The 55,211-nt window shown below is 63.2% G+C and carries 60 protein-coding genes (1 of these 60 running past the window's edge); 31 read left to right on the top strand and 29 right to left on the bottom strand.

Annotated features, from left to right (window positions below; genetic code table 11):
- Positions 1–21 precede the first annotated feature (21 nt).
- The gene (locus SO156_RS02535) at positions 22–267 is read right to left on the bottom strand and encodes a DUF6719 family protein (RefSeq protein WP_458144668.1); all 246 of its coding nucleotides are present in this window, start codon (positions 265–267) and stop codon (positions 22–24) included.
- A 67-nt stretch (positions 268–334) separates the two neighbouring features.
- On the bottom strand, positions 335–1,819 hold the full coding sequence (pdxR, locus tag SO156_RS02530) for a MocR-like pyridoxine biosynthesis transcription factor PdxR (protein ID WP_498533714.1): 1,485 nt from the start codon (positions 1,817–1,819) through the stop codon (positions 335–337).
- Between the two features lie 74 nt (positions 1,820–1,893).
- Between pdxR and SO156_RS02525 the strand changes: the two genes are divergently transcribed.
- The 5 genes from SO156_RS02525 to kynU all read left to right on the top strand — a co-directional run bounded on the left by SO156_RS02525 (position 1,894) and on the right by kynU (position 7,075).
- Positions 1,894–2,619 carry a pyridoxamine 5'-phosphate oxidase family protein gene (locus tag SO156_RS02525; protein ID WP_498533713.1) on the top strand — a complete coding sequence of 242 codons (726 nt, stop codon included), beginning with the start codon at positions 1,894–1,896 and terminating at the stop codon, positions 2,617–2,619.
- A 48-nt stretch (positions 2,620–2,667) separates the two neighbouring features.
- Positions 2,668–3,945 (top strand): ArgE/DapE family deacylase, encoded by a 1,278-nt coding sequence (locus tag SO156_RS02520; protein ID WP_498533712.1) that lies wholly within the window; start codon positions 2,668–2,670, stop codon positions 3,943–3,945.
- A 213-nt stretch (positions 3,946–4,158) separates the two neighbouring features.
- Positions 4,159–4,968 (top strand): hormone-sensitive lipase, encoded by an 810-nt coding sequence (locus SO156_RS02515; RefSeq protein ID WP_458144672.1) that lies wholly within the window; start codon positions 4,159–4,161, stop codon positions 4,966–4,968.
- A gap of 18 nt (positions 4,969–4,986) precedes the next feature.
- Positions 4,987–5,826 (top strand): tryptophan 2,3-dioxygenase, encoded by an 840-nt coding sequence (gene kynA, locus SO156_RS02510; RefSeq protein WP_498533711.1) that lies wholly within the window; start codon positions 4,987–4,989, stop codon positions 5,824–5,826.
- A 40-nt stretch (positions 5,827–5,866) separates the two neighbouring features.
- Complete coding sequence (kynU, locus tag SO156_RS02505) at positions 5,867–7,075, top strand: kynureninase (protein WP_498533710.1); 1,209 nt, start codon at positions 5,867–5,869, stop codon at positions 7,073–7,075.
- Between the two features lie 7 nt (positions 7,076–7,082).
- On the opposite strand, the gene SO156_RS02500 is transcribed toward kynU, so the two are convergent.
- From SO156_RS02500 to SO156_RS02485, 4 genes are all read right to left on the bottom strand, one after another.
- A complete protein-coding gene (locus SO156_RS02500; protein WP_458144675.1) occupies positions 7,083–7,493 on the bottom strand; it encodes a DUF1801 domain-containing protein in 411 nt (136 codons plus the stop codon).
- 54 nt (positions 7,494–7,547) lie between these two features.
- Positions 7,548–7,754: a hypothetical protein gene (locus tag SO156_RS02495; RefSeq protein ID WP_498533709.1), complete on the bottom strand. Its 207-nt coding sequence runs from the start codon at positions 7,752–7,754 to the stop codon at positions 7,548–7,550.
- Between the two features lie 135 nt (positions 7,755–7,889).
- Positions 7,890–8,315: an SRPBCC family protein gene (locus SO156_RS02490; protein ID WP_498533708.1), complete on the bottom strand. Its 426-nt coding sequence runs from the start codon at positions 8,313–8,315 to the stop codon at positions 7,890–7,892.
- Entirely contained in the window at positions 8,312–8,635 is a 324-nt protein-coding gene (locus tag SO156_RS02485) for an ArsR/SmtB family transcription factor (protein WP_458144677.1), read from the bottom strand. The genes SO156_RS02490 and SO156_RS02485 overlap by 4 nt, the downstream gene beginning before the upstream one ends.
- 289 nt (positions 8,636–8,924) lie before the next feature.
- Between SO156_RS02485 and SO156_RS02480 the strand changes: the two genes are divergently transcribed.
- The 3 genes from SO156_RS02480 (at position 8,925) to SO156_RS02470 (ending at position 11,878) form a co-directional block, all read left to right on the top strand.
- Complete coding sequence (locus tag SO156_RS02480; RefSeq protein WP_498533707.1) at positions 8,925–10,298, top strand: metal-dependent hydrolase family protein; 1,374 nt, start codon at positions 8,925–8,927, stop codon at positions 10,296–10,298.
- 416 nt (positions 10,299–10,714) lie between these two features.
- Positions 10,715–11,116: a PaaI family thioesterase gene (locus SO156_RS02475; RefSeq protein WP_458144679.1), complete on the top strand. Its 402-nt coding sequence runs from the start codon at positions 10,715–10,717 to the stop codon at positions 11,114–11,116.
- Positions 11,117–11,266: 150 nt separating this feature from the next.
- Entirely contained in the window at positions 11,267–11,878 is a 612-nt protein-coding gene (locus SO156_RS02470) for a GNAT family N-acetyltransferase (RefSeq protein ID WP_498533706.1), read from the top strand.
- Positions 11,879–11,977: 99 nt separating this feature from the next.
- Here SO156_RS02470 and SO156_RS02465 read toward each other — a convergent pair whose 3' ends face one another.
- Complete coding sequence (locus SO156_RS02465; protein ID WP_027523921.1) at positions 11,978–12,283, bottom strand: hypothetical protein; 306 nt, start codon at positions 12,281–12,283, stop codon at positions 11,978–11,980.
- A 103-nt stretch (positions 12,284–12,386) separates the two neighbouring features.
- Complete coding sequence (locus SO156_RS02460; RefSeq protein ID WP_458144681.1) at positions 12,387–13,073, bottom strand: DUF2161 domain-containing phosphodiesterase; 687 nt, start codon at positions 13,071–13,073, stop codon at positions 12,387–12,389.
- 140 nt (positions 13,074–13,213) lie between these two features.
- Between SO156_RS02460 and SO156_RS02455 the strand changes: the two genes are divergently transcribed.
- Positions 13,214–13,561: a hypothetical protein gene (locus SO156_RS02455; protein WP_458144682.1), complete on the top strand. Its 348-nt coding sequence runs from the start codon at positions 13,214–13,216 to the stop codon at positions 13,559–13,561.
- On the opposite strand, the gene SO156_RS02450 is transcribed toward SO156_RS02455, so the two are convergent.
- Positions 13,558–14,238 carry an SDR family oxidoreductase gene (locus SO156_RS02450; protein ID WP_458144683.1) on the bottom strand — a complete coding sequence of 227 codons (681 nt, stop codon included), beginning with the start codon at positions 14,236–14,238 and terminating at the stop codon, positions 13,558–13,560. The genes SO156_RS02455 and SO156_RS02450 overlap by 4 nt on opposite strands.
- Before the next feature lie 119 nt (positions 14,239–14,357).
- On the opposite strand from SO156_RS02450, the gene SO156_RS02445 reads away from it, so the two are divergent.
- Positions 14,358–15,077 carry an SGNH/GDSL hydrolase family protein gene (locus tag SO156_RS02445; RefSeq protein ID WP_498533705.1) on the top strand — a complete coding sequence of 240 codons (720 nt, stop codon included), beginning with the start codon at positions 14,358–14,360 and terminating at the stop codon, positions 15,075–15,077.
- 15 nt (positions 15,078–15,092) lie between these two features.
- Here SO156_RS02445 and SO156_RS02440 read toward each other — a convergent pair whose 3' ends face one another.
- Positions 15,093–15,836: a tyrosine-protein phosphatase gene (locus SO156_RS02440; RefSeq protein ID WP_458144685.1), complete on the bottom strand. Its 744-nt coding sequence runs from the start codon at positions 15,834–15,836 to the stop codon at positions 15,093–15,095.
- 84 nt (positions 15,837–15,920) lie between these two features.
- On the opposite strand from SO156_RS02440, the gene SO156_RS02435 reads away from it, so the two are divergent.
- Positions 15,921–16,229 carry an MliC family protein gene (locus SO156_RS02435; RefSeq protein ID WP_498533704.1) on the top strand — a complete coding sequence of 103 codons (309 nt, stop codon included), beginning with the start codon at positions 15,921–15,923 and terminating at the stop codon, positions 16,227–16,229.
- 114 nt (positions 16,230–16,343) lie between these two features.
- On the opposite strand, the gene SO156_RS02430 is transcribed toward SO156_RS02435, so the two are convergent.
- Positions 16,344–16,547, bottom strand: coding sequence for a DUF2735 domain-containing protein (locus SO156_RS02430; RefSeq protein ID WP_498533703.1), 204 nt, complete (start codon positions 16,545–16,547; stop codon positions 16,344–16,346).
- Positions 16,548–17,075: 528 nt separating this feature from the next.
- Here SO156_RS02430 and SO156_RS02425 point away from each other — a divergent pair.
- The 6 genes from SO156_RS02425 to SO156_RS02400 all read left to right on the top strand — a co-directional run bounded on the left by SO156_RS02425 (position 17,076) and on the right by SO156_RS02400 (position 21,779).
- Entirely contained in the window at positions 17,076–18,110 is a 1,035-nt protein-coding gene (locus tag SO156_RS02425) for a glutamine synthetase beta-grasp domain-containing protein (RefSeq protein ID WP_498533702.1), read from the top strand.
- Between the two features lie 199 nt (positions 18,111–18,309).
- The gene (locus tag SO156_RS02420; RefSeq protein WP_498533701.1) at positions 18,310–19,014 is read left to right on the top strand and encodes a GrlR family regulatory protein; all 705 of its coding nucleotides are present in this window, start codon (positions 18,310–18,312) and stop codon (positions 19,012–19,014) included.
- A gap of 17 nt (positions 19,015–19,031) precedes the next feature.
- A complete protein-coding gene (locus SO156_RS02415) occupies positions 19,032–19,718 on the top strand; it encodes a substrate-binding domain-containing protein (RefSeq protein ID WP_498533700.1) in 687 nt (228 codons plus the stop codon).
- Between the two features lie 32 nt (positions 19,719–19,750).
- The gene (locus SO156_RS02410) at positions 19,751–20,572 is read left to right on the top strand and encodes a tetratricopeptide repeat protein (protein ID WP_498533837.1); all 822 of its coding nucleotides are present in this window, start codon (positions 19,751–19,753) and stop codon (positions 20,570–20,572) included.
- A gap of 95 nt (positions 20,573–20,667) precedes the next feature.
- Positions 20,668–20,817 carry a hypothetical protein gene (locus tag SO156_RS02405; RefSeq protein WP_211985139.1) on the top strand — a complete coding sequence of 50 codons (150 nt, stop codon included), beginning with the start codon at positions 20,668–20,670 and terminating at the stop codon, positions 20,815–20,817.
- Between the two features lie 257 nt (positions 20,818–21,074).
- Positions 21,075–21,779 carry a GrlR family regulatory protein gene (locus SO156_RS02400; RefSeq protein ID WP_498533699.1) on the top strand — a complete coding sequence of 235 codons (705 nt, stop codon included), beginning with the start codon at positions 21,075–21,077 and terminating at the stop codon, positions 21,777–21,779.
- A gap of 70 nt (positions 21,780–21,849) precedes the next feature.
- On the opposite strand, the gene SO156_RS02395 is transcribed toward SO156_RS02400, so the two are convergent.
- A complete protein-coding gene (locus SO156_RS02395) occupies positions 21,850–22,815 on the bottom strand; it encodes an ABC transporter substrate-binding protein (protein ID WP_498533698.1) in 966 nt (321 codons plus the stop codon).
- A gap of 284 nt (positions 22,816–23,099) precedes the next feature.
- Entirely contained in the window at positions 23,100–23,567 is a 468-nt protein-coding gene (locus SO156_RS02390) for an SgcJ/EcaC family oxidoreductase (RefSeq protein WP_498533697.1), read from the bottom strand.
- A gap of 504 nt (positions 23,568–24,071) precedes the next feature.
- On the opposite strand from SO156_RS02390, the gene SO156_RS02385 reads away from it, so the two are divergent.
- Complete coding sequence (locus SO156_RS02385; RefSeq protein WP_498533696.1) at positions 24,072–24,482, top strand: hypothetical protein; 411 nt, start codon at positions 24,072–24,074, stop codon at positions 24,480–24,482.
- Between the two features lie 455 nt (positions 24,483–24,937).
- On the opposite strand, the gene SO156_RS02380 is transcribed toward SO156_RS02385, so the two are convergent.
- Both SO156_RS02380 and SO156_RS02375 read right to left on the bottom strand, forming a co-directional pair.
- Positions 24,938–26,872, bottom strand: a complete 1,935-nt coding sequence (locus tag SO156_RS02380) for a peroxidase family protein (protein WP_498533695.1) — start codon at positions 26,870–26,872, stop codon at positions 24,938–24,940.
- Between the two features lie 402 nt (positions 26,873–27,274).
- A complete protein-coding gene (locus SO156_RS02375; RefSeq protein ID WP_498533694.1) occupies positions 27,275–27,784 on the bottom strand; it encodes a DUF2867 domain-containing protein in 510 nt (169 codons plus the stop codon).
- Positions 27,785–28,462: 678 nt separating this feature from the next.
- On the opposite strand from SO156_RS02375, the gene SO156_RS02370 reads away from it, so the two are divergent.
- A complete protein-coding gene (locus SO156_RS02370) occupies positions 28,463–29,260 on the top strand; it encodes a methyltransferase domain-containing protein (protein WP_498533693.1) in 798 nt (265 codons plus the stop codon).
- A gap of 110 nt (positions 29,261–29,370) precedes the next feature.
- Here the strand turns inward: SO156_RS02370 and SO156_RS02365 are convergent, their stop codons facing one another.
- Genes SO156_RS02365 through SO156_RS02355 form a run of 3 tightly spaced genes read right to left on the bottom strand, consistent with a single transcriptional unit; the run spans position 29,371 to position 33,289 of the window.
- A complete protein-coding gene (locus SO156_RS02365; protein WP_498533692.1) occupies positions 29,371–29,988 on the bottom strand; it encodes an Isoquinoline 1-oxidoreductase subunit in 618 nt (205 codons plus the stop codon).
- An 8-nt stretch (positions 29,989–29,996) separates the two neighbouring features.
- Positions 29,997–30,521, bottom strand: a complete 525-nt coding sequence (locus SO156_RS02360) for a (2Fe-2S)-binding protein (protein WP_458144696.1) — start codon at positions 30,519–30,521, stop codon at positions 29,997–29,999.
- The gene (locus SO156_RS02355) at positions 30,518–33,289 is read right to left on the bottom strand and encodes a xanthine dehydrogenase family protein molybdopterin-binding subunit (RefSeq protein ID WP_498533691.1); all 2,772 of its coding nucleotides are present in this window, start codon (positions 33,287–33,289) and stop codon (positions 30,518–30,520) included. The genes SO156_RS02360 and SO156_RS02355 overlap by 4 nt, the downstream gene beginning before the upstream one ends.
- Positions 33,290–33,536: 247 nt before the next feature.
- Here SO156_RS02355 and SO156_RS02350 point away from each other — a divergent pair, with 247 nt between their 5' ends.
- Positions 33,537–35,135, top strand: a complete 1,599-nt coding sequence (locus SO156_RS02350) for a multicopper oxidase family protein (protein WP_498533690.1) — start codon at positions 33,537–33,539, stop codon at positions 35,133–35,135.
- On the opposite strand, the gene SO156_RS02345 is transcribed toward SO156_RS02350, so the two are convergent.
- Positions 35,132–35,608: a DUF3828 domain-containing protein gene (locus SO156_RS02345; RefSeq protein ID WP_498533689.1), complete on the bottom strand. Its 477-nt coding sequence runs from the start codon at positions 35,606–35,608 to the stop codon at positions 35,132–35,134. The genes SO156_RS02350 and SO156_RS02345 overlap by 4 nt on opposite strands.
- Before the next feature lie 292 nt (positions 35,609–35,900).
- On the opposite strand from SO156_RS02345, the gene SO156_RS02340 reads away from it, so the two are divergent.
- Positions 35,901–37,523 carry an ABC-F family ATP-binding cassette domain-containing protein gene (locus tag SO156_RS02340; protein WP_498533688.1) on the top strand — a complete coding sequence of 541 codons (1,623 nt, stop codon included), beginning with the start codon at positions 35,901–35,903 and terminating at the stop codon, positions 37,521–37,523.
- 167 nt (positions 37,524–37,690) lie between these two features.
- Here the strand turns inward: SO156_RS02340 and SO156_RS02335 are convergent, their stop codons facing one another.
- Positions 37,691–38,224, bottom strand: coding sequence for an REP-associated tyrosine transposase (locus SO156_RS02335; RefSeq protein ID WP_498533687.1), 534 nt, complete (start codon positions 38,222–38,224; stop codon positions 37,691–37,693).
- Between the two features lie 156 nt (positions 38,225–38,380).
- The gene (locus SO156_RS02330) at positions 38,381–38,788 is read right to left on the bottom strand and encodes a hypothetical protein (RefSeq protein WP_498533686.1); all 408 of its coding nucleotides are present in this window, start codon (positions 38,786–38,788) and stop codon (positions 38,381–38,383) included.
- 261 nt (positions 38,789–39,049) lie between these two features.
- On the opposite strand from SO156_RS02330, the gene SO156_RS02325 reads away from it, so the two are divergent.
- Together SO156_RS02325 and SO156_RS02320 are read left to right on the top strand one after the other, a co-directional pair.
- Positions 39,050–40,540, top strand: a complete 1,491-nt coding sequence (locus SO156_RS02325; protein WP_498533685.1) for an amidohydrolase family protein — start codon at positions 39,050–39,052, stop codon at positions 40,538–40,540.
- A 3-nt stretch (positions 40,541–40,543) separates the two neighbouring features.
- Positions 40,544–41,479 (top strand): CobW family GTP-binding protein, encoded by a 936-nt coding sequence (locus SO156_RS02320; protein ID WP_498533684.1) that lies wholly within the window; start codon positions 40,544–40,546, stop codon positions 41,477–41,479.
- A 71-nt stretch (positions 41,480–41,550) separates the two neighbouring features.
- Here SO156_RS02320 and SO156_RS02315 read toward each other — a convergent pair whose 3' ends face one another.
- Complete coding sequence (locus SO156_RS02315; protein ID WP_458144703.1) at positions 41,551–41,799, bottom strand: hypothetical protein; 249 nt, start codon at positions 41,797–41,799, stop codon at positions 41,551–41,553.
- An 87-nt stretch (positions 41,800–41,886) separates the two neighbouring features.
- Positions 41,887–42,765 (bottom strand): dienelactone hydrolase family protein, encoded by an 879-nt coding sequence (locus SO156_RS02310; RefSeq protein WP_498533683.1) that lies wholly within the window; start codon positions 42,763–42,765, stop codon positions 41,887–41,889.
- Positions 42,766–43,051: 286 nt separating this feature from the next.
- Here SO156_RS02310 and SO156_RS02305 point away from each other — a divergent pair, with 286 nt between their 5' ends.
- Complete coding sequence (locus tag SO156_RS02305; RefSeq protein ID WP_498533682.1) at positions 43,052–43,510, top strand: cupin domain-containing protein; 459 nt, start codon at positions 43,052–43,054, stop codon at positions 43,508–43,510.
- A gap of 7 nt (positions 43,511–43,517) precedes the next feature.
- Here the strand turns inward: SO156_RS02305 and SO156_RS02300 are convergent, their stop codons facing one another.
- Entirely contained in the window at positions 43,518–44,480 is a 963-nt protein-coding gene (locus SO156_RS02300) for an alpha/beta hydrolase (protein WP_498533681.1), read from the bottom strand.
- Positions 44,481–44,622: 142 nt separating this feature from the next.
- Here SO156_RS02300 and SO156_RS02295 point away from each other — a divergent pair, with 142 nt between their 5' ends.
- Positions 44,623–45,300 carry a nitroreductase gene (locus tag SO156_RS02295; protein WP_498533680.1) on the top strand — a complete coding sequence of 226 codons (678 nt, stop codon included), beginning with the start codon at positions 44,623–44,625 and terminating at the stop codon, positions 45,298–45,300.
- Positions 45,301–45,690: 390 nt separating this feature from the next.
- Here the strand turns inward: SO156_RS02295 and SO156_RS02290 are convergent, their stop codons facing one another.
- The 3 genes from SO156_RS02290 to SO156_RS02280 all read right to left on the bottom strand — a co-directional run bounded on the left by SO156_RS02290 (position 45,691) and on the right by SO156_RS02280 (position 48,284).
- The gene (locus SO156_RS02290) at positions 45,691–46,734 is read right to left on the bottom strand and encodes an HD-GYP domain-containing protein (RefSeq protein ID WP_498533836.1); all 1,044 of its coding nucleotides are present in this window, start codon (positions 46,732–46,734) and stop codon (positions 45,691–45,693) included.
- A 96-nt stretch (positions 46,735–46,830) separates the two neighbouring features.
- Positions 46,831–47,148 carry a PilZ domain-containing protein gene (locus SO156_RS02285; RefSeq protein ID WP_458144709.1) on the bottom strand — a complete coding sequence of 106 codons (318 nt, stop codon included), beginning with the start codon at positions 47,146–47,148 and terminating at the stop codon, positions 46,831–46,833.
- Positions 47,145–48,284 carry a DUF2336 domain-containing protein gene (locus SO156_RS02280; RefSeq protein ID WP_498533679.1) on the bottom strand — a complete coding sequence of 380 codons (1,140 nt, stop codon included), beginning with the start codon at positions 48,282–48,284 and terminating at the stop codon, positions 47,145–47,147. Before SO156_RS02280 ends, SO156_RS02285 begins: the two co-directional genes overlap by 4 nt.
- A 352-nt stretch (positions 48,285–48,636) precedes the next feature.
- Between SO156_RS02280 and SO156_RS02275 the strand changes: the two genes are divergently transcribed.
- Both SO156_RS02275 and SO156_RS02270 read left to right on the top strand, forming a co-directional pair.
- A complete protein-coding gene (locus SO156_RS02275; protein ID WP_498533835.1) occupies positions 48,637–49,506 on the top strand; it encodes an AraC family transcriptional regulator in 870 nt (289 codons plus the stop codon).
- Between the two features lie 61 nt (positions 49,507–49,567).
- Complete coding sequence (locus SO156_RS02270; protein WP_458144711.1) at positions 49,568–50,158, top strand: NADPH-dependent FMN reductase; 591 nt, start codon at positions 49,568–49,570, stop codon at positions 50,156–50,158.
- A gap of 7 nt (positions 50,159–50,165) precedes the next feature.
- On the opposite strand, the gene SO156_RS02265 is transcribed toward SO156_RS02270, so the two are convergent.
- Complete coding sequence (locus tag SO156_RS02265) at positions 50,166–52,250, bottom strand: methyl-accepting chemotaxis protein (RefSeq protein ID WP_498533678.1); 2,085 nt, start codon at positions 52,248–52,250, stop codon at positions 50,166–50,168.
- A 93-nt stretch (positions 52,251–52,343) separates the two neighbouring features.
- Complete coding sequence (locus SO156_RS02260) at positions 52,344–52,784, bottom strand: DUF1810 domain-containing protein (protein WP_498533677.1); 441 nt, start codon at positions 52,782–52,784, stop codon at positions 52,344–52,346.
- A 139-nt stretch (positions 52,785–52,923) separates the two neighbouring features.
- Here SO156_RS02260 and SO156_RS02255 point away from each other — a divergent pair, with 139 nt between their 5' ends.
- From SO156_RS02255 to minC, 4 genes are all read left to right on the top strand, one after another.
- The gene (locus tag SO156_RS02255; protein ID WP_498533676.1) at positions 52,924–53,955 is read left to right on the top strand and encodes a DUF2778 domain-containing protein; all 1,032 of its coding nucleotides are present in this window, start codon (positions 52,924–52,926) and stop codon (positions 53,953–53,955) included.
- Between the two features lie 67 nt (positions 53,956–54,022).
- Positions 54,023–54,280 carry a hypothetical protein gene (locus SO156_RS02250; RefSeq protein WP_458144715.1) on the top strand — a complete coding sequence of 86 codons (258 nt, stop codon included), beginning with the start codon at positions 54,023–54,025 and terminating at the stop codon, positions 54,278–54,280.
- 156 nt (positions 54,281–54,436) lie between these two features.
- Entirely contained in the window at positions 54,437–54,625 is a 189-nt protein-coding gene (locus SO156_RS02245) for a hypothetical protein (protein ID WP_498533675.1), read from the top strand.
- A gap of 317 nt (positions 54,626–54,942) precedes the next feature.
- Positions 54,943–55,211, top strand: the beginning of a protein-coding gene (minC, locus tag SO156_RS02240) for a septum site-determining protein MinC (protein ID WP_458144717.1). It continues 424 nt past the right edge of the window; the window shows 269 of its 693 coding nt (coding positions 1–269); it begins with the start codon at positions 54,943–54,945; its stop codon lies beyond the right edge, outside the window.

Genomic DNA, 55,211 nt, shown 5'->3' with positions numbered 1-55,211 from the left:
CGATCTCATCGCGAGTTGGGGCTATTTCGACTTCGGTCCGAACCGCGGCACGCAGGTGCGCGTCCGCGTGATGCCGCTTTCGGTCATCTTCGCGCCGCGCACTTCCTTGATCTGCCCGGCTGGGCAGGTGCCGTCATCGACCATCACGCGCTGGCCAAGCCGCAAGCCGACGATGTCCTGCTCGCGCCCGACCGTATCGGCGCGTGCCAACGTTATTGTTGCTGCGACGAACAGCGCACATACGCAGATTGCGCGGAAATGGGGCATGACGAAAATCCCGACCTCGATACCGCAATGTTAGAAAGCCGCGCGCGATTCTCATAGTGAACCTTCGTCACGCCCGGCGCGCCGGCTTGTCGCTGCCGCGAAGTGCGGCCAGCGATTGCGTCGCGAGCTTTTCGGCTGCCGCCACCAGTTGCGGAACCGAATGGCCGGAAAAGCCGAGAACGAAACCGGGCAGGGGACGGGCGCGCGCATAAGTGTCGGCGAGCAGCCAGCCTTCCGCTCCGGCCGCGTGCTTGGCCTGCGAGGCGACGCGCAAATCGACCGATGGCTCGAACCGCGCGACCAGATGCAGGCCTTGAGAGGGCACGGGAACCGACAGCCGGCCGTCGGACGCCGCCTGAAGCGTCGCAGCCAGTGCGTCGCGCGCTTCGCGATAAAGCTTTCGCACGCGCTTCAGGTTTGCGGCGAAGGCGCCGGAGTTGAGCATGTCCGCGACCGCGCCTTCCATCAGCGTACCGGGAAAGCGGTCCAGCGCGGCCCGCGCGGTCGCGACCGGCCCGATCAGGCGCTCCGGCAGCGCGCAATAACCGATGCGCAGGCCCGGAAACAGCGTCTTGGCAAACGTGCCCATGTAGATCACGCGCTCGAGCTGATCGATGCCGGCAAGCGACATCAAGGGCGCGCCGTCATAGCGGAACTCGCTGTCGTAATCGTCCTCCAGCACGAAAGCGCCGGCCTCTTTCGCCCAGTCCAGGAGCTCGAGCCGGCGCGGCATCGACATCTGCACGCCCAGCGGAAACTGGTGCGACGGCGTGACATAGGCCGCGCGCGCCTTTGGTGCCGCCGTCCGGCCCTTGGCGACGCGCAGGCCATGCTCATCGACCGGCACGGAGACGGCGCGATAGCCGCAATGGAGGATCGCCGCGCGCGCGGTCGGATAGCCGGGATCCTCGCACCAGATCTGGTCGTTGGTCTTGAGGATCGCCCCGAGCACGATGCGTAAGCCGTGCAGCGTGCCTGACGTTAGCATGATCTGGTCGGGATCGCAGCGCAGGCCCCGCGCCGCTAGCAAATGATCGGCAACCGCCGCGCGCAGCTCGCGGCTGCCGCGCGGATCACCATAGTGCAGGTGTTCGGTGCCGAAGGCGCGCATGCGCCGGCCGACGAAGCCGCGAAAGCGCTGCAGCGACCGTTCGTCGACATGGGTGCAGCCGAGTGCCAGCGTTCCCTGCCGCGGGACCTCGACGGTGACCCTCGCCTTGCGCAATTCGCTCGTGCGCGCGGGAATTTTAGCGGCGACGAAGGTCCCCGAGCCGACGGTCGCTACCGCAAATCCATCTGCAACCAGTCGCTCATAGGCCGTGACGACGGCGTTGCGCCGGAAGCCGGTCTGCTTCGCCAGCGTCCGCGATGGCGGCATCGGCTCGCCCGGCCTGGCAAGGCCCTGCACGATCGCGTGGCAGAGCGCCTGGTAAAGCCGGTGCGCCGAAGAGGCGCCCGCCGTGATGTGCGCTCCCGAAAAATCGAGCGGCAGTTCGGATTTCCGCGGCGGGGCTTTCGGGGACGGCTTTGAATTGGTCGGATTTTTTAGCATCGAATTGGAACTATCGCAGACCAAATGGGCCGCTACAACTCCTTCCAGATTCAAATTCCACGACAGGAGTCGCCGTGTCCGATGGTATCGCCACCACGTCCTATCCGGTCTCGTCCCGTAACCAGGTGAAGCGCCGCCATGATCGCGGCGCTTACGATCACGCCACCGTTCACCGCATCCTGGACTCTTCGATGCTGTGCCACGTCTCCTATGCGATCGACGGCCAGCCCTATTGCACCCCGACCTTTTTCTGGCGGGAAGGGACAAAACTCTATTGGCACGGCTCCAGCGCGAGCCGCATGCTGCGCAATCAGTCGGAAGGCCAGAGAGTCTGTCTCACCGTTGCACATCTCGACAGCCTCGTGCTGGCGCGCTGCGGTTTCAACCATTCGGCGGATTATCGCGCGGTGATGGCTTTTGGCGCCGCTTACCTCGTGACCGATGCGGAGGAGAAGAGCCGCGCGATCAGCGCCATGGTCGACCGCTTCTTCCCGGATCGCACTGCGGGGCTGCGCCCGAGCAGCACGCAGGAGATCAAGGCGACGACCTTCATCGCGATGGAGATCGAGGAGGCCTCGGCCAAGGTTCGCGCGAAGGGGCTTGCAGACGACGAGGAGGACTATGCGCTGCCGATCTATGCGGAGCGGATATCCGTGCGCACCGTGCTCGGCGCGCCGGAACCTTGCGCGCGTCTGCTCGACGGCGTCACGCGGCCGCAGACCCTGAATGGCTATTCGGAAGGCCGACTGCTCGAAGATGCATTGCTGGAGGCCTATTTTCAGGAGTACCCGGAGGGTTGAAATCGGCTAGCTTCGCGGCGCTCTTGAAAGCCGATCGGAGTTGCCAGCATGAATACCGAAACGCAGCAAAGGATTCTCGATGCCGTCGATGCGAGCTTCGAGGCCCAGCTTGCGACCACACGGGATTTCGTCGCGATCCCCTCGATCCGCGGCGCGGAGGGGCCCTGTCAGGACATGATCGGCGACCTCCTGCGCGCTCGGAGTTATGAGGTCGACGACTGGCACATCAACATCGACGAGTTGAAGGATCTGCGCGGCTTCGGTCCGATCGAGCACGATTTCTCCAAGGCGCGTACGGTGGTCGGCACCTATCGCCCGCTAACGAGCAGCGGCAAATCGCTGATCGTGCAAGGCCATTGCGACGTCGTGCCGGCTGGACCGCTGGAGCTCTGGGACACCCCGCCATTCTCGCCGGTCATCAAGGACGGCAAAATGTATGGCCGCGGTGCCTGCGACATGAAGTCCGGCACCATCGGCGCGCTCTACGCGCTCGATGCGATCAAGGCCGCAGGCCTTCGGCCCACGGCGCGGATCCATTTCCAGTCCGTGATCGAGGAGGAGAGCACCGGCGTCGGCGCGCTCTCGACGCTCCAGCGCGGCTATCGCGCCGACGCCTGCTTCATTCCCGAGCCGACCGGCGGCAAGATGGTGCGCTCGCAGGTCGGCGTGATCTGGTTCCGCCTGCGCGTCAAGGGCCATCCGACCCATGTGGCATTTGCCGGCTCCGGCGCCAACGCGATCATGGCGGCCTATCATCTGATCCAGGCCCTGCAAAAGCTCGAGATCGAATGGAATGAGCGGGCAAAGGCCGATCGCCATTTCAAGACACTCAACCATCCCATCAACTTCAACCCCGGCATCATCAAGGGCGGCGACTGGGCCTCCAGCGTGCCGGCCTGGTGCGACGTCGATTGCCGCATCGCAGTGCTGCCGGGCTGGTCGATCGCCGATCACCAGAAAGAGATTCTCGCTTGTGTCGCGGCTGCGGCGCGCAACCATCGCTTCCTCGCCAACAATCCGCCCGAGGTGGAATGGTCCGGCTTCCTGTCGGAAGGTTATGAACTGACCAACGCGGCCGCGCCCGAAGCCGCCTTTGGCAAGGCGTTTAACGCCGTCTATGGCGGCGGGGTCGAAGACCTCGTCTTCACCGCGCTCACCGATACCCGTTTCTACGGCCTCAACCACGGCATCCCCAGCCTCTGCTTCGGCCCGAGTGGCGGTGAGATTCACGGATTCAACGAATATGTCGATCTGGAGTCGCTGAAGAAGTCGACCAAGGCGATGGCGCTGTTCATTGCCGAGTGGTGCGGGGTGGAGAAGGCGTAGGCTCCGTCGCCGTGCTTCGTAGGGTGGGCAAAGTCGCCCTTGCGCCGTGCCCACCAGCTTTCCCGGATCGAGGCCAAAGTGGTGGGCACGCTTCGCTTTGCCCACCCCACAGGCGCCGGCGTCACGATGCTTTAAGCTTAAAATAAAGACTATGATGGCGGCGCTGCAGGTGGCAGACTGGCGACCTGTCGCCTGAATCTTCTGGGAGCAACGATGCGCGATTGGGATGACGCCTATGCCAACTCGGCTCACGTGCCGGGCTCGGACCGACTGCCTGAACTCTGGGCAGAGCGCGCAGCGGCCTATCGCGCGAGGCTGAGGGCATTTCGCCCCGACGTCGCCTATGGCGAAGGCGAGCGCAAGCGCTTCGACCTGATCCTGCCCGATGGAGACAGCAAAGGCCTCGTCGTCTTCGTCCATGGCGGCTATTGGATGCGCTTCGACAAATCGTCATGGACCGACCTTGCCGAAGGCGCGCGCCACCACGGCTGGGCGGTGGCGCTGCCGAGCTACACGCTGACGCCGGCCGCACGCATCTCCGATATCACGGCGGAGATCGCGGCGGCCGTTGCGGCGGCCGCTGCACTGGTTTCCGGACCGATCCGGCTCGCCGGGCATTCGGCGGGCGGCCATCTCGTCACGCGCATGCTCTGCGACGACAGCTGGCTTGAGTCCGCGGTCTACAATCGCATCGCCGCGACGTTGTCGATCAGCGGCCTGCACGATCTGCGCCCGTTGCTGAAGACCAAAATGAACGCGACGCTTGGAATGTCGCTGGAGGAGGCGACGCTTGAAAGCTCAGCGCTGCATCTGCCGCGCGGGCATGCTCCGGTTACGACCTGGGTCGGAGGCGCCGAGCGTCCCGAGTTCATCCGCCAGGCGGAGCTGATGGCAAACGTCTGGACCGGTTTTGACGTGCCCACGCGTCTCGTGATCGAGCCCGGCTTCAACCATTTCTCTGTCGTCGACGGGCTCAAGGATCCCTCGTCAAAAATCACCGCGAGCCTGGTTGGCCTAGACTGACGGCAGTAGAGGGATGTCATGACCAGCAACGACTACGACCCCACCGCCGAGGGCGCCGAGACCAACTTCGCCCGGCGCATGTCCTATGGCGACTATCTCCAGCTCGATGCGATCCTCGGAGCGCAGCATCCGTTGTCGGATGCCCATGACGAGATGCTGTTCATCATCCAGCACCAGACCTCGGAGCTCTGGATGCGCCTTGCCATTCACGAGCTCAGCGCCGCCCGCCGCGCCATCGCGCGTGACGAGGTGTCGCCGGCGATGAAGATGCTGGCGCGTGTGTCCCGCATCTTCGAGCAGCTCAACAGCGCCTGGGATGTGCTGCGGACGATGACGCCAAGCGAGTACACGCATTTCCGCTCCAAGCTCGGGCAGTCCTCGGGATTCCAGTCGAGCCAGTACCGCCTGATCGAATATCTCCTCGGCAACCGCAATCACGCGATGCTCAAGCCCCATGCGCATGACGCCGAAGTCACGCGGCTGTTGGAGGCAGAGCTGGCAACGCCGAGCCTCTATGACGAGGTGCTGCGCCTCGCCGATCGCAAGGGGCTCGCGATGCCGCCTGGTGTGCTGGCGCGCGACGTCCGCGAGACGCACAGCCTGAACGAAGGCGTGCTTCAGGCGTGGCGCCGGGTCTACGAGGCGCCGGAGAAGCACTGGATGCTCTACGAGCTCGCCGAAAAACTCGTCGACTTCGAGGACTATTTCCGCCGCTGGCGATTCAACCATGTGACCACCGTCGAACGCGTCATCGGCTTCAAGCGCGGCACTGGCGGCACCGGCGGGGTCAGCTATCTCAAGCGCATGCTGGAGATCGAGCTGTTCCCCGAACTCTGGCGCGTGCGCACGATCCTTTAAGAAGTCCTGCTTCCAACCAAGTCCGGCCTTTGAGCAAGCCATGACCGAGACCCGACTTCGCGTCTATGACGACACCAGGGCGCTCTTCCATCTGCCCGAGGGCGTGATCTATCTCGACGGCAATTCGCTCGGCGCGCTGCCGCTCGGCGTTGCCGAAAAGGTGGACCGCGTGATCCGGCAGGAATGGGGCGATGAGCTCATTCGCGCCTGGAACACCGCGGGCTGGTATGTGCAGCCCCGCAACGTTGGCAATCGCATCGGCCGGCTGATCGGCGCGGAGGCGGGCTCAGTGATGATGGGCGATACGCTTTCGCTTAAGGTCTATCAGGCGCTCGCCGCCGCGCTCGATATGAGCCCTGAGCGCAAGTTCGTACTCTCCGACACCGGCAATTTCCCGACCGATCTCTACATGGCCGAAGGCCTGATCGCGACGCTCGGGCGCGGGCACCAGCTGCGCCTCGTCGCGCCGGAGGCGGTCGAGGCCGCGCTGTCGGAGGAGATCGCGGTGCTCTACCTCACCGAGGTCGACTACCGCACTGGTCGGCGCCATGACATGGCGAAGTTGACTGCGAAAGCGCATGCGCTGGGCATCGTGACCGTCTGGGACCTCGCGCATTCGGCCGGCGCGCTGCCGGTTGATCTCGCGGGTACGGCTGCCGACTTCGCCGCAGGGTGCACCTACAAATATCTCAATGGCGGGCCTGGTGCGCCGGCTTTCCTCTACGTCGCGCCGCGCCACGCCGATTGGGCACGCGCCGCCCTCTCTGGCTGGATGGGCCACGCAAAGCCGTTCGCCTTCGATCTCGGCTATGCGCCCGCGGGCGGCGTGGAACGCATGCGCGTCGGCACGCCGCCGGTGCTCGCGATGGCTGCGCTGGAAGCTTCACTCGACATCTGGGATCGCGTCGATCTTGGGGAACTGCGAGCTCGTTCGCTTGCGCTCGGCGATCTCCTGATCATGGAGGTCGAGCGGCGCTGCCCGCAGCTCAAGCTGGTCACGCCGCGCGTGCATGCGGAGCGCGGCTCGCAGGTCTCCTTCGCCTTCGACGTCGGCTACGCCGCCATGCAGGCCCTGATCGCCCGTGGTGTCATCGGCGACTTCCGCGCCCCCGACATCATGCGCTTCGGCTTAACGCCGCTGTATATCGGGGAGGACGAGGTGATGAAGGCGGCCGAGATCATCGAGGAGGTGATCACGGGCGAAATCTGGAGGCGACCGGAATTCCAGGTCGTCAATGCGGTGACGTGATCGGATTTTACCCCGCCTTGCGGGCTTTGGCGCGCGCCGCCGGCGCTTTCTTCTTCGCCTTGCCCTGATTGTATTCGATGGCTGCACGTACGAGCTGTTTCAGCGCCCGCGCATTGATCTTGTCACCCTCGAGGAAGTCGATCGAGCGGCGTTCGTTGCCTTCGAGGCCGGCGTTGAAGAGTTTTTCGGGATCGGCGAGGCGCGCGCCGTACATGAAGGTCAGCTTCACCTTGCCCTTGTGGGCATTGGCGACCGCGATGATGCCGTCGCGCTCCCACACCGGGCTGCCCATCCACTTCCATTCCTCGACGATCTCGCTGTCGGCATCGAGGATGGTCTTGCGCAGGTTCGCGAACGTCTTGCCGCGCCAGTCTGTGATCCCGGCGATCAGCTGGTCGATTTTCTCCGATGGAGTCATTTGAGTCCCTGTGCTCCGCAATAATCCCGTTCTACGTCAGGCAAGCGGTCGCCGTCAGCCGCAGCGCCATTTGGTGGCATAGGGCAGGGCGAACAGATAGAGGCCGGAGAGCAGAAGCAGGATGAGCGGGAACAGCGCCAGGAGGCCGATCCAGATCGCCTGCGTCTGCAGTGCCATGGCGAGGACATTGATGATGACTGCCGCCGTGAAGCCCATCGACAGCCAGCGGTGAACCTTCCGAATCCACGTGTTCCAGTTCAATGAGATCTCCTGTCCTAGAGCATGATGTGAAGCGGCTTTCCCTCGCGACAAACGCGGAACGCGTTTGCGCGGAGATCGTGCTCAGCCAATAACCTAAAGCACGATGACATCGCGGTTTAGAGCGCGACGGCGGCATCAGTCTGCCTGCGGCAATACCTCTTCCAGCTTCGCCAAAAACTGCTTCCATCCGGCTTGTGCGCCACCAAAGGCCTGCTTCTGGTCCGGGCGGAATCCCACCTGCTCGACGCGGAGCAGAGTCCCGCCGCGCGTCGGGGTGAGGGTGAAGGTGACCACGCTCTCCAGATTGTAGGCCGCATCCTGATGCGCAAAGTTCCAAGTGTAGGACAGCGCCCTGTTCGGCTCGATTGTCACGACCTCGCAGTCGAGCACGCCGCCCCATTCGCCAGTGAGGTTGAAACGATGGCCTACCACCGGCACAAAATCGTTCTTCATCAGCCATTCCGAGATCAAGTGCGGCTGCGTCAGTGCGCGCCAAAGCTTCTCGGGCGGATGTGCGAACTCGCGCTCTACGACGACGGAACGGGTCTCGGTCTTGTTCATTGGTCCATCCTCTTGAGAAGATCTTCGAGGTCGTCGAACCGGCTTTGCCAGAAGCCGGTCATCTTGCTGGTCCAATCGATCAGCGGGGCGAGGGCGCGAAGCTGCGCGCTGTAATGCGTCTGGCGGCCTTCGTGGCGGTCGCGCACGAGGCCCGCCTGCTTCAACGCCATCAGATGCTTCGAGACGGCCGGCTGCGACACGCCGGCCCGCGCGGTCAATGCGCCAACGGTCTGCTCGCCATGGCGGCATAGCCGTTCAAAGATAGCCCGCCGGGTCGGATCGGCAAGGGTCCGGAACAGAGCATCGTGGGTGTTGGCCATAAGAGATCGATCTATAACTGTCTGATTATGGATTAACGTATAACTCTGTGGTTATGAATTCGTCAAGCGGGAATGCGGCTGACGTCGCTCGCGCGCCGGGACGGAACAGCTCCTGTTTGAATCAATTGAAGCCGGCGCGACAGCTCCAGTCGCACCTCCGCTCGTGCCGGATGGCTGGGCTGCACGTTTCCGCATGGTTGTGAGTTGACTCGCTCTGCACGCAGGCGCTGAGTTAGGCCCAAGGCATCGCTGCCGAGGGACGAGCAGACGTGCCGGCAGGAGGGCGGAAATGTCTGACGCGCGCGGGCGGCCTGGTGGCAGCTTCATCGTCCTTGTGTTGCTCGTCACAATCGGCGTGAGCCTTGTTGCTTCTCCGCCGGCGCAGGCACAACAGGACTCCGCCGTCCTGTTCCAGAACGTCCGCATCTTCGATGGCCGCAGCAGTGCGCTCTCCGCGCCGTCCAATGTGCTGATCCGCAACGGCAAGATCGAGAAGATCTCTGCCGCACCGCTGACCACGGACGCGCAGGCGATCGACGGTGGCAATCGCGTGCTGATGCCCGGGCTGATCGACGCGCATTGGCACGCGATGCTAGTGCGTCCGACGCCGGCAGCTGCACTTGCGGGTGACGTCGGCTACCTGAATTTGCAGGCGGCCGCGGAAGCCACCGCCACGCTGATGCGAGGCTTTACGACGGTGCGCGACATGGGCGGGCCGAGCTTCGGGCTCAAGCGCGCCATCGACGAGGATCTCGTCGCAGGTCCCCGCATCTATCCCTCCGGCGCGATGATCACCATCACGGGCGGCCATGGCGACTTCCGGCAATTGTCCGACCTGCCGCGGACAATCGGCGGCATGCTCAGCCGCATGGAGCTGATCGGCGGTAGCATGATCGCCGACAGTCCGGACGAGGTCCGTGTGCGGGCCCGCGAGCAGCTCATGCAGGGCGCCTCGCAGGTCAAGCTCACGGCGGGTGGCGGCGTGGCCTCGCCGTTCAGTCCGCTCGACGTCTCCACCTTCACCGAGCCCGAGCTGCGCGCCGCGGTCGAAGCGGCCGAGAACTGGGGCACCTATGTCGCCGTGCACGCCTACACGCCCGTGGCCATCCAGCGCTCGATTGCGGCGGGCGTGAAATGCATCGAGCACGGCCACCTCATGGACGAGGCCTCGGCGCGCCTGATGGCCGAGAAGGGCATCTGGCTGAGCACGCAGCCGTTCCTCGATCTCGCCGGCGCCGCCGCGCTGGGGCGCTCGGAGCAGGACAAGATGCGCCAGGTGGTGGCCGGCACGGAGAGGGTCTATACGCTGGCGAAGAAGTACAAGATCAAGACCGCCTTCGGCACCGATGTCCTGTTCTCCAAGGCGCTGGCCGAGGGGCAGGGCGCGATGCTCGCCGATCTCGCCCGCTGGTACACGCCCGCCGAAGCGCTGGCGATGGCGACATCGACGAACGGCGAGCTATTGAGTCTTTCCGGTCCGCGCAATCCCTATCCCGGCAAGCTCGGCGTGGTCGAGGAGGGCGCTATGGCAGACCTGCTGCTGGTCGATGGCAATCCGATCGAGAACATCAAGCTGGTCGCAGACCCCGCGAAGAATTTCGTCGTCATCATGAAAGGCGGCAAGATCTACAAGAACGCGCTGGCGGGCGACAAGACAAGATAACCAATGCGCGCATCTCGGCGTAACCGCCGAACTGGCCTCCAGCTCAGCCTCCGTGTCGCGGCACCTCGACGGGATCGAGCCGCGCGGCGCGCCATGACGGGTAGAGCGTTGCGAGAAACGAAAGCGTCAGCGCCGGTTGAAGTAGGACTGCGCCTCCGCGATCGACATGAAAACCATGCGAGCGTCGTACTCCGGCATGCCGATCTCGAACACTGCCGCGATCTTGTATTCCTGGATGTACGGCTGACGCCCACGATTCTCGGGGCTCGTCAGCCGGTTTGGCGACCTTGATGTCCTCGGGCAAACGCGGCGGGTGGGCGTAGCGTCGATATCATCGCGGCCATGACCTCGGACGTCATTGCATTGTGTCGCGGGACAATTCACCTTGAGAATTCAAGACACTGGGAGGAGATCCGATGACGCCGCTCGAAAGACTTCATGCGATGAAAATGCCGTTCGCCGAGCTCAAGGGCGTGGAATTCGTCGCGGCCGAACCGGATCGCGTGGTGGCGAAGATGACGATCAGGCCCGACCTCTGCACGCTCGGCCATGTCGCGCATGGCGGCGCCATCATGGCCCTTGCCGATTCCGTCGGGGCGGCCGCGACCGTGATCAACCTGCCGGCGGACGCCAAGGGCACGACGACGCTCGAAAGTAAAACCAACTTCATCGGCGGCGCGAAGGAGGGAACCACGGTGATCGCCACCACGACCCCGATCCACCGGGGGCGGCGAACCCAGGTCTGGCAGACCCGTCTCGAGACTGAGGACGGCAAGCTGGTGGCGTTGGTGACCCAGACCCAGATGGTCCTCGTATGAATACGGGGTTTTGATTTCATTAACGAATTGGTCGTTTGCCATGCCTCCAACTTGGGCAGGTTCCTGTCTTGCAAATCATGTTGCGGCGCACAATATAGGAGGCCTAGGGATTCGAACGCCTCCTTGAGGGACACCAAGAGGAGTTTTGACGTGGCACTTGAAGAAATCATCCACACCGAGTCCGTGCAGGGCTATGTGCGAACCCTGATCCAGCAAGAGGAATTGCCGCTCCTGCGCGATCATCTGCTGAGACTCGATCCCGCGAGCCGGCACGACCGCTTCAACGGTTTTCTCGACGACAGCTTCATCGAGCGTTACGCCGCCCGCTGCGCGGACGACGGCACCGTGATCGTCGCCTACATCGTCGACGGCGTGGTCCGCGGCGCGGCTGAGCTGCATCCGCCGGAAGGCGATTCGCTGCCCGAGGTAGCGTTCAGCGTGGAAGCCTCGGCGCGCCGCCAGGGCGTCGGCTCTGTACTGTTCCGGCGGCTGATCGCGGAAGCGCGCTGGAAGGGCTTTGGTCGTTTGCGCATCACGACGGGAGCGGAGAATCAGGCGATGCGGGCGCTGGCGAAGAAGTTCGGCGCGCATCTGGCATTCCGGCACGGCGAATCGACCGGCACGATCGATCTCACCAAGACGCCGGAGGCGGAATTAGCGGATCTTGCGGCAGCCCCCTTCAAGGCCGGGCGCGCGCTGCTGAGCTTCAACAGCACCTGGTGGAAGCTGTTTTCCAGCATGTACGGTAATCGCGCCGCCTGACGGCACGGTTTTGCGCAAAGGATGTGCGCGAAGAAGAGAATCAAAAAAGCGGACCGGCAAGGCCGGTCCGCTTTCGTATCTTCAGAGGCTAGAGCGCTCTCAGGTGCCCGTGCGCTTGTCGTTGCCAAAGCGGCGCACGACGCGGCGCTCGACCACCACCGAGCGCTGCGCGCCCTGTTCGCCGGCAATCACGCGCGTGGCGGTGATACGGCTGTTGGTACGGGCCTGCTTCTTCACCTCGGCCTGCACGACATCGAGCGGCATGCCCATCAGGGACGCGGCGATCTCGGCCTGCTGCTCCTGGTCGTCGGTGATGCCGATCGCGGCGAAAATCGCCTCGTCCAGGGTGGGCGGATCATGGCGGACGCGCCGCGTGCCATATTTGGTATTCCAGTCTGCGCTCATGGTAGCCTCATTTCGATCTGGGATACCTAGTGCTACCTATGTTGCATTGCAATATGAATTTGGTGTGGCATCTCAGTTATTCGCCTCTTGCATCGATCTGATGTCAGGGCTGTGACGGCTGGCCGGTGTCGAGCGCGATCTTCGGCTGCGGCCAGCGCTTAAGTGCTGCATGGCCGGCGTCGGTCAATCCGTAGATTCCCCGCTCGGCCCGTGCGAACCAGCCATAGACGTTGTGCAGCAGAATCTTGCCGGCATCGGGACACCGCACGCGCAGATCGCGCACCGCTCGCGGGCCATCGGCGAGCGCCGAGGCGCAGGCCAGCGCCTGCTGGCGATAGGCGGTCATGATGGGTGCGCGGGTGCTGCCGCCGAGCACCGGATCGCCCTGGCGACGCTGGTGCTCGGCAACGAGTCGCGAGCGCTTCTTCGGCTCGCGCCGCGGCGCTGCGGTCGGCGGCTTCAGCAGCACCTCGACCTGGCCGCGTTCGGTAACTCCAAGCATGCCGAAGCCGAGGCGACGGCAGAGATTGCGATAACGCGCATCACTCTCACGGCCCTTGCCGCGTGCGGACATTTTTGCGGCGATCCAGATCTCGTCGCCGGCCGGGGCGCGATCGACAGCCTGCAAGATCAGCTCGAGATTGAAGGCGAGCTTGAGCTCGCCGATCACCACGACAGGCGGATCACTGGCGCTGAGGCCGACGAGATCGCAGCCGCCGATCTCGCCCTTCACGCTGAAGCCGAGCTCTTCGAGGAAGCGTTTGACGGGCAAATAAAGCGCGGTTTCCAAAGAAAGGTTCCCGGTCTGCGTTCCGATTGGAGAATCAGTTGCGCAAGTCTAGCCCGGTTCGGACTCGCCTCGACTGGCCATTTGATAGGACGCGGTCGGACCAGCTATTCTGCAAGAGGGGCCAGCCGGGCACTTGCGACATGACAATCAGGAACGGGCTCTATCACATTCGCATCGAGATGCTGGATGGTGTCGAGGGCGGCAATCAGGGCGTCATGGTTCTGCGCGATGGCACCATGCGCGGCGGCGACTCCTTCTTCTTCGCCTACGGCACCTACACGTCGTGCGATGGCAAATGGAAGGGTGAGCTGATCAACGAAGAACACTCGCCCTCGTTCGACGAGCGGCCGGTGTGGGGCCGCAAGGTCGTGACCATCGGCTTCAGCGGCACCTACACCGACCAGACCGCCTATGGCGAAGGCATCGCACTCGCCGGCAAGCAGAGCATCCGCTTCAAAGGCAATCTGCGGCTCCTTGTGCCGGATTAAACGCGTCCGCTCACCGGGATTAGCGCACCCGTCACGCCGCTTGCTGCATCGCTTGCGAGGAACAGGATCACTTCAGTGAGCTCCTGCGGCGTCACCCATTTGGAGACGTCCGCATCCGGCATGCTGGCGCGGTTGGCCTTGGTATCTATGATCGAAGGCAGCACCGCGTTCACCGTGACCTTGCCTTTCCACTCGTTGGCGAGCGCCTCGGTGAGGCGGTGCACGCCGGCCTTCGAGGCTGCGTAGGGGCCCATGCCGGAGCCGGCCTGGAGCGCACCCATGGCACCGACATTGACGATGCGGCCGGCCTTCGAGGCTGCAAGATGCGTGAGCGCGGCGCGTGAGGTGTTGAGCGCGGTCAGCACGTTCAGCGCATACATCCGCTGCCAACTCTTGATGTCACCGTCGCCGACGGTTTCGAAGGCAAAGCCGCCGGCGATATTGATCAGCGCATCGAGCCGGCCGAAATGTTTTGCCGCCGCCGAGACCGCCGTCTTCGCCTGCGCCTCGTCCGTGAGATCGACGCCGCCGAACTCGATACGCTGCGCAGTCGCGACTGCCTGCGAAGGCGCGTGATCGATGCCGGCGACGCGCGCGCCGCGCGCCAGCGCCGTCTCCGCCACCACCTGGCCCAGCGCGCCGAGCGCACCGGTCACGACAATGACTTTCCCCTGCACGATGTCCTCCGTCGGTATAATTCGCGCCGACTATTGCGCGGAGCGAATTGGGCTTGCAATGGCGGCAGCTTCAAGGTTGGGCTATAGATGCAACTTTAGATCGTAGAGGAGGTTGTTTCATGTCCGACAATTTGCCGACCATCGAGTTTCCCGCGGCGATCGTCGACCTAAAATACCCGCTGATGCGGCTTCGGCAGGCGTTGGACGGGAAGGGCCCGGTACGCATCGTGGCCATGGGATCATCCTCGACCGCCGGACGAGGCGATGTCGTCCCATATCCTTATCGGCTCGAGATGTATTTGCGACAATACTTCAAGGACGTTGTCCACCGGCCGGACATCCGGATTGACGTGCTCAACCGGGGCAGGGGCGGAGAAGAGGCAAACGAAGAACTCGGGCGCTTCGAGGCCGATATTTTCCATGATGATCCGGCATTGGTCATCTGGCAGGTCGGAACGAACGCGGTCTTTCACAATGACATATATGACGTGGACGTTGTTGCCGGGAACATCAGGAAGGGCCTGGCGCAATTGCGCGCTCGCGGCTTCGAGGTTCTGATGATTGATCCGCAGTATACGACGAAGATGCTCTGGGACGATCGAGCCGAGCTCTCGGACAAGATGGTCCGGCTGATCCGCGATGCTGCCAATGAGGCCGAGGTCAATCTGTTTCAGCGCTGGGCACTCATGCGGCATTGGCACGTGCAGGACAACGTGTCGTTCGAGCATTTGATAGATATGAGCGATCCTGACAAGCTGCATCAGGGTGACTGGAGCACCCAGCAGATCTCTTCTGCCCTCAAGAACGCCATCATCAAGGCGACCGGGCTGACGGCTTGAGAAGGCCGCTGTGTCTCACGCTTGCAGATAGCGCTCCTTCAGAGCGGTGCGCTCGGCTGTCCCGAGCTTGAGTCCGTCGCGCAAATAGGTTTCGAGATCGCCATAGTCAGCGTGCACGGCTTCGAAGCCGGCCTCGAGATAGGAGGCCTCTACCGAGCCGATTGCGTCGCGCACGTCCGCCGGAAGTTCGGATGCCGCCGACGGGTCGCGGCGGTAGAAACGGTTAGTCAGCAGATAGTCTTCCGCAATGGTCTCCTCGGGCACGCCGAGCGCATGCAGGATCAGCGCGCAGGCAAGGCCGGTGCGGTCCTTGCCGGCGGTACAGTGGATGACGAGCGGCGCGCGATCCTCCAGGAGATGACCGAACAGCGCGCGAAAACTATGCGTGTTGTGGCGGACATAGTTGCGGTAGGACTCGCGCATGATCTCCAGCGCGGCCGGCGCGGTCAGTGCGCCCTCGGCCAACCGCGCCCTGAGTGCAGCCACCACCGTCGGCTCGATCGGCAGGGAATGTGTGTTGATCTCGTGCACGCTGCACAGGGCGTCCGCGCGCTCTTCGACACCGCGGAAATCGAACGCGCTCCGCACGCCGAGGCCGCGAACGATCTCGACATCGGTCGCGGTTAGGAGGGCGAGATGATTGGAGCGGAAGAGGTGCCGCCAGCGGGTCTGCCGGCCGTCCGCGGTCGGGTAACCGCCGAGGTCGCGAAAATTGCTGGCGCCTTGCAAGGCGAGGTGGCGGGCAGGGGAGTCTGACATAGGAACAGCCTGGGCTATGTTGCCGGCGGAATCGATCGCGCGGCTCGTGCGCGATATACTTGAACTCCATTACAGGGGGCGAACATGGACCGGCACAAGGCCATTATTTTGGCTGTCGCCGTCTCGGCAGGCGGAACCTTCCATGCGACCGGTGCGAGCGCGCAGACGTTTCAGGGCTATCGTTGCGCCGACGGCACGCAGTTCATCGTGGCATTCTACGAGCATGACAAGCGCGCCTTCATGCAGATCGACGGCGGCGCCATTCCGCTCGCCAAGCGGCTGACACTGTCGGGTGCGCGCTACTCCGGCGCCGGGATCACGCTCAAGATCGGCAATACAGGTACCACGGTCCAGCATCTGAAGCGGCCGGTCACAGCCTGCGAACTGGGCTGAGCGCAAGCATCAGAACGAGAATCAAAAAGGGCCGAAACGATCCCGTTTCGACCCTTTTTCAAACTTCCGCTGGACGCTTGCGAGCGCGGGGCGGCACCGAAGGCAACGCAGGCATCAGCGATCCCATTTCGGCTTGGCTTCCTCGATCGCCTCCTGGTGATACCAACTGCCGCTGCAGATCGTCTCGACGATGGGCGACGAGACCTGATCATCCGGCGGCCTGGCCTCACTATTCCGACGACCATCGAGAGCCGCGCGGCCCCCGACAGGGAATTGGTAGATCGTGGCCGACCCCTGGCCCAAGTTACTGTTCATCATTGCGGTATCTCCTTAAGCCGGAGCGCTTGCCCTCCATGGTGCGCCCGACTCGTTCGCTTATGGTTACTGGGTCACCCCATATTGGCCCTGCTGGCTGAAATGCAAAGTGCTGAAAATGGCATCATTGTTGGCCTAATTTGTAGGCAGTCGAGTATCTGCATTCTGCGAGGCAGGTTCCGAGTGACCAACACTTTGGCCGTTGCGAAGGTTGCGGGGAGGCAGCCCGGGACATCGCGAAAATTTCGAGCGATTGGCGCTGCTTTAGCCGGTGGCTGGGTGCAGCGCGGCGTATGCCGCGAAATCGGGCTCTTTCCGCGGTTTTTTGCGGTGCGGGGTAACGTAAAGGTGCGCTGCTTTGACGCATGCGCCGATAAATAGCCGGCGAGATTCGCAGCCTCACGGCCGGTAAACCTCCCGCAGTGCGGCGTTTTGGCACGCGAAATGCTTGTAAAGCGCCGGCCGATGGTGGCCGGGTACAACGTGCGGGGGCCACCGGTCCCCACCTTTCGCATCATCTAGAGAGGCTCAATGACCAAGTACAAGCTCGAGTACATCTGGCTCGACGGATATACGCCGACTCCGAATTTGCGCGGCAAAACTCAGATCAAGGAATTCGCGTCGTTCCCGACGCTCGAGCAGCTTCCGCTTTGGGGCTTCGATGGCTCCTCCACCCAGCAGGCCGAAGGCCACAGCTCCGATTGCGTGCTGAAGCCGGTCGCGGTGTTCCCGGACGGCGCCCGCACCAACGGCGTGCTCGTGATGTGCGAAGTCATGATGCCCGATGGCAAGACCCCGCATGCGTCCAACAAGCGCGCCACCATCCTCGACGACGCCGGCGCATGGTTCGGCTTCGAGCAGGAATATTTCTTCTACAAGGACGGCCGTCCGCTCGGCTTCCCGACGGCCGGCTATCCGGCGCCGCAGGGCCCGTACTACACGGGCGTCGGCTTCTCGAACGTCGGTGACGTCGCTCGCAAGATCGTGGAAGAGCATCTCGACCTCTGCCTCGCGGCCGGCATCAACCATGAAGGCATCAACGCGGAAGTCGCGAAGGGTCAGTGGGAATTCCAGATCTTCGGCAAGGGCTCCAAGACCGCTGCCGACCAGATGTGGATGGCTCGCTACCTGATGCTGCGCCTCACCGAGAAGTACGGCATCGACATCGAATTCCACTGCAAGCCGCTCGGCGACACCGACTGGAACGGCTCGGGCATGCACGCCAACTTCTCGACCGCCTACATGCGTGAAGTCGGCGGCAAGGAGTATTTCGAGGCACTGATGGCTGCCTTCGACAAGAACCTCATGGACCATATCGCCGTCTACGGCCCGGACAACGACAAGCGTCTGACCGGCAAGCACGAGACCGCGCCCTGGAACAAGTTCAGCTACGGCGTGGCCGACCGCGGTGCTTCGATCCGCGTTCCGCACTCCTTCGTCAACAACGGTTACAAGGGCTATCTGGAAGACCGTCGTCCGAACTCGCAGGGCGACCCATACCAGATCGCTTCGCAGATCCTGAAGACGATCTCGTCCGTGCCGACCGACAAGAAGGCGGCCGCCTAAGATCCTCCCGGCCCGGACCTTGGGGGCTTGGTCCAGGTTGGCTCTCAAATCCGCCGAGGCCGAGAGGCTTCGGCGGATTTTTGCATTTTGATGACAGTTGGCGATATCGCGCGCTGCGGTGAGTTACGAAACTTGTCCCCCACGGACGAAAGCGGGGTACACTCCCGCCTCGGATGCGCGCAGGCCGGGGACGCGGCTGGTGTTGGAAGGTTTCTACAAGGTACGGTTTCAGCTCGGCGAAGCTATTGGCCGCAGCGTCATGCATGTCGGCGACGGCCGGATGCTGGGCGGCAACTCGGCCTTCGCCCATATCGGCACTTATGAGGAGGCGGGCGAGGAGGTCGCGATCGTCATCAAGACCGTGCGCCATAATCCCGATCCGAATTATCGCGCGATGGCCGGCACCGATGATGCGACCCTGCTCGCGAAGGGCTGGCCGGACGGCGATCTCTACCGTTTCAAGGGCGAGCTGAAGGAATTGCCCGGCGTGCCCTTCCAGTCGGTGATGATGCCGATCAGGGAGGACGAGGTGCCGATCGCTGGCGGCGTCGGGGAGGGCGGCATCCCCGACGGTCTCTACTCGATCCATCTTCGGATGCTGGACGGCATCGAAGGGGGCCTCACCGGCGTCATGCTGCTGAACCAGGGCCGCATCCTCGGTGGCGATGCCTCGTTCTACTATCTCGGCAGCTACACGGCGGCAAATGGCCGCTGGAAGGGCCAGATCCTGAACCAGGAGCACACGCCGGCCCGCGATGAAAATCCGGTGTTCGGCGGCCATGAGGTCGGCATCGGCTTCTCCGGCACCTATGATGACGAGCAGGCGGTACTGGAAGCCACCGCACTCGCCGGCAAGCGCAGCCTGCGGCTGACTGCGGCGCTGAAGCTGATGCATCGCGCCTGAGTGCTCGACGGAGAACCATGGAAAACATCGTCCGCATGCTCTCGACGCTCGGCCTGATGGGGGCGATGCGCAGCCTGTCCGCCGCTTACGAAGCCGCGACGGGAGTCCATATCGACGCCGACTTCGCGCCGACGCAGGCGTTGCTCAAGCGTTTACGGGACGGAGAGGCCGCCGATCTCGTGATCCTGACGCGCGAAGGCCTCGACGAAGTCATCGCCGAGGGGCGCGTCGTGGCGGAAAGCGCCGCCGACCTCGCGCGCTCCTATGTCGGCATCGCCGTGGCCGCAGGGCAGGCGCATCCTGACATCTCCAGCGAGAGCGCGTTGCGCAAGACGCTGCTTGCGGCGCGATCGGTCGCCTATTCGCGGCTGGGTGCGAGCGGCATCTACTTTGCCGGGTTGATCATTCGAATGGGCATTGCGGCCGAGATCAACGCCAAGGCGACCATCGTCCAGCAGGGGTTTACCGCGGAACGGCTGGCGAGCGGCGAGGCTGATCTCGCCGTACAGCAGATCAGCGAGTTGAAGCAGGTCGAAGGCATCGAGGTGGTTGGACCGATCCCGCTGGACTTGCAGACGCCGGCGCTGTTCTCGGCCGGTCGCATGACAAGGGCGACGAATGCTGGGAACGCCGATCGGTTGTTGCGCTACCTGGCTTCGCCCGAGGTTGCGCCTGTGTTGCGAGAGTCGGGCCTCGAGCCTTGAATTCGCCGATGCCCGGACGCAACCTGCCGGCCATGCGGAAAGCTCTCTGCGCCATTCTCCTGACGTTCGCGGCACCGCTCGCCGCACATGCGCAGTCGGCCGATCTCGTGCTGTGCGATCGCCTGGCGGCCGATCCCAGCGATCCCGACAAGCCGGCTGACGTGAAAGGGGTCGCCGAGCTAGCTCCTGCCGACATCGCGACCGCGATCAAGTTCTGCAAGACGGCGGCAGGGGCCTCGCGCCGTGCGCTGTACGAGCTCGGGCGCGCCTACGCCGCCAATCGTCAGATGGCGGACGCGATGGCAGCCTGGCGCAAGGCGGCGGACAGGGGCTCGAGTGCGGCGATGGTCGAGCTCGGCGTGCTCTACGGCACCGGCGCAGGCGTCGCCAAAGACGAGGCGCAGGCTCGAAAGCTGTTCGAGAAGGCGGCGCAGGCCGGCAATCCCCGCGGCGTCAGCAATCTCGCCGCGCTCGGTGGTTCGGGAGGGGCAGCTCCGGCCGACCCGGCGCGGGCGCGCGAGCTGCTGGCCAAGGCTGCCGAGACCAACCCGGAGGCGCAATACCAGCTCGGCCTGATGCTCGCGAGCGGCGACGGTGGTGAAAAGGACGACGTCGCGGCGCGCGCACTGTTCGAGAAGGCCGCCGCGCAAAATCACCCGGGCGCACTGGAGCGGATGGGCGCGTTCGCGCAGGAAGGCCGCGGTGGCCCAAAGGATGCGGCCGCTGCGAAGGCCTATTACGAGCGAGCAGCAGCGCTCGGCGACGAAGATGCCAAGAAGGCGCTGGAGCGGATCCGTTGTCCCTATGCGATCAAGAACAAGCAAGGCGAGCTCGTCACCACGCTTTGCTTTTGAACCGCTTCGGAAATCAGTAGTTCTCGCCAGACAAGCCGTGAAGGAACCCAGTTCGCGTCCCGGTCGTTGAGACCGAAACGAACAGGAGTCGCGACATGATCCGCAAATTGTCGTCCGGCGAATATCGTCTCTATTCGCGCAAGGTGAACCCGAAGACCGGCAAGCGCCGCAACCTCGGAACGTTCAAGAGCCGTGCGGCCGCCGAGAAGCACGAGCGTGAGGTGCAGTATTTCAAGCGGCACTAGAATGCCGTCCCGGACCGAGCAACAAAAACATCGAAAACAACCCCATGCAAAGTAGCCGGGGAGGTGAGGTGATGAATTGCGGATTTTGCGAAATTGGTTGACGCGTCGGGCAAATCAGAGGCATGATGGCATTATCGGAGCGGAAAGCGCCTCTCCAACGGAGAGCCCTGCGCGGAAAAGCCTGATGGCCTCGGCAAGGTGGCGGTGCTAGGTAGCCGTGACTTGGGACTCGACATGGCTTTCCGGGATTTCCTTCGTTGCTGAACGGGCTCTACAAGGTGGAATACGGCGTCAACGACGCGTTCGGCCGCAGCATCATGTGTATGCACAACGGCAAGCTGCTGGGCGGCAATTCCGCCTTTGCGCATCTCGGCAGCTATGAGGAGCGCGGCGGCGAGATCATCGGAGAGGTGATCACCGAGCGTCACAACAACGATCCCTGCTACAAGCCGCTGATGGGCACCGATGTCGCCGCCATCAGCGTGCGCGGCCGGCCCAACAGCAATGGCATCTGTTTCGAAGGCGAGGCCGCTCCGGTGCCGGGCGCGATGTTCTGGGCCGAGCTTACGCGGCTCGACGACGATGCGCTGCCGCCGCGGGGCATTGTCGGAGCAGGCGGCATCGCGAACGGGCTCTACGCGATCCATCTGCGCGCGCTCGATGGCGTCGATGCCGGGCTCACGGGCGTGATGCTGCTGATGGACGGCCGTATCCTCGGCGGCGACGCATTCTTCTACTATCTCGGCTCGTATTCCTCGGCGGACGGCCGCTGGAAAGGCGAGATGCTCAACCAGGAGCACACGCCCGCGAAGGGCGAGAATCCCGTCTTCGGCGGCTATGAGGTTGGGATCGGTTTCTCCGGAAGCTGCACCGCGGACAGCGGTGAGTTCGAAGGCGTCGCCCTCGCAGGCAAGCGCAGCCTGCGTCTTGCAGCTTCGCTCAAGCTGATGCGGCGGGCCTAGGGCGAGTAGCTCGACGAGGCGCGCCACTTCGGTGAAGGGCCTCACCGGACCCCAGCGCCGCAGCAAAGGATTACTCGATCACTTCGTCGGCGGCTGTTAGCAGTGTGGTTGGCACGCTGAGAGACAGCGCCTTGGCGGCTTTCAGATTGATCGACAATTCGAATTTCGTAGGTTGATAGAAGGGGATCTCGCCGGGATTTGCGCCTTGCAGGATTGCATCCATATCGATCGCCATGCGCTTGTTCAATTCAACCAGATCGGTGGCGTAACTCATCAGACCACCGGCCACGACGAATTCCGTGAAAGGATAGATCGCGGGCAGCCCGGCCACTCCAATCAGTTTCGCAACGAGCACGTGATTGACGAACGGGTCGCCGTCCAGGGCCACCATAATGGCGTTAGCGCCATCATCCTTGGCCTTGGCGATCGCATCGCGATAAATGGCTTCGCTGCTTGGAACGTCGATAGAACAGGCAACGAGCGGCAAGCCCTGCGCGTCAGCCGCCTCGCGAACCTCGGGCCACCGGTACTCCAGGTATCCCTTCGTAATCAGGAAGGCGAGCTTGTTTAAGGGCGGAAACATTTCGCGCAACAGCGCGATCCGTTTGCTGTGGATGGGGACCTCGGGATCGAAGGTAACGCCGGTAATATTGCCGCCCGGATGTGCGAGCGAATTGACCAGTCCCTCTCGAACAGGGTCGATAGCGAACGCGACGATTGGGATCGTCTTCGTCGCCTGCTTGAACACCTCGCCGGCCCCGACGCAAAAAATTAGATCGGGCTCACTATCGACAATCGCAGCGATGGTCGTGCGCGACGTGACGTTGCTCGTCTCCCTGCCGTAGCGCTCGATTTTGATGCTCTTGCCCTCGACAAGCCCGAGACGCCGCATTTCGGCGAAAAGTGCGCGAATGTAGCGATTATAGGTGTTCTCATACATCGAGGCCAAGGGTTCGGTCGCGCTGTACATTGCAATCCGCGGCATCGGTGCATGCGACTGCGCGCGTGCCACGAACGGCAACGTTGTGCCGATCACCGTGGCTGCGATGAATTCCCGCCGTCTCATATGCCCTCCAGGGATCATGGGAGAGCGTAGCGCTTGGTCGTGCGGTTAGGTTGGGCCGAACCGACTCATGGGCTATGTGACAAACTGAGTTGATCCGCGGCGTGCGGCGTGCCGTTGCGACTATCGGGGCCTTGGCTGATCGGCCCGGTTTGCCTCGACGAAAGCGGGGCAACCAAGCCGACCATGTCCGTGGACCAGGACAAAACCAACGGCTTTCTGCAGTCGTTTGTCCATTTCTCCGCAGATTTTGCGGACTATTTGTTTGTGGAGGCCGAACCGGTCGTCGCCGCCGGAGGTGGCATCATGTTCCAGGTGTCGGCGCGGTATTTCCAGTTTGCGCCGTCCTGTACGACGACGCTCATATAGGTTCCGTTGACGTGCTGGCCTCCGGCATCTGCTGCCCACGTACCGGCTTGATAAAGCGAGTTTGCGTCGATCATGTTCGCCTGTGTAACGGGCAGAACCATATTCTCGATTTTCTCCTTTATCATCTGATCCATGAATTTGCGGATATTTTCGGTGCCGATGATCGGTTGATCTATGCCTTGCGGTAACAAGACAGCATCGGCCGTGTACAGAGCGGTGAGGGCAGCGGCATCTTTCTTGTTAAAGGCCTCGATCCACTTGTCGTTGAGACGCTGTGCGTTTGTTTTGGCGTCGTCAGCGAAGGCGGGTGCAACTAAGGCGAATGTCAGAGCCAAAACGTAAAGCGATCTTTTCATGACTTACACTCCCATATGGTGACCTTTTGAATATGGCAATGCACGTCGAGACTATATGAGCGAGACACACGTTTGTCAGGATAAATAAGTTGACCGCCAGGTTCGCTTTGCCCGTTGAGCACAAGCTGTGCTGAACCAAATCAGGCGCAACATCATACCGGCGCACCAATAGGCCCGGAAATTCCTGCTTGTCTTCGAAGCGATACTCCACAGCCAAAACTATGCAGCGGGACAAGCATCGTGAGCAAGTCACCGCTCGTGCCGGCCAAGCTTCACTCAGTGCTGGCAATTCAAGTCCGCTATGCTTCCGTGTCCGGATCTCGACGAGGTGCGCGGCCACTTCGCTGTTGGGCCAAGCGCGGAAATGTTTCCTGGGATTGCTCGATGCATTTCGAGAATGCAGTTAGCAGCCTAAGGTGGTAGATCGTACCTGCGTCCAGTCTCCAGTGCATCTGCAGGATTCGCGACAAACAAAAGGGAAGTGATGTGTGTCGGATACTAATCATGGTCACTTGCACCATCTTCACATTGGTAGTGGCAAGCTCTGCCTACGCGGAAAAGGTCTATTATCTTCACGACCCTGGCGGCAACACCGCCGCGCATATCTATACGTACTCGCACGTTAATGCGGAGTATGATCGCGTGGTGATCGACGGTCGCTGCAAGTCGTCTTGCACGACGGTCCTGGGGGTCGTTCCCCTCAACAAAATCTGCATCACTCCGAGCGGCTACTTCATGTTTCACGCTGCGCATCACGGTGACCGCAGCATTAATCCCGGCGAGACTCAGTTGATGATGTCGTCCTATGCGCCCGAGGTTCGCGACTGGGTGATGAAACACCACGCGCTCGAACAGGTGGACCCCTACACATACCTGTACGCCAAGAACGTAACGTTCATCCGACACTGTCGGTAGTCCGACAAGCCGCTAGTGGCCGACTAGCCGGGCAAGGGACTGTCGCCAGAACATGGCGTATTTTTCCGCAAGGGTCATGCGCATCGATTTGGGCGCAGCTCGGCTACGCCGGGTCCACCTCCGACACCTGACTTGCACACGAGCAAGGGGAATAGCCGCTAAGGCCATTTCCGGACTCGTGCACCGCGGCAATCGCATTCGATTCGATCTCCTTGGCGGCACTGGCCGAACAACGCGGCGTCCGACCGAGGCGAGTGCTTTCGCGATGGCTTTCGCCACTACCACGTGAGTGATTTCGTTAAGTGAGTTCGGCGAAGCTTGAGCTTCGGCAGCGGGGAGTATGGAGGGCAGCCCGCTGCCAAATCCGACCTGACCACTATTAGCCGGAGACGGACGTCTATAGCGTGGGGGTCATCCGCCACACGAGAACCGCCGCGCCTCGCAGCATTTTGGACCTATGTCCAATCGTTACCGCGCAACTCATTCGGCCTTACGCCAAGCAGGTCGATGGTTTCGTTGCCGAACTGCAGGACGGTTCCACCGTGGTGGTCGTAAGATAGCGACACGAAAGCACCGTTCAGAAGCTGCAAGTGATCGACCTTGGGATTGAAGTCGGTGATGACCGCGCTGTTGTGGCCCGCCGTGATGTCATGGTTGAACATTGTCCTGAGACCACGTGCGGCCAACAAGGAGTCCTCCGGGTTTACGAGGTCCTCGAGGTTGAACACAAAAGTATTAGCGCCGGCACCGCCGGTCATCGTCATGTGACCACGTGCTGCCACCAATGTGTCGTCCAGGTTTCCGCCGGTCAGTGTATCCTTGCCTGGGGATCCGACTACTAGTTGAGCCTGACCGCTCACCGCATCGGCCCCGGTCGGATCCACCCCGCCAAGCGCGCCGGAGTGCCGCTCTGTTGATATGAACGCATCGGCCTGCATGGCGGTAGTGCCTGTCGTATCGCGTTCGATGATGTCCGAGAGGGTGGTGGATTTGATCTCCTGCAGGGTTTGCGGATCGAAACCCTGGTTCTCGAAATACAGCCGGTCTCCGTCGCGCAATGCCGTGAACTGGTCAGCGATAATCTTGCCGAAGGTCTGACCGATTGCGGCTCCCGACGTGTGATCCTCTGCCAGACCGCCTGTCCACAGATCGACGGCATCGACCGTGCCGTAGGCTTGCTTCAGTGCTGAAGCCGTGGCCGAATCCGAGGTGATCTGGTCGAAGCTTGTGTAGGGAGTAAGCCGTAACGCCTCCCGCGTTTCGTTCAGTGTTCCGAGGCCTAGATCGTGGGCGCGCTGAATGTTGGTGGCGGCCAGATCGATAGCATCTGGAGGATCACTCAGGAGGCTTCGAAGATCCTCTATGATATGTGTGTCGAGCGGTTGCGCGGTATCGCTGGAAAGATGCCGCAACAGTCCATCGGCACCGCCGTTGGCAGCGAACGCCGCCGGTGATTCGAAGAAGCTGTCCGCCAGCGATTGTTCCGAGGTGGTCGCGCCCAGATTACTAATGCCATTGATGTCGCCCGACACGATGGAGTGTCCGAAGCGATAGGCCGCACCTTCAAACTCCTCGGTGATGCTGGCGTTAACGTTCGAATCGTAGCCGTGATAGGCCGGAATGGCATTCGGCCCCAGCAAATGCGGCAGGAACTCATTATAGGTGATGTTGACCATTTCCGCGGTGGTGATCGCCTTTGCGGTCTCGTACAACTGGTCACCGTTCCAGTGCGGATGCTCTTGGTGCAGTTTGTCAACTTGGTAATTGTGTTCGCGGACAAACAAGGTTTGCAGCGCAGTCAGATCGGGATTTTCCTGCGCCCGCACATCCCCCGCCGCAAAGGCGGGTCCCTGCGCGGTCATAACGATGGGCAGATTGTCGCCGGCCGATACCTTCATGTGACCATCTGCGGTGCGCAGGCGGGCTGCTGTGGCGGGGTCGGAACCATACACTTGGGAGCCATCAAGCCAGCCGGTCACCGTGTTAATGGCAGTCGCGGGATGTCCGGGCACTCCGGTCGCCGGATCGATCGCCACCCGTGTCAACGGAATTACGGTGCCTTGAGGTAGGCTGTCACCCGCCGGCACGAGTATTGAAATATCCGGCGTATTGGTCCCACTCTTTTCCAGGTCGAGGTCATGATCGACAAACTGACCCCATGCATACATCATCCCGGATAGCGCCACGCCGTTGACCTCAAGATGCGTGTCGGGACCGTTCGCCACCACGATGTTACTGATCTCGCGTGGGTTGGGACCAGGCTGCATGGCGTCGAAGCCATCGGCGAAATTTGCCGGCCCCACCCGTGCAAAGTCTGTGTTGGCCTGATTTAGCGCCGGGTCCGAAGGATTGTTGTCTGAACCGTCGATGGTACGGAATTGGAGCGCCATGGGTACCCTCCCTGAGTCCCCCAGCTTGCGCTATTAACTGCTTTTGAAACGGCGCTTTGATGATTCATTGTGTTGGTCGTGCGGTTGTTAAGCGACGATGTGAAAGCATTTTCGGGGATCGTTGAAAAAAGCGGAACTGAAGTTATGGGCAGACATCGGGCGGCACCACAATTTTGTGACCTATCTGAATTGTCCGATTCCGAACGCGCGCGTCTGCAATGGCTCTCGACGCAGCATTAAAAGCGGACATCATCGCATGTCTCACATGGGTCAAAATGGGTGGAACTAAGTGTGAGCAAATCTAGTCCGCTATACCCGCGCGTCCGGACCTCAGCGACTTCGCGCGATGCGCCACGGACCGCTAATGGCCGACTACAGCCAGTCGCGACCACCAAAGCATGCTTAAATCTTCATTGCTCTTGCCGCCTGTTCTAAACTGGCCCGCACAATCACGCGATGAAACGGTGCTATCGTCGTAAGATAGGTGCGCCCCAGTCGGTTATGGCAATGCACCACGGTACCCGCGACCAGTTCGCGCCCATTTGCTGCATCGGCGCGAAGCTGGATGGTGACGCGGAAGTCGAGATGCCAGTCATCCGCGCCCACTACCAACTCCGTCGCGCTCTTTGACAGCACCGGGAAGAAGCCGATGACCGACCCACGCGCCGCTGCGGCAAGACCGACGGCGCGCGACGATTTGACGGCGACTGTCGCCATCACAACATCGCGGACACGAGTGAGCGCACGAATCCACCACGCCTGTCGCTCGAGCGCGGCGCGTGCCAGTACCTCTAGATCATCGCTGGCCCCCGCCGGCAGTTGAATTGCAAAGGCGTCCAAAAGGTCCGCACCCGCGTAAAGCGGCGCAAGCACGCTGTTGCTGGGCATGGGCACGGCGCGCGCTTTGGTCATGCGATAGGGACCGGATGCTGGGGAGGGGCGCAGCGCCGTTGGCGTTGCGGACGATCTTGCCGCCGTAGTCCTTTTCTATATCCACGCGCTCTGCATCGCAACAATCCTGCGGCGCAGATGGCTCAGTTGGGTCAAAATGCGAGGAACTCAACGTGAGCAAATCAAGTCCGCTTTCACCCCGGGGCCGGACCTCAACGAGCGCGCGGTCACTTCGCTGATGGGCCAGCAACTGACATGCTCCCACCTCGTGATCGGAACGAACTATCCGCCAGTAGGGGAAAAAAGGTGGATGTACGGCGTGCTGTCGGGTGGCATGAACCAGCGGGCGCTGGATGGCCGTCACGTAACGTTTCCAGACCATCGTCTGCCTTGGGCGGGTTGGTTGCGTCATGATGGCGCGCCCTTGCGCTTGAGAGTTGGCTTACATTTTCCCTTACCGGTGGCCTATTCTTCGTGCTCCAAGGTTTCCGCACCGGGTGACTCCTGAGAGGGAATGGCAATTTGCGTATCTCTTCGTGGATTGCGCGATCGACATCGAACGGCGTTAGCCGCAGCGAACGATTTAGCGGCCGAGGTATCGCCACCTGCGTGAAATGAGATCGGTCGCAGCCCTACGCAGGACAGAGATTGAGATGCTCGGTGCCCTGCGGAAAGCAATTCTGCGAGCGAGGCAAGAACATGACGGTCCCACAAGCGTTGATCGAGGCAGCAACCGCCTATGAGGCACTCTTCGTTCCCGCTCTTTTCCGGCAATGGGCTCCAATCGTGGCAGATGCCGCGCACATTAAGTCTGGAGATCGAGTCTTAGATATCGCGTGCGGCACCGGCGTGCTGGCCCGTGAGGCGGCAGTGCGTGTGGGACAGACCGGCCATGTCGTCGGCATTGACCCGCATGCTGGAATGCTGACGGTGGCAAACGGTATTTCGTCCGCAATCGACTGGCAAACGGGCACGGCCGAGGCGCTGCCGTTCCCGGATCAATCCTTCGACGCAGTCGTCTGCCAGTTCGGGCTCATGTTCTTTGCCGACCGCAACATGGCGGTTCGTGAAATGTTGCGCGTGATGGTTCCTGGTGGACGCTGCGCAGTCGCGGTTTGGGGCACCCTAGAGAATGCCCCCGCATTCGCTGCTCTCGTGGCCCTGCTCGACCGCATCGCTGGCAACGCCGCTGGCGACGCGCTGCGGGCGCCCTTCGTGCTCGGGGACCGACAAGTGCTCGCCGCGCTCTTCGGTGACGCAGAAGCCGGATCTATCAATGTCACGACTCATCAAGGTACAGCACGATTTCCCTCCACACACGAGTTCGTAGAGGCGGAAATTAAGGGCTGGTTGCCCGTGATGGGCGTTATTCTGCCCGAGCCAACGATCAACCGTATCCTGGCAGAAGCGGAGAATGTTCTCGCGCGCTACGCTACGCCGGCGGGTGGCCTAGCGTTCGATGTATTCGCGCATGTAGTCAGCTCAAGGAAGCTCTAGCTGCCTCGACCTCTATTTCGGGTCAAAAAGCCGTCGATGACGACCAAGCCGGGCGACTGCCGCTTTACCTTCGGAAGCCGACGCTTATGACTACTCGCCCTAGCTTCTCGTCACGGCGCGGGACAGGCGGCCCCCGTCTTCACCCAGGCTTCAACCAGTGCGCCGGCCTGCGCCTGCGTGCCGGGCACCGGCGAGCGGCCAAAGCCCGGCTTCCAGGCCCAGCCGACCAGCGTGTCCTTGCCGATATGGTCGATCAGCGCCTCCACCTTGCGGCCGCCGTTGCGCGCGGGGTCCCTGATCTGCTCGCAGATCTCGCCGATCGTCTTGCCCTCCCAAGCCATTTCACGTGGGGCAAGATGCCATTCGGGATGGCCGGGAATACGGCCAGGCTCGAAATTGGCCTTCTGGTGACAGGTGTGGCAGCGCATCGACTCCAGACCATGGCCGTCTGCGCCGCGCGTGACCGGCGGCTGATGGAGATGCGGATTGTCGCCTTGCCGCGGGCTGTCGCCGGCCGGATGGCAGTTGGTGCAGCGCGGATGCGTCAGCACCTTGCCGAGCTCGGTGAAAATCGCGGCCGATCGTTTTTCAGTGTCGGTAATGTTGGCGAAGCTCTCGGGCGAGGCCAGAGCATGACTCGCCGTCTCGGAGGCAGCAAGGCCCGCGCAAAGGCTGCTGGCGAGCGCCGCGATCACGGCCATCGTCTTGAAGCGCGCGTCGGAGATCATGGCTCGTGTCACTTGGTGGCGATGAGGTAGCGGTTCGAGTCGGCAAGGATCACGTCGCGCACGGCCTCATGATACTTGATGTAGCCGGTGCAGCGGCAGAGATGGCCGTCGAGCGCGTCGGCAATCGTCTGCTCCAGCGCGTCGCGGGGGACCGGCTTGCGCGCGAGGCGCTCGAGCAGGACCTGTCCCTCGTTGAGGAAGCCCGCCGTGCAGTAGCCGCACTGAAACGCGAAATGGTCGATGAAGGCCTTTTGCAGCGCGGAGAGGTCGCCATCCCTGGCATGTCCCTCGACGGTGCGGATCGACTTGCCGTCGAAATTCACGGCCGGCGCGATGCAGGTCGGGCTGGTGTAGCTGGTGCCGTCGGGCTCGTCGACGATGATGGCGCAGCTCAGGCATTGCGCGGCGCCGCAGCCGAACTTCGTGCCGGTCATGCCGAGCATCTCGCGCAGAAAGTCGTTCATCGAGAGGTCGTCGCGCACCTCCACCGGACCATGCTTTTGGCCGTTGATGGTGAGGCTAAGTGTCGTCACGCGAGCACTCCCTTCAAAAGGCTTGACGTCACCGGCAGCGCACGGAAGCGGTGGCCGGTGGCATCATGGATGGCGTTGATGAGCGCCGGCACAATCGGGATCATCACGACCTCCGCCATGCCCTTGGGCTCTTCGTCCGGCGTCAGCGGCTTCAGCATCTCGATCTCGAGATCGCGCAAGGGCAGGTCCGAGCCGCGCGCGACGAGGTAGCGTCCGAGATTCCATTCGCCGTTGCCCGGGCCGCCTTCGAAGGGCGGCAGCGTCTCGAGCAGCGCGTAGCCGACGCCCATCGCGAAGCCGCCATGGGCCTGGCCCATGACGACCTCGGGCACGAGCGCGGTGCCGCATTCGAACACGCTGTAGGCCTTGGCGATGCGCAAGGCGCCGGTCGCGCGCTCGATCTCGACGCGGACGACCGTGCCGCACATCGAGGTGTAGGCTGTGCCGATGCGGTTGTTGTCGGTCGGAGGAAACTTGACACTGGTGCGGTTGATGCGCTCGAACTTGCCGCTGCCCCGGCGGATTGCGAGGGCGTCGATGTCGGCGCGGTATTGCTCGCCGAACAGCGGAAAGCGGGCGCGCGACCAGGCCCAGCGGGAAAAGCTGTGCGCGACCGCACCGGTGACGAAGCCGCGCGCATGGGCGGTTGCGGCAAGCGCGGGCAGCGCGAGTGGTTCGAGGCCGGGCATGACGAGCTGGCCATTTTCCCAGCGTGCGCTGGCCCATTGCCTTGCACGAGGATCGGCCTTCGGGATGTGCCAGAGCTCCAGCGCCGCCGGCCACAGCCCGAAGCGGAAGATGACGCGGGCAGCTTCTGCAGACGAATGCGTGCCGACATGCGCGCCGATCGAGGCTGATGTGGCCGAGCTGATCGCGGGCACCCAGCGCGGATTCCTCTCGGCTGCATCCTGGGTCTTCTGATCCATCGTGTAGGGATCACCGGAGGTGACGAGTCCGAGCGCGTCGTAGCTGTCGACGCGGGCGACCGAGACCCCGTCGGCTATCGAGCCGAGATGGCTCGCCACCCGGTTCGCGAGCGCCGTGCCGACGCCGTTGCCCATCTCGACGTGGTCGCAGAAGATCGCGATCTTGCCGTCGGCGGTCAGCTCGACGCGGCCGAGCGAGCAGTCCGCGCCGGAGCCGTAGTCCTTGGTCACGCAGGCAACACCGGTACCGACCAGGCGGTCGGATGCGACTTGCTTGAACTGCGCGCGCTGTTGCCAGATCGGATGCTTTTCGAGCTTGTTGAGGATTTCCGGCGTGCGCACCGAGACGATATAGGGATTGCCCGGCATGGTCCGGCCGTTTTGCTTGAGCGCATTGCGGCGGCGGAATTCAATCGGGTCGAGCTTCAGCTCGCTTGCCGCCTCGTCGATCAGCACTTCCAGCGCGGTCATGGTTTGCAGCGTGCCGTAGCCGCGCATCGAGCCCGCGGTGACGCCGCGCGAATGCAGCGCCACGGTCGTGACGTCGACCTTGGGGATGTCGTAGATGCCGATCGCGCCGGTGGCGGCGACCACGGCGACGTTGGCCGAGAAATTGGCGAGACCGCCGCCGTCGAGCACGTGATCGGCGGCGAATGCCTTGATCGTCCCGCTCGCGCGATCGATGCCGATGCGCGAGCGCATCTTGATCGGGTGGCGTTTGATGCCACCCTGGAACTGCTGGTAGCGGTCATGAGCGAGCCGCACCGGCTTGCCCGGGAAGCAGACCGCGGCCAGCGCGACATAAAGGATGAAAGGCGTGTGATCGCGGCCGCCGAAGCCGCCGCCGACGTGGGCGAACTGCGCGTTGATATGCGCCGGCTTGTAGGGTGCGCGAGCCTTGGCCAAGAGATGCGCGATCGACTCGGCGGCCTCATAGGGCGACTGAACGCCGAGCACCAGCTCGAGATTGCCGCCCTTGCTGTTGTACCAGGCAAGCCCGCATTCCGGCTCGAGAAACATCGGATCGACCGATTGCGTCTCGAACTCGCGGTCGAGCACGAGCAGCGAAGCATCGTCCGCCGCAAGCTCGGTGCGGATCTGCTCGCCATGTTTGGCGGCCTTGCTGTAATCGGCCGGCATCTCCTTGGCGAGCGGCGACCACACCGGCAGCGCGGCGCTCTGCACCTTCTTGGGCGAAACCCAGCCGGCCTGGATCGGCGAATAGATATCCGGCTTCTCAGGCGCGCTACCTGCCACGCGCGTGAAGCGAAAGGAGCCGTAATCAGGCGCGATCACCGGCCCGGTTTCCTCCCCGAATTTGACGAAGGTCCCGTCGCGCAGGACGAGGCGTGCCCGGTCGAAGGCGTCGAACTTTTCGAAGATGAGGAGCGCGACCGGCTGCCCCAGATAGAGCGGCGTCTTGCCGACGGGGCAGAACAGATCACCGGCATAGAAGTCCGGCACCTGCGTTCCGATCCGGTCGAGGTCTGCGGCCGTGACGATGACCGAAGGCTTGAGCGCGCCGCCGAGCCGCTTGAGGTCCATGCCGGTGTAGACGTGCGTGGCGTCATTGGCGCGGACCAGGATCGCGTGCGAGGTGGTCTGTGGCCAGCCCGGCAGATCGTTGGCGCGGAAATCGGAGGCGTAGAGCTTTGCGCCCGTCACCTTGGCGACGCCGTCGACGCGGCCCGCACCTTTTGTCGCAGGATTGAAGTTGCCGCGCCCGGGAAGCGTCTCATGAGCCGCAAAAGGAGCGTTTGCCGCCGAAGCCAGGTGCGACAGGCTGACCGAGATGCCGCCCGCCGATAACCACTTCACGAGCTCGCGTCGCGAAGGCCGCATGTTCTGATCCTTGTACAAGGTTTCGAGCACATCATGATGCTGACGGCATCGGTGCCCGGAGGGTACGCGCCAACGCTCGCGTGAAGCTGTCATGATTCGTCATGCAGGCATAGAAACGGGTAGCGCGTTTACATCAGATGAAGACCTGGCGTGTCACGTGTGCGCGGATTGAGAATTCCATTTCCGCTTGCCTGGCAGTCGAATCAACTTGATTGAGGGAATTGGATGACGAGGGGCGGGAACTCACATGGGGCAGAATTTGAACGATCTCTCTCCGGTTAGCAAGTCGACCGGAGTCACAAGGCGCCAACTGCTTGATTGCGGTCTCAAGATGGGCGCGCTGTCATTGTTCGCTGGCGCCGCGAACGCCCAGCACGTGATGCACAACCATGCCGACGCCTCGCACACCGCGGACATGTCGCCAGCCATGGGCATGGTACCGGAAACGCCAGTTCCGGCCATGGATCAGCTGCTGGTCGAGCCCGAGGTGCGGCGGTCCGTCAACGGCGTGCTGAGTACGACCTTGCGCTGTAGCTACGCCTATCGCCAGATCGGCGGCGTCAGGCTTTATGTCAGGTCGTACGAGGGCGGCAGTCCGGGACCGACCTTGCGCATGAAGCCCGGCGAGACGTTGCGGATCAAGATGATCAACGATCTGCCGCCGAACCGAGACGGGCTGCCCGCCGACATCAGCCATCCTCACCAGTTCAACAACACCAATTTCCATTTCCACGGCGCGCATGTCAGCCCGAGCGGCATTGCCGACAACGTCATGCGTTCGATGGCGCCCGGCCACAGCTACAACATCGAGATCACGCTGCCGGCCGACCACACCCGCGGCACCTACTGGTATCACCCCCACCACCACGGCAGCGCCGACATCCAGATGTCCAGCGGCATGGTGGGCGCCGCTATCGTCGAGGGCGATTTCGCCGACGTTCCGGAGATCACGGCGGCGCGCGAGCGCCTGCTTGTGCTGAGCCAGGTGGTATACGATGCCAACGGCATGATCGAGAATTTCGAGACGCTGTTCCCGGAGACGGCGACGCGCTTTCTCGCGATCAACTGCCAGCGGCGGCCGGTGATCGAGATGCGCCCCGGCGAGGTGCAGCGCTGGCGCATCCTCAATGCCGCCTATCAGGATGACACGCTGCTCGACCTGGAGAAGCACGATCTGCACGCGATTGCCTATGACGGCATCCAGTTCGGCGCCATTCAGCCGCTAAGACAGCTTTTGATCGCGCCGGGTCAGCGCGCCGACATCCTGGTGAAAGCAGGCAGCCCAGGCACCTATGCCTTCAACGCGGCGCCCTACGATCAGGGGCATCCATCCCCGGTCGGCCCGCTGGCGCGGGTCGTGGTGTCGGGCGCGCCGATGGACATGAAGCTGCCACGAGCACTTCCGCCGGCGCCCCTCGCGACCATCAAGGACTCGGAGATCACCAACCGCCGCAAGGTGGTGCTGTCGGCGACCGCGCCGGAGGCCGATGCCGCTGGCCATTGGCAGGAATTCGGCTTCTTCATCGACGGCAAGAAGTTCGATCCCGCGCGTATTGATCATCGGGTCAAACTTGGCGCGGTCGAGGAGTGGACCATCGTCAACACGCACGAGCACGACGACCACGTCTTCCACATCCACACCAATCCGTTCCAGGTGGTCTCGGTCAACGGCAAGGCGTTGGCGACGCCGGAATGGCGGGATTCCGTGATCGTGGAGCGCAAGGGTGGGGAGGTCGTGTTCCGCTCCCGCTTCCTCGATTTCACCGGTGTCTTCATGCTCCACTGCCACATGATGAACCATGAGGAGATGGGCATGATGCAGACGGTCGAGGTCTATAAGCCTTAATGCACGAACATCTCCCTGAGCGTCGCGGTCTTGCCGTTGTTGACCCAGGTGATGTCGTGGATACGCCAGTCGGTCTTCAACTGCAGCAGGTCGAGCAGGACGATCATGGGTTGTCCCTGATTGACGAATTTGACGGTGGCCTGCGCCTTGCCGGCGGTGGCGTCGCCGACAGTGATGTCATAGGTCGTTGTGTCCCAATCCTGCGCGTCGAGGAACGGATCGAAATCCAGTTGTCCCACAGCGCCGCTCCGCGCTGCGGCCTTCCGGTCCTTGGCCATCAGGGTGGCAAGCCGCGGCTCGAAGTAGCGGCGAATGCTCCTCTCGTTGTCGAGCGACACGCCCTTGGCGTCCTTGCCACGATAGGAATCGTAGATTTCCGTGACGAAGGCGGTGGCCGAGGCATCGCCGGCGCGGGCGGGGGCAGCGGTCAGCAGGCAGGCGGCGGCGAGGGTAAGGCTGCGTCGCGTCAACATCGGTGTCAGGTCCAGGTTTCGAGGATCGGCCTTCTGTCGCGCGAAGATGCGACGGGGTTCATCCGTGCGGGCCAAAACGGCGACAGAACGTGTCGTTCGCTCGTGCTGCGGATTTGACATCCGCTTCGGTCGGGTTTTGTGGGCCAAGGCGAGCAGCTCCCGACGCTTGCGACCCGGGGAATTTGCGGGAATTTTGCTGCTGTCGGGGCGGAATCCGGGCGCAGCCGGGCTTCCCCTGGCGGCCGGCATGGCCTATTTACGCCGCAACGCAAATTCCCCCCAAAAAGACCTCATGATCCGCCTCGACAACGTCAGCAAGCAAGCCGGCCACCAGATCCTTTTCATCGAAGCCTCCGCAGCGCTCAACAAGGGCGAGAAGATCGGCCTTGTCGGCCCGAACGGCGCGGGCAAGACCACGCTGTTCCGCATGATCGCGGGCCAGGAGCTGCCGGACGAGGGCCAGGTCTCGATCGATCGCGGCATCACCATCGGCTATTTCAACCAGGATGTCGGAGAGATGTCTGGCCGCAGCGCCGTGGCCGAGGTCATGGATGGCGCGGGCCCGGTCAGCGTGGTCGCGGCCGAGCTGCGCGAGCTCGAGGCCGCGATGGCCGACCCCGATCGTGCCGACGAGATGGATGAGATCATCGCACGCTATGGCGAGGTGCAGCACCGTTTCGAGGAGCTCGACGGCTATGCGCTGGACGGCCGCGCGCGCGAAGCTCTGTCCGGCCTTGGCTTCAGCCAGGAGATGATGGAGGGCGACGTCGGTGCGCTCTCCGGCGGCTGGAAGATGCGCGTGGCGCTGGCGCGGATCCTCCTCATGCGTCCCGACGTGATGCTGCTCGACGAGCCGAGCAACCATCTCGATCTGGAAAGCCTGATCTGGCTGGAAACGTTTTTGCGCGACTACGAGGGCACGCTGCTGATGACCTCGCATGATCGCGAATTCATCAACCGCGTGATCTCCAAGGTGGTCGAAATCGACTCCGGCTCGCTGACCACTTATTCCGGCGATTACGAGTTCTACGAGCAGCAGCGTGCGATGAATGAGAAGCAGCAGCAGGCGCAGTTCGAGCGTCAGCAGGCGATGCTCGCCAAGGAGATCAAGTTCATCGAGCGCTTCAAGGCGCGCGCGTCTCATGCCGCGCAGGTTCAGAGCCGGGTAAAGAAGCTCGACAAGATCGAGCGGGTCGAGCCGCCGCGCCGCCGCCAGAGCGTCGCCTTCGACTTTCTGCCGGCGCCACGCTCGGGCGAGGACGTCGTCGCGCTGAAGAACGTCCACAAGGGTTACGGCAGCAAACGGATCTACGACGGGCTCGATTTCATGATCCGTCGCCGCGAGCGCTGGTGCGTGATGGGCGTCAACGGCGCCGGCAAGTCGACCCTGCTCAAGCTCGTGGCCGGTGCGAGTGATCCCGATCAGGGCACGGTGGCGCTTGGGGGCAGCGTCAAGATGGGCTATTTCGCCCAACACGCAATGGACCTGCTCGACGGCGATCGCACCGTGTTCCAGTCGCTGGAGGACGCCTTCCCGACCGCGGGGCAGGGGTCCTTGCGCGCGCTCGCCGGTTGCTTCGGCTTCTCCGGCGACGACGTCGAGAAGCGCTGCCGCGTGCTCTCGGGCGGCGAGAAGGCGCGCCTCGTGATGGCAAAGATGCTGTTCGACCCGCCGAACTTCCTGGTGCTGGACGAGCCGACCAACCATCTCGATCTCGCCACCAAGGAGATGCTGATCACGGCGCTGTCGGATTTCGAGGGCACCATGCTGTTCGTTTCGCACGACCGGCACTTCCTCAGCGTGCTCTCCAACCGCGTGCTGGAGCTGACGCCCGAGGGCATCCACCAATATGGCGGTGGCTACACCGAATACGTCGCCCGCACCGGCCAGGAAGCGCCGGGATTGCGGTCGTAGCCGTCGTCGGTAGCCTGGCTGGAGCGCAGCGCAATCCGGGTTTCGTGCAACGTGGGTGGTCAACCGATGTGGTTGGTCTGTTCCCGGATTTCGCTTCGCTCCATCCGGGCTACAAGAGAGGGGTGATGGATTTTCGTAGCCCGGATGGAGCGAAGCGAAATCCGGGATCACTCGCCGCGTTCGCCGAATTTTCCTTCGTATTCACCGGCTCCTCCCCAATCGGGAGGCAAGACGCCGGCGCGGATGTAGCGATGAAGCGAAGAGTATGGCCAGTCCGATGGCGAAGAGACGTGACCGTGCTTGACTGGGTTGAAGTGAATGTAGTTGGCGCAACGTTCGAAATCACTCTCGTCGCGAATGGTGTGCTCCCAATAGCGCTTTTGCCACAACGCATACTCGCCGCGATGATTGCGAGAGATTGGTGCGCCGGCGCTGGCAACGCTTCGTGTAAACTGACTCTTGATCTGCCGCCACCGGTCGGGAAAATCGGAGTCGCCGGTTGGGAGCGTCATGATGACGTGCAGGTGGTCGGGAAGGATCACGATGGCGTCGACGACAAATGGCTTCTTGTCGCGAGCGATTCGGAACGCGGTGCGAAGTGCCCCGACGTGATCGGTCAGCAGGGTTGATCGTCGGTCCTCCATGGCGACCGTGAAGAAGAATGTGCCGCCTGGCAGATGGTTGCGTCGATACCGAACCATGCGGATAGTCTAACCTGGATTTCGCTTCGCTCCATCCGGGCTACGGGAGATGCCGGAGTTCGTAGCCCGGATGGAGCGAAGCGTAATCCGGGATTATATGCCACGCTATCCCGCTTCGCAGGAAACGCTAAATGTCGCCGAAATTCGCGTTGCATCTCAGGTCAAGTGTTGCCGAAACCAGGCTAACCGTTCTTGCTCCTCCGCAGGAGACGGGCGCTTCACCAGCACGAAGCCAATGAGCCGGTTGGCTTGATCCGACCAGAAGGTCCCAAACCATTCGCTATTGCCGAACGCGGTAACGGTTAGAGGAGTCGACGGATGCAACTTCGCTAAGGCGGACAATAGCGAGGAAAAGCCGTATGTAACGATACCAGCCTTCTCGGCCGTCTGCTGCCTAACCTTGTAGAGCTGAAGCCAATATTCGGCCGGCGACCAATTTGATCGTTTTTCCGGGACGATTTGTGTCAGATCCGACTGCTTCAGAAAGTTGAGGGCCGCCTCGGTATCGTTGTTCGGTGGAAGCGAAGCAATTAGCTTCGTCAACGGCTCTATGTTCAAGGGCAAGGCACTTCTCCGGTGCTGGCGTTGACGGTTGTTTATCGATCCTCGTCGGTGCTCCACCGTTGACCTTCGATACCGGACCATGCGGATAGTCTAACCCGGATTTCGCTTCGCTCCATCCGGGCTACGGGACATGAGCGGGGAAAATCGCAATTCGGCGATGACGATGCACGGACGTTCGAGATGCCATGCGGTGGCGCACCTTGAACGCTGGTGGACCGCTCGCTACGCTCGCGCCGCTTTTTGGAATGCGGGAGTAGCTGAATGGGCGGGTTGGTGATCGCGGGTGGCCGGGTGGTTGATCCGGCCAGCGGGATGGATGCTGTCGGCGATGTCGCCGTCATGGACGGCCGGATCGTCGCGGTCGGCACCTCGCTTGGCGGCGCCGAGCGGACGATTGATGCGCGTGGCCTCGTGGTGGCGCCCGGCTTCATCGATCTGCATGCGCACGGCCAGTCGATCCCCGCCGATCGCATGCAGGCGTTCGACGGCGTGACGACGACGCTCGACCTCGAGGCCGGTGTGCTGCCTGTCGCGGCCTGGTATCGCAAGCAGGCGGCGAAAGGACGCGTGCTCAACTATGGCGCCTCAACCAACTGGGCTTTCGCGCGCATCGGCGCGATGACGGGCTCCAACTCGGAAAGCTCGCTGGAGGCGTTCGGCAATGCCATGCGCGATCGCCGCTGGATCGACAACGTGGCGAGCGACACTGAGGTGGCCGGCATCCTCGATCGTCTCGCGGATGGGCTCAACGAGGGTGGCATCGGCATCGGCATCCTCAACGCCTACGCCCCCGGCGCCGGCGTGCAGGAGCTCACCGCGGTTTGCCAGCTGGCGGCCAGCCATGACGTGCCGACCTTCACCCACGTCGCCTTCATGTCGCGTATCGATCCGGAAAGCGCGGCCGAAGCCTATATCCGCCTGATCGGCTATGCCGGCGCCACCGGCGCGCATATGCACATCTGCCACTTCAACTCCTCCAGCAAGACCGACATCGAACGTTGCGTGAAGCTGGTGGCCAAGGCGCAGGCGCAGGGCCTTCCGATCACGGTCGAGGCTTACCCTTACGGCACCGGTTCGACCGTGCTTGCGGCCGCGTTCTTCAGCGACCCCGAATTCGTAGCGCGCAACGGCACCGGCTATGACTCGGTGCAGCGGGTCGCCGACGGCCGGCGTTTCCGCGACCGCGAGGAGCTGCTGGCGGCGCAGGCCGCAGAGCCCTCCACGCTGGTGCTCTGGCACATCCTCGATATCGAGAACAACGCGCACCACCGCGATCTCCTGGATATGTCGGTGCTGTATCCAGGCGGCGCGATCGCGTCCGACGCCATGCCCTGGACGCTCGCCGATGGCCGCACCTACACTGGCGATGCGTGGCCGCTACCCAACGACGCCACGTCCCATCCGCGTTCGGCCGGCTGCTTTACGCGCTTCATCCGCGAGTGGGTGCGCGAGCGCCGCGCGATTTCGCTGCTTGAAGGCATCCGCAAATGCGCGCTGATCCCGGCACAGATTCTCGAGCACAGCACGCCCGCGATGCGTGCCAAGGGACGGCTCGCAGCCGGTGCCGACGCCGACATCGTGGTGTTCGACTACGAGACGCTGACCGACCGGGCGGAATTCTCCGCGATGAACCGTGTCTCGGAGGGCGTACGCCATCTCGTGGTGAGTGGCCATCCGCTGATCACCGATGGCGTGCTGGACGTGGCGGCAAGGCCCGGCCGGCCAGTGCGCCGGCCCGTCGTCGAGGCTTGAGGCGTGTCCGTTCCGGTTCTGCTCGTGGCCGGCTTCCTCGGGGCGGGCAAGACCACGGTCGTGAACCACCTCCTGGCGCATGCCGACGGGCGTCGAATCGCAGCCGTCATCAACGATTTCGGCGCGATCAACATCGACGCCGAGTTGATCACGGGCGCCGCCGACGGCGTGGTGAGCCTCGCCAATGGCTGCATCTGCTGCTCGCTCGAAGGCGATCTCTTGCGCACGCTTGCCGTGCTGCTGCGGCGTGATCCGCGCCCGGATGTCATCGTGATCGAAACCAGCGGTGTGGCTGATCCTGCGGATGTCGTGCGCAACCTGATGGATCCGCTGATCTTTCGCGAAGCGCCGCTGGAAACCGTGATGTGCGTGGTGGACGCGACGATGCAGGTGGCCATGCTGGACGACGCGTTGTTGCGGTCGCAGGTGCGGGCGGCCGATGTGGTCGCCCTGAGCAAGGTGGATCTGGTCGACGGCGCCGGTGCCGCGCAGATGCGCGACGCAATCCGCGCGATGCGCCCCTCGGCCGTCCTGGTCGACGCTGTCCATGGCGAAGTGCCCGCGGCGCTGCTGTTTGCGCCCGATGTCGATCGCGCGCCGGTGCCGCGCGAGCCTGGGCCGAAACGACCGGCTGCCGAGCGGTTCGAGACCATGAGCTGGACCGCGGATAGGCCGGTATCGCTGCCGCGGTTGCAGGCGGCGATCGGCCGACTCGCGCCAAGATTGGCGCGGGCGAAGGGCCTGTTCGAGACTGTCGAGCAGCCCGGGCGGCTGATGGTTTTTCAACTGGCCGGCGGTCGGGCGACGCTGGCCGCGGGCGGGACGCTGCCTGCGGGGACGCCACGGACGCGGATCGTCTTCGTTGCCGAGATCGGCGTCCTCTCGCGCGAGGAGATCGATCGGATCATGGAAGGCTGCATCGACGCTGGGGCGGCGTGAGGGCCGCCCCAAAGCAAGATACGCCCGCGGCGAGCGGGCGTATCGGGATCGAGGGCCGATCGCGCCGCGCCTTAAGCGCCCATCTCGCACTTCTTCATGAAGCTGCTCTTGGCGGCGCCGGCGAGCGGCTTGCCATCGGAGCCAACCGCCTTGGGCGCACAGGCATCTTCCTTGCATTTCTTCATGAACGAGGTCTTGGCGGCGCCGGCCAGCGGCTTGCCATCCTTGCCAACGGCCTTGCTTTCGCAGGTATCCTCTGCGAAGGCCGAACCGGCCGCGAAGGTGGCGACGACGGCAGCCAGGAAAATCCGCTTCATCATGGGTGTCTCCCTAAACAATGGTTCGGGAATTGGAACTCCGAATCGTGGCGCAATCAAGCAAGATCAGCGTTCGGCCTGGCGATCGCTTCAATTTTTCCAGCGTGCAACTGTAGCAATCGCCTTGACCTGCACGTCGTTCAACGCCGCCTGATTTGCGGTGACCGACTGGTGGAGCGGCAAGGGATCGTCGAAATCATGGGTCGCGCCGGGATAGACCGTGACGTCGATCTTGCTGCCGGCCTGGCCCGCCCGGTCGGCGGCCTCCTGGCACAACACGGGCGACACCTCCTCATCGCTGGCGCCCAGGAACATGGCGATCGGCGCGGTCGTGGAGATCGTCGGCTGCAATAGCGCCTTCGGTCCGCAACCCGGATAGAACGCGAGTGCGCCGCGAAAGCCGGCTGCCAGGTTTGCGCCTTGCCGGATCATCACGTTCAGCGCGGTGCTGCCGCCGTTCGACCAGCCCTGGAGGAAGATCTGGTTGCCGATCACGTCGCTGCGGCTGCGTAAATAGGCAAGCGCGCCCTCGACATCGAGCGGGCGCACGGTTTTCTCGTTGACGTCGTCACGATCGGAATCGTCATGGGTGAAACGGCCGAAACCGTAGGCCTTGCCGCGCGGACCAAAACTGTCCGGCAGCAGTGTGAGATAGCCGCGTGCTGCCCAGTATTGGCCCCACATCACGTGCCGTTTCGACAGGGTCGCAGCGTTGCAGGGCGAGGAGACCTTGGGGCCAACGACGGTGCAGTCCGCATTGACGTTGCTGGAATAGGGCCCGCCGCGGCCGTGCAGCAGCACGATGGCGGGAACGGGACCCGCCGCCTGTGGGCGGAATAAATAGCCGACGAGCTGCGTGCGGCCGTCGGCACTGCGGAAATAGACCGTCTCCGGTGCGGCTGCCGCATCGCAGATCAGCCACAGCGAGGTGGTCGCGGCAAAGACAATGCGAGTGAAAAAGGCTGGCATGCTGGTCGGAATCCCTGGTCTTCCGGCAGGAGGCACCAAAGCGCGATGAGATTGGGCTGAACCATCATCGCGCCTTAGGTTGTTGTTTTGAGCATGATCTCCGCGCAAACGTGCTGCGTTAGTCGCGAGGGAAAACCGCTTCACATTTTGCGCTAACGCGGCCCTTCGGGTCCAGATCATGCTCTGGTGGAGGCGAAGATTCAACTCAGCTTGCTGCACTGCGCGCTGACCGGTTGCTGCAAAGCTGTTAGCCTCGTTCATAATCCAGCAGGAACGGAGCATTGCGATGGACGCCCCGACAGGCCCGCAAACCGCCGACCGGCATTCCCACCTGGTTCAACCCCAAATCATGGACTGGCAGAAAACGCGCTTTCCGGGCTGCGAAACCAAGACGTTGCTGTTCGATTGCAGCACGGGACTGATGACGGCCCTGATGCGCTTTGCGCCTGGGGCGGTGCTACCCGATCATGAGCATGTCGGCATCGAGCAGAGCTACGTGATCGAAGGCGCGCTCGTCGATAAGGAGGGGCTCGCCAAGGACATCGCGTGCGGGGCCGGCGAGTTCATCTGGCGCGAAGCCGGCAGCCGTCACGTCGCCTGGTGCCCGGAGGGAGCGCTGGTTCTTGCGATCTTCCAGGTGCCGAACAAGTTCTTCGAGGCCGACGGCCGGGTGATCGATGCCAGCGGTCAGGACTGGGACGAAGCCTGGGGCCATACGGCGACGCAGCGGGCGCGCAGCAGTTAGCAGTTCTTCATGCCCCGCGGGCGAGCAACGCCTTGAAATCGGCACGCGTGCGCTGGGCCTCGAGGCGCGCAACCTCGGAGGCTTCACCCATGCTGAAATAGCCGTGGATCAGGCCGGCACCCTCGTGATGCCTGACGGGAACGCCGGCGGTCTCCAGCGCCCGTGCATAGGCCGCGCCCTCGTCGCGCAGCGGATCGAACCAGGCCGTCGTGACGACGGCCGGCGCAACGCCGGCGAGCGATTTGGCCCTCAGCGGCGAGGCGCGCCAATCCTGTGCGTGCGAGGGATCGGCGAGGTAATGGCCAGCAAACCATTCCATCACCGCGCGCGACAAGAAATAGCCGTCCGCATTTTCGGTGCGTGAGGGAAAGTGCGCGTTCTCGGTCGTATCCGCATAATTGCCAACCACGTCGGTCGCGGGATAGACCAGAAACTGTCCGGCGAGTCCGATGCCGGCGTCGCGGCAGGCGATTGCGGTGCCTGCTGCGAGATTGCCGCCGGCGCTGTCACCGGCCACGCCGACCCGCTTCACGTCGCCGCCAAAATCCGCGATGCGGTCGAACACGTCGCGTGCCGCGGCAAAGGCATCCTCGAATGCGCCGGGAAAGCGCGTCTCCGGCGGACGCCGATAGTCGACGGAGACCACGACCGCGCCGGTCTCGATCGCGAGGAATCGCGCCTGCCGGTCATGGGTGTCGAGATTGCCTGCAACCCAGCCGCCGCCGTGGAAGTAGATCACGGTCGGCGCGGGCTTCGAACCGAGGCGATACACGCGCGCGGCAAGCGATCCCGCGCCGCCCTTCACCTCGATATCCCGGACCTCCTCCACGAGCGGCGGCGGCACGGCGGCGCGCGCGGCAGCAAGTGCAAGCAGGGACTCGCGGGCGCTCTGCGGTGTCATCGTCGCGGGATCGCGCAGCGGCAGCGTCGCGATGATCTGGGCAATGACGGGATCGAGCGGTGCGGGCATCGGCGGGTCTTTCAAGGGGTCTTGCAACGGTTCTTGGTTTTGCTTGCGCGCTAGCATAGGTTTCGAGCGCCGGTTGGGCAACCGGCTGCCGGGTCGCGCCGAAATTGCGTGGTACGGAAAGCAGGAGAGGCAGGGGGAACAGGTGGATTTCGAAACGCTGGTGCAGTCCCGTCGTAGCGTGCGCGGTTTCAAAAAGCACGCGGTGCCGCGCGCGGAGATTGAGGCGATCATCGATGTGGCCAAGCGTGCGCCGTCTTCGATGAACACCCAGCCCTGGCACGTTCACGTGCTCACTGGTGCGCCGCTCGAGCAGGTACGCCGACGCAACATGGAGGAGATGGTCGCCGGTGCCAAGGTCAAACGCGACATCGTCAGCCATGGCGAATACCAAGGCATTCATCGCACGCGTCAGGTCGACATTGCCAAGAAATTATTCGGCGCGATGGGGATCGCGCGCGACGACAAGCCGATGCGGCAGGATTGGGTGTTGCGCGGCTTCCGCCAATTCGATGCGCCGGTCTCACTGGTGCTCACCTATGACCGTGTGCTCGACCCCGGCGCGGTCTGCCACTTCGATCTCGGCGCGCTTTGCTACGGCATCGTGCTCGCGGCATGGGATCGCGGCCTTGGTTCGGTGATCAACGGGCAGGGCATCATGCGCTCCGACATCGTGCGCGAGGTCGCTGAGATCCCCGACGACGAGGTCATCATGACCTGCGTTGCGATGGGATATCCGGACGACACGTTTGCCGCCAATGCCGTGCGATCCGATCGAGAGGAGAACAGCGAGTTCGTGCGCTTCGTCGGATTCGCCGACTAAAGGTTGCATATTGCGGGAGCGCGTTGCGGTTTACCAAGAGAATATTCTTCTGCCGAAATTTTTGGTGCGGACTCCCAACCGGCTCTTGCAATCTCGACTCGTCAGGAGGAACAATAAGCGCGTTGAAAGGTTTGTTGCTGGCGCGAGGGAATTCACATGCGGCGGCTGGCTAGCCTGGTGCGATGGTTGCTTGGGCCGCGAGTGCGGTATCCCGACGATGATGATCCAAGTCTCCCTTTCTCTCCCGAAGAATTCGGCCGGTTGATTTGCAGCGGCAAACGTGAAGACATGAAGCGGCTGGCGGAAGGCTTGGCGTGCCGATCGATTCCGCGTCGCGCCAAATACCGCGCCACGCACTAAGGCGAACGCATTGAAGGCGCCGATGCGCGATCAGCGGGTCAGCGCGACCTGCTTGAATGAGGCGACCAGCGCCTTTTCCAGTTTGCCCTGCATCCCCAGGAGAACGCCATAGGCGTCCTCGCGCGGCATTGTCGGTCGGTACGACCGGTGCTCGATCAGCGCGGCGAAGATGTCGGAGATGGTGAGAATTCGAACGACATCCGCAATGTTTTCGGCGCCAAGCGCGTCCGGATAGCCGCTGCCGTCGAGATATTCGTGGTGATGACGTACCGCATCGAGGATCTCGGGCGAGATGTTGGCATAGTCCTTCAGAACCTCGTATCCCGCGACCGGGTGCGTCTCGATCAGTGTGCGCTCCTCGGCGTCGAGGCGTCCCGGCTTGTCGAGGATCGCCAGCGGAATCTTCGCCTTGCCGATGTCGTGAAACATGGCCGCCGAGTACAGCCGTTCGAGATCGTCCTTCCTGACGCCGAGACTCAAGCCAAAGTCGATGGCGACGCCGGTGACCAGCAGGCAATGCTGGTAGGTTCCCTCGTGATGACGCCGTACCGTGGTGAGCCATTCCGACAGGCCGTGTTCTGCAATGCGGTTGGCGATCTTGCGGCCGGCTTCCCTCGTTCCATCGACATCGATGGTCTCACCGAGCATGACCGAGCTGAACATCGAGCCGATGGCGGTCGCTCCCGCCTCGACGGCGTCATCCGGTTGCGACTGGCCATCTGCGGATGTGGCATCGGAGTTCGGCGACCCGAGCAGCGCGGCCAGGAGCTTGGCCTGGTTGGGTACGCCCGGCAGGACGTGCGTGGCGCCGAGGGCGTAGGCCTGCGAGATGCAAACGTGGGAGGGCGGCTCGACCAGGAAGATGCGCTTGCTCGCCTTGGCCAGTCGCGCAGACCGCTTCTTCAACGCAGCGATGTTGTCGACGTCGCGAAGGTCCGCGCGCACGACGACGGCAAGCGGTGAGTGCGGCAGCCGTGCCTCGGCATCGAGCCGTTCACCCGCCACGGCGAATTTCCGTTCGACGATCGAGCAAACTCCGGACAGCTTGTCCGAGCTGTCAGCCAGCACATGCACGAAGGCGTGCGCGGCCCGAGGCTCCGGGACGCTCTTTTGAGCTTTGACTGGTGCGACGACACTGGAACTTGGCACGGCTGTGGCTTTCAGCGACGGCTACTTGCTCTTCGCCAGCTCGCTGTCGGCCTTTGCCGGTCCTTTCCTTCCCGTCTTGATGAAGTGAATCCCTGCCATTGTTCCGTCGATCCAGACCAGTTCGCAGCGGCGATAGGCGAGGCCCGTCGAGGACAGCAGCATGAAGAATTCCCTCGCTTGCAGAACGTCGAGGGTTCCTTCGACCTCGATCTTGGCGCCGCTGTCCGAAACATCAAGCAGCACACAGGAGCGGCGCCAGGTGCCGTCCGCCCCCATCAGATTGACGGGCTGCTTGTGATCCATCCGAACGCGGTGTGCTTTGCGACCGTCAAATTTCATGGGCTGGCCCCGGATTTCCCGCGCTTATTGTTGTTGTCGGCAGTAACGGCCCCGGCGCTTGCGGCCATTTCGCCCCAGCGCACCGCCCACTGGCTTGTTGAAAGATAGAGCTCGTCGAACAGCTTTTGGGCGCGCTCGCGCTGCTCATAGGAAAGGCGCGGGCCGCCGCGATTGCAGAGGATGGCGAGCGTCGTCTGCCAGTTCAGGCGGGAGGCGCGGCAGGCCATGACCAGTGCTTCGCAATCCTCGTCGGTGATGATTTTTTCGATCACGTCGGTCGGCGCACCCGACAGCACCGAGAGTGAGGCGATCAGATTGGCTGCCTCGCCCCGGATCGCGAAGCGGTTGATGGTTGAGTCGTTGAGCTTCCCGACGCGGTTGAGCGCGACGACGGAGAGCCTCGCTTCGGCATAGTCGGCCGATGACGGAAGCTTCGGCCGTGCCGTGGGCCGTGTCGGACTGAGCACGGTCTCGATCCGCTCGCGCAAAGCGGGGGCAGCAGCATCAAGTATGGCAGCCCTCGCGTCCGGGCTCAGCCTGGGGAAGAGCCCGCGGACAATCTTGTCGGGCGTGTCGGAACGGAATGCCAGCGCCCTGGCGATCTCGTTGTCATGTTCGGCCCTGGCGATCAGCATGGCATAGCCCGCGGCGGAAAAAGCGGCGCCCGGATTGTTCACCAGCGCGCGACCGACATTCTTGCCGCCGCGCTTCAGCAGAATGTCCGTCAGGGTTGGATCGACCGAGTTCCTTCCAGAGATCGCCAGCAGATGCTGCTCCCCGCGCGACGTCGCAATTGTCGCCAGGTCGTTCGCCGAAATCGTGCGCGATTTGAGAAGGAGCGGGCCCGCAACCATCGGATCGTCATGGAAGGCAAGACGACGCGACGTCTCCCTCGGAGCCAAGCTCAGATCGACCAGCGCTGTGCTCAGCTGCGTGAGGGCCGTCGGCTCGATTCGTTCCGCAATGCGAAGCAGGACCTCGTCCAGCGCACTGATCGCTGGCTCCTGAAGTCGATCGCGGCCTGCAACGAGCAGGTCGGTCGTTTGCCGAAGCATGCGGACACGGCGCTCGTAGGCGCAGCCTGCGATGGTGCTTTCGAGCTCGGCAACAATATCGGCAGGCAAAATGGCATTCATGGCGGGCCTGATCCGCTAAAAAAACGACGGTGTTTCTACGGGGGCAATTGCGCGCCAAAGTTGTTAAGCATCGGTTACATTGCAAGGTGCGGTGGCGCCTTTGCGCCGCAGTAAAATTTGAATCGATATCGAAATTCGGCAGATGCCGCCGCGAAACCCTTAAAGGCCCAAACGACCGTTGCGTGGTCAGGCCAGCGCCGGACTGGACCGAAGATACAATTGAGTGGGTGACCAAATCGGGTCACCGTTACTGACAGTTTTTTTGATTCGCTATGAATGACCATTCGTGGGGGCGCCAACGTTGGGGCCAAAGATATTTCGATTTGACGATGTCGATGAATTCCGCAGTTCGATAAGAACCTTGGACGTGGAGTTCACGCCGCTCGTGCGGAGGATCGCGGCCGTGCAGACCATCCTGAATCTGCCGGGTTGCGACGTCAACTTCACGAAATCCTTTCCACGTATCGTGGATGCGCAGCTCGTGAAGAACTGCACCGCGGTTGGCTTCACGATGGACGACCACGAGGTTCCCATCCGTTTCAACGGAGCGCAGCGGGATCGCGCGGCCATCGTCATCGGCGGTGGTGGCGCCGTCTTCAACGCGGTCGAGGAAGTCGAGCGGCAATACGCCTCGGTGATGTTTACGCCGGAGGTGAGCGGGCGCGGTTGGCCGGAGACGAGGGCAAACTTCCACATCTATGAAACGAGCGCGCTGGCGCTGAGCTGGCTGCGCAGGCTGATCCGGGAGGTGATCACTGCTGCATCGGAACCGGTCGATGCCGTCGAATGGCCGATGAAGGCATCCGCGATGAGGGAATCCCTGCTCGCCGCGATCGATGCGGCGTTCGCTGGCGTCGTTCCGGTGCGCTGGACCGCGCGGGCCAATGACGAGCGGCATTTCAGGACATTCCAGGACATCCGCGCGCTCCTGCTGGATGATCTCGCTCAGCCCATCTACAGCGAGGAGTTGGCCAGCAAGCTCGGCCTGTCCGTGCGCAGCATGCATGATGCGGTCCAGCGCTATCGGGGCATGAGTCTGCACCGCTATCTACGACTCTGGCGGCTGTGGCTCGTGCGCAAACGACTGCTGACGGGGCCCGAGAGTGTGAAGGCCGCCGCGCTTGCCTTCGGCTTCTGGCACCTCAGCGACTTCTCGAGAACTTATCGGCACCAGTTCGGCGAGACGCCATCGCAGACGCTGGAGCGCGCCCGAAAGAGCTGACCTTTCATCGCGGCTTTCGTGAATAGGTCGGCATAACGCTTCGTGCTAGGATGCGCCCATCATGGGCAATCGCATCCTCGTCTTCTACGGCTCCTACCGCTCCGACCGCATGGGCATTCGCCTGGCGCATTTCGTCGTCAACGGCTTGCGGAGCCGCGGCGACGAGGTCACCTTCATCGACGCCAAGGCGGTCGGCCTTCCCATGCTCGACCGCATGTACAAGGAGCATCCCAAAGGGCAGGCGCCGGAGGCACTTGAGAGGCTGGCGACTCAGATCCGCGATGCCGACGGTTTCGTGTTCGTCACCGGCGAATACAATTGGGGTGTTCAGCCGGGGTTGAAGAACCTCACCGATCATTTTCTCGAGGAATGGTTCTGGCGCCCGGCCGCAATCGTCAGCTATTCCGCCGGTCGCTTCTCCGGCGCCCGGGCCGCAACCGCCTGGCACGGCACGCTGTCGGAAATGGGCATGGTGGTGATCTCGAGCACCATCTCGGCCGGTCCGATCGCGCAGACGCTGTCGGCCGAGGGCGAGCCGACGGGCGAGGGCGGCAAGGCACTGGAACGCTCGTTCCCGCGGTTTGCCGACGATCTCACCTGGTGGGTCGAAGCTGCGAAAGCGCAGCGAGCCCGCAAGCCGCCGCCTTATTGACGATGCGCTAGGCGGCCCTGACCTCGCTGAGGAAACGGTTGACCTGGCCGGCAAGATCGCGTGACTGCGAGGAGAGCTGCTCGGCTGCGCCCAGCACCTGGTTGGCGGCAACTCCCGTATCGTCGGCTGCGCGCTGCACGCCGGTGATGTTGGAATTGACCTCCTGGGTGCCGCGCGCGGCCTCCTGGACGCTGCGCGAAATCTCCTTGGTCGCCGATCCCTGCTCCTCGATCGCCGCCGCGATCGCGGTGCCGATATGATCGATCTCGGCAATCACGTCGGCGACGTTGCGGATCGCAGCGACCGTCTCGTCGCTCGCGGACTGTATCGCGGAAATCTGCTCGGAGATCTCGGTCGTCGCCTTCGCGGTCTGTCCCGCCAGCGATTTGACCTCGGAGGCGACCACGGCAAAGCCGCGGCCGGCGTCACCGGCGCGCGCCGCCTCGATGGTCGCGTTCAGTGCCAACAGGTTGGTCTGTTCGGCGATGCTCTGGATCAGCGTGACGACGTCGCCGATCTTCTGGGCGCCCTCGGCAAGGGTGCGGGCGGTATCACCGGTGCGGCGGGCATTGTCCACGGCGCGTGCCGCGATCTCGGTGGACTGGGCGACCTGGCGGCCGATCTCGGCGATCGAGGAGGTGAGCTCCTCGGTCGCGCTCGCGACCGTCTGCACGTTGGTCGAGGTCTGCTCGGAGGCGGCCGCGACGACCGCGGCCTGGCTGTTGGTCGCGGACGCCGTCGCGGTCATCGACTGCGCCGTGCTTTCCATTGTGGCCGACGCCGAGGACAGGCCGCCGACGAGCTCGGAGACCTTGGCCTCGAAAGCGCGGGTGAGCTCGTCGAGGATCTGCGCGCGCCGCATCTTGCCGTCGTTCTCGGCCTGCTTCTCGGCAGCGAGCTGCTCGGCCTTGATCATGTTGTCCTTGAAGACCCGAACGGCAGCGGCCATCGCGCCGATCTCGTCGGAGCGCGCGGCGCCCGGAATCTCGTCCGCCATCTCGCCGGCGGCGAGGCGCGACATCCGCGTCGTCAGGCTGACGATCGGCGCACAGACGCGGCGGCGGACCATGATGATCATCCCGACGCTCGCGACGAGCACGGCCGCGAGGCCGGCCAGCGCGATCGCGAAGCTCAGCCGCGCGGCGGCCGAGGCAGTGCCGAGGATCTGCTCGGCGTTGTCGTAAAATGCCTCGCGCACGCCGATCACGGCGCCCAGCCCGCGCTGCGAGTCCGCATAGAAAGTATCGACGTCAATGTCGTACTTGCCGCTCGCAGCGCCGTCCTTGACGAGCTTGAGGTCGCGGCCAAAGCCCTCGACATAGTCGGAGTTCATTGTCTCGAGCGCGGCGGCGACGTTCGCCGGCGTCGTCGGATTGCCGCGCAATTCCTGCAGCGACATCAGGATCTGGTCGTGGCGCCCTTGCGTGCGGGTGACGTCGATCTTTTCGGCCTCCGTTGCGGCCCTTTTGGAGCCGACGAGGTTCTTGTGCAGGCTAGCGTTCAATCCGCCGACGTCGCGCAGCGCCCAGGCGATGTTGGCGTAGCTCGCCTGGCGATAGGCATCGCCGTTGAGGATCGCCATGCGGCGGACCTGCTCATTCAAGAGCGCGGTGACGCCGTTGTTGAATACGGCATTGTCGGCGACGATCTTGCGCGCAGCGTCCTTGCGGGCGTCGGCAGGGCCGTCGATCGCCTTGTCGATGGCCCCGCGAAGGGCGGAAAATTTCGCATTCAAGGCGTCGATGCTGCTGGCAATGGTGTTGCCGTCGTCGAGGCTGCCTGGAAGTTGCTCCTTGCGCAGCGCGTTCATCTTGTCGCGGGCGCCATCCGTCAGCCTGCGCAGCTTCTCGTGCTCGGCGCGCATGCCGGGATCGACCGTCGCCGGGCCGTAGAGAATGTTGGTGGCGTAGCCGCGCTCGGGATTGAGATAGCGCGGGATGTCGCCGACCGCGCGCACGATCTGGAGCCTGTCTTGCGCCTCCGCGATCCGGTCCATGGTCTGATATTTGGTCACCGCGACATAGACGGCGAGACCGCCGCCAACCGTCGACAGCGAAACGATGGCGGCAGTCAGAAGCGTACCAATTTTCACGAGCTATCCGGCAATGACGCGTAAAATCGCTCCAAAGGTACGTGGGTCCGCTTAATCCGGGGTTTACGATGGCGGGAGCATTGCCTCAGCCGGTCAGCCCGCGCTGCGGTCCATTGCCGCGAGGATCTCGAGCGTCGCGCCATCGCGCGCGCCGGCAAAGTAGCGGGCAAGCGCCTGGCCGAAGATCGTCTCACCCGAGGTGGCTTCGAACAGCGTCATCGACGAGCGGAACTTGGCGTCGTCGGGCGCGCCGAGGATCGCGTTGATGTTGCGATCATTCACCGCGAGCACGAGGCCGGTGCATTCGAGAAGGCGCGGTCCGAGCACGGGGTGGGCGAGGTAGGCCTCGGCCTCTGCCCGGGAGGCGATGGCATAGCGCTGCGACATGGCGCTGAAGCCGAGCCCGGCCAGTTGCGGGAAGATGAACCACATCCAGTGGCTGCGCTTCCGCCCCGCTGAAAGCTCCCCGACGACCCCCGGATAGATGTCGTTTTGGGCCTGGACGAAGCGCCCAAGGTCAAAAGGATCGCTCATTAACCGCCTCCGGCGACCGCCCCGGCCGCGATTATGCCTAACTTTTGGCTCCTGATGTGGTAGCTGGTATAGAATCTCGACGGGGTTGGGTACCCCAAGGGGTTCGAGACGGGGTTAAGCGGGTCGATTTGGGGATCTGATGGTTTCCGACGCAGCACGGGCCGAGAAGCTCTTGTCGCGCCGCCGGATCGGGCGGTCGGAAGCGCTTTTGCTGTCTGTGGCCGCCCTGGCGCTGTCGGTCGGCGCGGCCGCCTGGATGGCCTACGGCAACGACACCGCCTCTCTCGCCTCGGCTGCATTGCCGCCCAGCGGCCCAACGACGTCATTTGAGGACCGATTCCAGCCCACCTCGCTAGAGCGCGACACCGGCTTGCGCTCCGTCGAACAACGCTCGGCGGTCAGCATGCTCCAGCTCAAGCTCCGCGACGCCAAGGCGCTGCTCGCCCAGCAGCTTGTCCGTGACGACTGGCGCTCGACCCTGACCGAGGACGACAAGCAGGTGGCCGAGCCGGCGGCGCCGCCATCGCAGAAGCCCGACGTCCCGATGCCCCGGTCGCGCCCGGTCCAGGCCGATCTCGCCTCCCAGGTCGCTTCCAGCCAGGCCTTCGCCGATTCCCTGCCGAAGGGCGACAACCGCAGCCTGCTGCAAAAATTCTCCGACATGTTCCCGGGCAAGGTCAGGCTAGCCTCGCTGACGCCCGACAGCGGCCTGTTCCGCCAGGGGCCTGACCTCGCTGCGCTCGGCTACGATCCGAAGACCGCGATCTACGACCTCTCGGCGAAGGCGGTATACCTGCCGAGCGGCGTGGCGCTCGAAGCGCATTCCGGCATGGGCGCCATGATGGACGACCCCGACCATGTCGACCAGCGCATGGTCGGCGCGACCCCGCCGGCGACCTACGAGCTGAAGCCGCGCGAGAAGCTGTTCCATGGCGTGCGCGCGCTGCGCATGACGCCGGTCGACGGGACCAGTGCCCTTGGCCGCGTCGGGCTGCTCACGCATCCCTACATGCTCGGACCGCGCGGCGACTCCAACGGCTGCGTTTCGATCAAGTTCTACGATCGTTTCCTGAAAGCCTATGACGACGGCGAGGTCAACCGTCTGATCGTGGTGCCGAACCTGAAGGGCGCCACGTCGGTGTCGCAGCGCGCATCGGCCTCGGACTCCTAAAAGTCTGAACAAACGGCAGGGGCTGGCGTTTTCGCTTCGTTAAGCCGTCCTCGTGCAGAAGCAGCCCATGAGCGATCCAACCAGTTCCGACACCCCGCTGCGCACGACGTTCAAGATTCGCCTGAACGGCAACACGCTGGCGATCGCGACCGTCGGCCAGGCCTATCAATTCCTCACCAACTACAATTCGATGGAGTGGATGGAATTCCGTTCGCTGCATGAGGAGGCCGTTGCAGCACTCGAAGGCGCCGCTGAGAACGCGATGCTTGCCGTGCAGGCGACGAACGCCGTGCGCGCGCTGTTCGTGAGCGCGAAGCTGCTCTGAACGGGTGTCCGCGCATGAAGATGCGGATGAAGCAGCAAGCCGTCTCCCATACTCCGTCATTGCGAGGCTAGGGCACCACACCCTCGCGCATGCTGCGTGCGAGAGCCCGGCGCGCAGCATCCTGTTAGGAGCTTTTGCGATGGCCTTGGACGATCAGTGCCTGTCGTCTCCGTGGTCATTGTCGTCGTCATTGAAGTCGTGGTCACCACCCGGCTTGAACTGCGGACGATGGAGGCAACGTTCGCCGCGTTGTTGATCATGCCGCTCGCCGAGAAGACCGGACCGCGCACGTTCGGCAAATTGCAGCGGGCGCTGTCGTCTTTGTCGATGGGCCCTGGGCACTGAAGCTGTAGCCCAGGCAGCGCGAGCTGAGGAGCGAGTCGAAAGAGATTCCTCGTTGCCCACACTCCGTCATTGCGAGCGCAGCGAAGCAATCCAGACTGTCATCGCGGCGGGATTCTGGATTGCTTCGCTGCGCTCGCAATAACGAGATTGGGCCATGTACCCGCCACACAGTTGCTGCCGTCGCTCGGCTTGATCAAGCGGGGCGAGCACATCCTACGCCTCAGCATCACCCACTTGAGATCGCGGGGAAATTAACCGGCCGTTAACCATCTCGGACGCATCGTTAACCATTCAATAACAAGGACGAGTCGGCAGCCATGGAGGCAGCAGCAAGACCTCAACGCCAATTGGTGCGCCTGCGCGGCCGATCTTACGTCGCCTTCGTCTTCGTGCCGACGGTTCCGATCGTCGACTGGCTCCAGGAGATCGACGCCACGATCGCGCGCTCGCCGGGATTCTTTGCCGGTCGCCCCGTGGTGGTCGACCTGTCTTCGGTCGATCTCAGCCAGTCCGGCATCACGCATCTGCTCGGAAGCCTGCAGGAGCGCAACATCCGCGTACTCGGCCTCGAGGGGGTTGAGGAGGC

The sequence above is a fragment of the Bradyrhizobium sp. UFLA05-125 genome (assembly GCF_059803515.1).
This window is presented reverse-complemented; position numbering and strand designations above follow the sequence as displayed.

Excerpts from the sequence above, each read along its gene's own strand:
- SO156_RS02535 (WP_458144668.1), bottom strand. The coding sequence starts at position 267 with ATGCCCCATTTCCGCGCAATCTGCGTATGTGCGCTGTTCGTCGCAGCA.
- pdxR (WP_498533714.1), bottom strand. The coding sequence starts at position 1,819 with ATGCTAAAAAATCCGACCAATTCAAAGCCGTCCCCGAAAGCCCCGCCG.
- SO156_RS02520 (WP_498533712.1), top strand. The coding sequence starts at position 2,668 with ATGAATACCGAAACGCAGCAAAGGATTCTCGATGCCGTCGATGCGAGC.
- SO156_RS02515 (WP_458144672.1), top strand. The coding sequence starts at position 4,159 with ATGCGCGATTGGGATGACGCCTATGCCAACTCGGCTCACGTGCCGGGC.
- kynA (WP_498533711.1), top strand. The coding sequence starts at position 4,987 with ATGACCAGCAACGACTACGACCCCACCGCCGAGGGCGCCGAGACCAAC.
- kynU (WP_498533710.1), top strand. The coding sequence starts at position 5,867 with ATGACCGAGACCCGACTTCGCGTCTATGACGACACCAGGGCGCTCTTC.
- SO156_RS02500 (WP_458144675.1), bottom strand. The coding sequence starts at position 7,493 with ATGACTCCATCGGAGAAAATCGACCAGCTGATCGCCGGGATCACAGAC.
- SO156_RS02490 (WP_498533708.1), bottom strand. The coding sequence starts at position 8,315 with ATGAACAAGACCGAGACCCGTTCCGTCGTCGTAGAGCGCGAGTTCGCA.
- SO156_RS02485 (WP_458144677.1), bottom strand. The coding sequence starts at position 8,635 with ATGGCCAACACCCACGATGCTCTGTTCCGGACCCTTGCCGATCCGACC.
- SO156_RS02480 (WP_498533707.1), top strand. The coding sequence starts at position 8,925 with ATGTCTGACGCGCGCGGGCGGCCTGGTGGCAGCTTCATCGTCCTTGTG.
- SO156_RS02475 (WP_458144679.1), top strand. The coding sequence starts at position 10,715 with ATGACGCCGCTCGAAAGACTTCATGCGATGAAAATGCCGTTCGCCGAG.
- SO156_RS02465 (WP_027523921.1), bottom strand. The coding sequence starts at position 12,283 with ATGAGCGCAGACTGGAATACCAAATATGGCACGCGGCGCGTCCGCCAT.
- SO156_RS02455 (WP_458144682.1), top strand. The coding sequence starts at position 13,214 with ATGACAATCAGGAACGGGCTCTATCACATTCGCATCGAGATGCTGGAT.
- SO156_RS02445 (WP_498533705.1), top strand. The coding sequence starts at position 14,358 with ATGTCCGACAATTTGCCGACCATCGAGTTTCCCGCGGCGATCGTCGAC.
- SO156_RS02440 (WP_458144685.1), bottom strand. The coding sequence starts at position 15,836 with ATGTCAGACTCCCCTGCCCGCCACCTCGCCTTGCAAGGCGCCAGCAAT.
- SO156_RS02435 (WP_498533704.1), top strand. The coding sequence starts at position 15,921 with ATGGACCGGCACAAGGCCATTATTTTGGCTGTCGCCGTCTCGGCAGGC.
- SO156_RS02430 (WP_498533703.1), bottom strand. The coding sequence starts at position 16,547 with ATGATGAACAGTAACTTGGGCCAGGGGTCGGCCACGATCTACCAATTC.
- SO156_RS02425 (WP_498533702.1), top strand. The coding sequence starts at position 17,076 with ATGACCAAGTACAAGCTCGAGTACATCTGGCTCGACGGATATACGCCG.
- SO156_RS02415 (WP_498533700.1), top strand. The coding sequence starts at position 19,032 with ATGGAAAACATCGTCCGCATGCTCTCGACGCTCGGCCTGATGGGGGCG.
- SO156_RS02410 (WP_498533837.1), top strand. The coding sequence starts at position 19,751 with ATGCGGAAAGCTCTCTGCGCCATTCTCCTGACGTTCGCGGCACCGCTC.
- SO156_RS02405 (WP_211985139.1), top strand. The coding sequence starts at position 20,668 with ATGATCCGCAAATTGTCGTCCGGCGAATATCGTCTCTATTCGCGCAAG.
- SO156_RS02390 (WP_498533697.1), bottom strand. The coding sequence starts at position 23,567 with ATGAAAAGATCGCTTTACGTTTTGGCTCTGACATTCGCCTTAGTTGCA.
- SO156_RS02385 (WP_498533696.1), top strand. The coding sequence starts at position 24,072 with ATGGTCACTTGCACCATCTTCACATTGGTAGTGGCAAGCTCTGCCTAC.
- SO156_RS02380 (WP_498533695.1), bottom strand. The coding sequence starts at position 26,872 with ATGGCGCTCCAATTCCGTACCATCGACGGTTCAGACAACAATCCTTCG.
- SO156_RS02375 (WP_498533694.1), bottom strand. The coding sequence starts at position 27,784 with ATGACCAAAGCGCGCGCCGTGCCCATGCCCAGCAACAGCGTGCTTGCG.
- SO156_RS02370 (WP_498533693.1), top strand. The coding sequence starts at position 28,463 with ATGACGGTCCCACAAGCGTTGATCGAGGCAGCAACCGCCTATGAGGCA.
- SO156_RS02365 (WP_498533692.1), bottom strand. The coding sequence starts at position 29,988 with ATGATCTCCGACGCGCGCTTCAAGACGATGGCCGTGATCGCGGCGCTC.
- SO156_RS02355 (WP_498533691.1), bottom strand. The coding sequence starts at position 33,289 with ATGCGGCCTTCGCGACGCGAGCTCGTGAAGTGGTTATCGGCGGGCGGC.
- SO156_RS02350 (WP_498533690.1), top strand. The coding sequence starts at position 33,537 with ATGGGGCAGAATTTGAACGATCTCTCTCCGGTTAGCAAGTCGACCGGA.
- SO156_RS02345 (WP_498533689.1), bottom strand. The coding sequence starts at position 35,608 with ATGTTGACGCGACGCAGCCTTACCCTCGCCGCCGCCTGCCTGCTGACC.
- SO156_RS02340 (WP_498533688.1), top strand. The coding sequence starts at position 35,901 with ATGATCCGCCTCGACAACGTCAGCAAGCAAGCCGGCCACCAGATCCTT.
- SO156_RS02335 (WP_498533687.1), bottom strand. The coding sequence starts at position 38,224 with ATGGTTCGGTATCGACGCAACCATCTGCCAGGCGGCACATTCTTCTTC.
- SO156_RS02325 (WP_498533685.1), top strand. The coding sequence starts at position 39,050 with ATGGGCGGGTTGGTGATCGCGGGTGGCCGGGTGGTTGATCCGGCCAGC.
- SO156_RS02315 (WP_458144703.1), bottom strand. The coding sequence starts at position 41,799 with ATGATGAAGCGGATTTTCCTGGCTGCCGTCGTCGCCACCTTCGCGGCC.
- SO156_RS02310 (WP_498533683.1), bottom strand. The coding sequence starts at position 42,765 with ATGCCAGCCTTTTTCACTCGCATTGTCTTTGCCGCGACCACCTCGCTG.
- SO156_RS02305 (WP_498533682.1), top strand. The coding sequence starts at position 43,052 with ATGGACGCCCCGACAGGCCCGCAAACCGCCGACCGGCATTCCCACCTG.
- SO156_RS02300 (WP_498533681.1), bottom strand. The coding sequence starts at position 44,480 with ATGCCCGCACCGCTCGATCCCGTCATTGCCCAGATCATCGCGACGCTG.
- SO156_RS02285 (WP_458144709.1), bottom strand. The coding sequence starts at position 47,148 with ATGAAATTTGACGGTCGCAAAGCACACCGCGTTCGGATGGATCACAAG.
- SO156_RS02280 (WP_498533679.1), bottom strand. The coding sequence starts at position 48,284 with ATGAATGCCATTTTGCCTGCCGATATTGTTGCCGAGCTCGAAAGCACC.
- SO156_RS02270 (WP_458144711.1), top strand. The coding sequence starts at position 49,568 with ATGGGCAATCGCATCCTCGTCTTCTACGGCTCCTACCGCTCCGACCGC.
- SO156_RS02260 (WP_498533677.1), bottom strand. The coding sequence starts at position 52,784 with ATGAGCGATCCTTTTGACCTTGGGCGCTTCGTCCAGGCCCAAAACGAC.
- SO156_RS02255 (WP_498533676.1), top strand. The coding sequence starts at position 52,924 with ATGGTTTCCGACGCAGCACGGGCCGAGAAGCTCTTGTCGCGCCGCCGG.
- SO156_RS02250 (WP_458144715.1), top strand. The coding sequence starts at position 54,023 with ATGAGCGATCCAACCAGTTCCGACACCCCGCTGCGCACGACGTTCAAG.